The organism is Streptomyces sp. NPDC017202, assembly GCF_044331705.1.
In the GTDB taxonomy this organism is placed as follows: Bacteria; Actinomycetota; Actinomycetes; order Streptomycetales; family Streptomycetaceae; genus Streptomyces.
Genome location: NZ_JBIRNP010000006.1, coordinates 110,868 through 168,538, shown reverse-complemented (window position 1 = coordinate 168,538; position 57,671 = coordinate 110,868). Strand labels below are relative to the sequence as shown.

The 57,671-nt window shown below is 70.9% G+C and carries 45 protein-coding genes and 1 tRNA gene; 34 read left to right on the top strand and 12 right to left on the bottom strand.

The window, feature by feature from the left end:
* Positions 1-218: 218 nt before the first annotated feature.
* From ACH4N1_RS14905 to ACH4N1_RS14895, 3 genes are read left to right on the top strand one after another with little or no spacing between them, the layout of a single operon-like run.
* Positions 219-3,761 (top strand): CHAT domain-containing protein, encoded by a 3,543-nt coding sequence (locus ACH4N1_RS14905; RefSeq protein ID WP_398097299.1) that lies wholly within the window; start codon positions 219-221, stop codon positions 3,759-3,761.
* A complete protein-coding gene (locus ACH4N1_RS14900) occupies positions 3,748-4,542 on the top strand; it encodes a hypothetical protein (protein ID WP_398097298.1) in 795 nt (264 codons plus the stop codon). Before ACH4N1_RS14905 ends, ACH4N1_RS14900 begins: the two co-directional genes overlap by 14 nt.
* A complete protein-coding gene (locus ACH4N1_RS14895) occupies positions 4,539-5,201 on the top strand; it encodes an RES family NAD+ phosphorylase (protein ID WP_398097296.1) in 663 nt (220 codons plus the stop codon). The genes ACH4N1_RS14900 and ACH4N1_RS14895 overlap by 4 nt, the downstream gene beginning before the upstream one ends.
* A gap of 155 nt (positions 5,202-5,356) precedes the next feature.
* Here ACH4N1_RS14895 and ACH4N1_RS14890 read toward each other — a convergent pair whose 3' ends face one another.
* From ACH4N1_RS14890 to ACH4N1_RS14875, 4 genes are read right to left on the bottom strand one after another with little or no spacing between them, the layout of a single operon-like run.
* A complete protein-coding gene (locus tag ACH4N1_RS14890) occupies positions 5,357-5,917 on the bottom strand; it encodes an FHA domain-containing protein (RefSeq protein WP_398097295.1) in 561 nt (186 codons plus the stop codon).
* Positions 5,911-7,980, bottom strand: coding sequence for an AAA family ATPase (locus ACH4N1_RS14885; protein WP_398097293.1), 2,070 nt, complete (start codon positions 7,978-7,980; stop codon positions 5,911-5,913). The genes ACH4N1_RS14890 and ACH4N1_RS14885 overlap by 7 nt, the downstream gene beginning before the upstream one ends.
* A 35-nt stretch (positions 7,981-8,015) precedes the next feature.
* A complete protein-coding gene (locus ACH4N1_RS14880) occupies positions 8,016-9,638 on the bottom strand; it encodes a hypothetical protein (protein WP_398097292.1) in 1,623 nt (540 codons plus the stop codon).
* On the bottom strand, positions 9,635-12,397 hold the full coding sequence (locus tag ACH4N1_RS14875) for a serine/threonine protein kinase (RefSeq protein WP_398097290.1): 2,763 nt from the start codon (positions 12,395-12,397) through the stop codon (positions 9,635-9,637). Before ACH4N1_RS14875 ends, ACH4N1_RS14880 begins: the two co-directional genes overlap by 4 nt.
* Before the next feature lie 397 nt (positions 12,398-12,794).
* On the opposite strand from ACH4N1_RS14875, the gene ACH4N1_RS14870 reads away from it, so the two are divergent.
* Entirely contained in the window at positions 12,795-13,901 is a 1,107-nt protein-coding gene (locus tag ACH4N1_RS14870) for a macro domain-containing protein (protein ID WP_398097289.1), read from the top strand.
* A 281-nt stretch (positions 13,902-14,182) separates the two neighbouring features.
* Here the strand turns inward: ACH4N1_RS14870 and ACH4N1_RS14865 are convergent, their stop codons facing one another.
* Complete coding sequence (locus ACH4N1_RS14865) at positions 14,183-14,866, bottom strand: 4Fe-4S single cluster domain-containing protein (protein WP_398097287.1); 684 nt, start codon at positions 14,864-14,866, stop codon at positions 14,183-14,185.
* A gap of 377 nt (positions 14,867-15,243) precedes the next feature.
* Between ACH4N1_RS14865 and ACH4N1_RS14860 the strand changes: the two genes are divergently transcribed.
* The 3 genes from ACH4N1_RS14860 to ACH4N1_RS14850 are packed head-to-tail and all read left to right on the top strand — an operon-like array spanning position 15,244 to position 18,225.
* Positions 15,244-15,936 (top strand): hypothetical protein, encoded by a 693-nt coding sequence (locus ACH4N1_RS14860; protein ID WP_398097286.1) that lies wholly within the window; start codon positions 15,244-15,246, stop codon positions 15,934-15,936.
* Positions 15,933-16,751 carry a hypothetical protein gene (locus tag ACH4N1_RS14855; protein WP_398097284.1) on the top strand — a complete coding sequence of 273 codons (819 nt, stop codon included), beginning with the start codon at positions 15,933-15,935 and terminating at the stop codon, positions 16,749-16,751. Before ACH4N1_RS14860 ends, ACH4N1_RS14855 begins: the two co-directional genes overlap by 4 nt.
* Positions 16,726-18,225 carry a hypothetical protein gene (locus tag ACH4N1_RS14850; protein ID WP_398097282.1) on the top strand — a complete coding sequence of 500 codons (1,500 nt, stop codon included), beginning with the start codon at positions 16,726-16,728 and terminating at the stop codon, positions 18,223-18,225. Before ACH4N1_RS14855 ends, ACH4N1_RS14850 begins: the two co-directional genes overlap by 26 nt.
* Positions 18,226-18,410: 185 nt before the next feature.
* Here the strand turns inward: ACH4N1_RS14850 and ACH4N1_RS14845 are convergent, their stop codons facing one another.
* Both ACH4N1_RS14845 and ACH4N1_RS14840 read right to left on the bottom strand, forming a co-directional pair.
* Positions 18,411-19,442 (bottom strand): adenosine deaminase, encoded by a 1,032-nt coding sequence (locus ACH4N1_RS14845; protein WP_398097280.1) that lies wholly within the window; start codon positions 19,440-19,442, stop codon positions 18,411-18,413.
* A gap of 123 nt (positions 19,443-19,565) precedes the next feature.
* Positions 19,566-20,792 (bottom strand): pyridoxal phosphate-dependent aminotransferase, encoded by a 1,227-nt coding sequence (locus tag ACH4N1_RS14840; RefSeq protein ID WP_398097279.1) that lies wholly within the window; start codon positions 20,790-20,792, stop codon positions 19,566-19,568.
* A gap of 281 nt (positions 20,793-21,073) precedes the next feature.
* Between ACH4N1_RS14840 and ACH4N1_RS14835 the strand changes: the two genes are divergently transcribed.
* The 12 genes from ACH4N1_RS14835 to ACH4N1_RS14780 all read left to right on the top strand — a co-directional run bounded on the left by ACH4N1_RS14835 (position 21,074) and on the right by ACH4N1_RS14780 (position 36,148).
* Positions 21,074-21,146: transfer RNA gene (locus ACH4N1_RS14835), tRNA-Trp, on the top strand.
* Between the two features lie 108 nt (positions 21,147-21,254).
* Complete coding sequence (gene secE / locus ACH4N1_RS14830) at positions 21,255-21,542, top strand: preprotein translocase subunit SecE (protein WP_356560341.1); 288 nt, start codon at positions 21,255-21,257, stop codon at positions 21,540-21,542.
* 79 nt (positions 21,543-21,621) lie between these two features.
* Positions 21,622-22,518, top strand: a complete 897-nt coding sequence (gene nusG / locus ACH4N1_RS14825) for a transcription termination/antitermination protein NusG (RefSeq protein ID WP_398097277.1) — start codon at positions 21,622-21,624, stop codon at positions 22,516-22,518.
* Positions 22,519-22,687: 169 nt separating this feature from the next.
* Positions 22,688-23,122: a 50S ribosomal protein L11 gene (gene rplK / locus ACH4N1_RS14820; RefSeq protein WP_020132675.1), complete on the top strand. Its 435-nt coding sequence runs from the start codon at positions 22,688-22,690 to the stop codon at positions 23,120-23,122.
* A 103-nt stretch (positions 23,123-23,225) separates the two neighbouring features.
* Positions 23,226-23,951: a 50S ribosomal protein L1 gene (rplA, locus tag ACH4N1_RS14815; protein ID WP_319673713.1), complete on the top strand. Its 726-nt coding sequence runs from the start codon at positions 23,226-23,228 to the stop codon at positions 23,949-23,951.
* A 129-nt stretch (positions 23,952-24,080) separates the two neighbouring features.
* Positions 24,081-24,998 carry a hypothetical protein gene (locus ACH4N1_RS14810; protein ID WP_398097275.1) on the top strand — a complete coding sequence of 306 codons (918 nt, stop codon included), beginning with the start codon at positions 24,081-24,083 and terminating at the stop codon, positions 24,996-24,998.
* Between the two features lie 109 nt (positions 24,999-25,107).
* Entirely contained in the window at positions 25,108-25,935 is an 828-nt protein-coding gene (locus ACH4N1_RS14805; protein ID WP_398097273.1) for a hypothetical protein, read from the top strand.
* 308 nt (positions 25,936-26,243) lie between these two features.
* Entirely contained in the window at positions 26,244-26,774 is a 531-nt protein-coding gene (gene rplJ / locus ACH4N1_RS14800; protein ID WP_363089021.1) for a 50S ribosomal protein L10, read from the top strand.
* Positions 26,775-26,885: 111 nt separating this feature from the next.
* Positions 26,886-27,269, top strand: coding sequence for a 50S ribosomal protein L7/L12 (gene rplL / locus ACH4N1_RS14795; protein ID WP_392240428.1), 384 nt, complete (start codon positions 26,886-26,888; stop codon positions 27,267-27,269).
* Between the two features lie 577 nt (positions 27,270-27,846).
* Positions 27,847-31,332, top strand: a complete 3,486-nt coding sequence (gene rpoB / locus ACH4N1_RS14790; RefSeq protein ID WP_398097270.1) for a DNA-directed RNA polymerase subunit beta — start codon at positions 27,847-27,849, stop codon at positions 31,330-31,332.
* Between the two features lie 97 nt (positions 31,333-31,429).
* Entirely contained in the window at positions 31,430-35,329 is a 3,900-nt protein-coding gene (locus tag ACH4N1_RS14785) for a DNA-directed RNA polymerase subunit beta' (RefSeq protein WP_398097269.1), read from the top strand.
* 336 nt (positions 35,330-35,665) lie between these two features.
* On the top strand, positions 35,666-36,148 hold the full coding sequence (locus tag ACH4N1_RS14780) for a DUF1707 and DUF4190 domain-containing protein (RefSeq protein ID WP_398097532.1): 483 nt from the start codon (positions 35,666-35,668) through the stop codon (positions 36,146-36,148).
* Positions 36,149-36,188: 40 nt separating this feature from the next.
* Here the strand turns inward: ACH4N1_RS14780 and ACH4N1_RS14775 are convergent, their stop codons facing one another.
* Positions 36,189-37,484, bottom strand: coding sequence for a hypothetical protein (locus tag ACH4N1_RS14775; RefSeq protein WP_398097267.1), 1,296 nt, complete (start codon positions 37,482-37,484; stop codon positions 36,189-36,191).
* A gap of 127 nt (positions 37,485-37,611) precedes the next feature.
* Between ACH4N1_RS14775 and ACH4N1_RS14770 the strand changes: the two genes are divergently transcribed.
* The 6 genes from ACH4N1_RS14770 (at position 37,612) to ACH4N1_RS14745 (ending at position 44,705) form a co-directional block, all read left to right on the top strand.
* Positions 37,612-38,727, top strand: coding sequence for a glycosyltransferase family 2 protein (locus ACH4N1_RS14770; RefSeq protein ID WP_398097266.1), 1,116 nt, complete (start codon positions 37,612-37,614; stop codon positions 38,725-38,727).
* Between the two features lie 254 nt (positions 38,728-38,981).
* Entirely contained in the window at positions 38,982-39,353 is a 372-nt protein-coding gene (rpsL, locus tag ACH4N1_RS14765; RefSeq protein ID WP_003948652.1) for a 30S ribosomal protein S12, read from the top strand.
* Positions 39,354-39,356: 3 nt separating this feature from the next.
* Complete coding sequence (gene rpsG, locus ACH4N1_RS14760; RefSeq protein ID WP_030788318.1) at positions 39,357-39,827, top strand: 30S ribosomal protein S7; 471 nt, start codon at positions 39,357-39,359, stop codon at positions 39,825-39,827.
* Positions 39,828-39,866: 39 nt separating this feature from the next.
* Entirely contained in the window at positions 39,867-41,993 is a 2,127-nt protein-coding gene (gene fusA, locus ACH4N1_RS14755; RefSeq protein WP_366059603.1) for an elongation factor G, read from the top strand.
* A gap of 155 nt (positions 41,994-42,148) precedes the next feature.
* Entirely contained in the window at positions 42,149-43,342 is a 1,194-nt protein-coding gene (gene tuf / locus ACH4N1_RS14750) for an elongation factor Tu (protein ID WP_363089027.1), read from the top strand.
* A 217-nt stretch (positions 43,343-43,559) separates the two neighbouring features.
* Positions 43,560-44,705: an acyltransferase family protein gene (locus ACH4N1_RS14745; protein ID WP_398097263.1), complete on the top strand. Its 1,146-nt coding sequence runs from the start codon at positions 43,560-43,562 to the stop codon at positions 44,703-44,705.
* A 227-nt stretch (positions 44,706-44,932) separates the two neighbouring features.
* Here ACH4N1_RS14745 and ACH4N1_RS14740 read toward each other — a convergent pair whose 3' ends face one another.
* The 3 genes from ACH4N1_RS14740 to ACH4N1_RS14730 all read right to left on the bottom strand — a co-directional run bounded on the left by ACH4N1_RS14740 (position 44,933) and on the right by ACH4N1_RS14730 (position 47,662).
* Positions 44,933-46,024 carry an HTTM domain-containing protein gene (locus ACH4N1_RS14740; protein ID WP_398097262.1) on the bottom strand — a complete coding sequence of 364 codons (1,092 nt, stop codon included), beginning with the start codon at positions 46,022-46,024 and terminating at the stop codon, positions 44,933-44,935.
* Positions 46,025-46,121: 97 nt separating this feature from the next.
* Positions 46,122-46,922, bottom strand: coding sequence for a DUF5819 family protein (locus ACH4N1_RS14735; protein ID WP_398097261.1), 801 nt, complete (start codon positions 46,920-46,922; stop codon positions 46,122-46,124).
* A gap of 290 nt (positions 46,923-47,212) precedes the next feature.
* Positions 47,213-47,662, bottom strand: coding sequence for a hypothetical protein (locus tag ACH4N1_RS14730; protein WP_398097259.1), 450 nt, complete (start codon positions 47,660-47,662; stop codon positions 47,213-47,215).
* A gap of 439 nt (positions 47,663-48,101) precedes the next feature.
* On the opposite strand from ACH4N1_RS14730, the gene ACH4N1_RS14725 reads away from it, so the two are divergent.
* The 3 genes from ACH4N1_RS14725 to ACH4N1_RS14715 are packed head-to-tail and all read left to right on the top strand — an operon-like array spanning position 48,102 to position 50,939.
* Positions 48,102-48,539, top strand: a complete 438-nt coding sequence (locus ACH4N1_RS14725; RefSeq protein ID WP_398097258.1) for a hypothetical protein — start codon at positions 48,102-48,104, stop codon at positions 48,537-48,539.
* A gap of 17 nt (positions 48,540-48,556) precedes the next feature.
* On the top strand, positions 48,557-50,383 hold the full coding sequence (locus tag ACH4N1_RS14720) for an alpha/beta hydrolase (RefSeq protein ID WP_398097256.1): 1,827 nt from the start codon (positions 48,557-48,559) through the stop codon (positions 50,381-50,383).
* A gap of 34 nt (positions 50,384-50,417) precedes the next feature.
* Entirely contained in the window at positions 50,418-50,939 is a 522-nt protein-coding gene (locus ACH4N1_RS14715) for a hypothetical protein (protein WP_398097255.1), read from the top strand.
* Between the two features lie 137 nt (positions 50,940-51,076).
* On the opposite strand, the gene ACH4N1_RS14710 is transcribed toward ACH4N1_RS14715, so the two are convergent.
* Positions 51,077-51,937 carry a hypothetical protein gene (locus ACH4N1_RS14710; protein WP_398097253.1) on the bottom strand — a complete coding sequence of 287 codons (861 nt, stop codon included), beginning with the start codon at positions 51,935-51,937 and terminating at the stop codon, positions 51,077-51,079.
* Positions 51,938-52,758: 821 nt separating this feature from the next.
* Between ACH4N1_RS14710 and gdhA the strand changes: the two genes are divergently transcribed.
* The 6 genes from gdhA (at position 52,759) to rplW (ending at position 57,638) form a co-directional block, all read left to right on the top strand.
* Positions 52,759-54,114 (top strand): NADP-specific glutamate dehydrogenase, encoded by a 1,356-nt coding sequence (gdhA, locus tag ACH4N1_RS14705; RefSeq protein WP_398097251.1) that lies wholly within the window; start codon positions 52,759-52,761, stop codon positions 54,112-54,114.
* 366 nt (positions 54,115-54,480) lie between these two features.
* On the top strand, positions 54,481-54,816 hold the full coding sequence (locus tag ACH4N1_RS14700; RefSeq protein WP_398097250.1) for a cupin domain-containing protein: 336 nt from the start codon (positions 54,481-54,483) through the stop codon (positions 54,814-54,816).
* A gap of 768 nt (positions 54,817-55,584) precedes the next feature.
* Complete coding sequence (gene rpsJ, locus ACH4N1_RS14695; protein WP_003948644.1) at positions 55,585-55,893, top strand: 30S ribosomal protein S10; 309 nt, start codon at positions 55,585-55,587, stop codon at positions 55,891-55,893.
* A 16-nt stretch (positions 55,894-55,909) separates the two neighbouring features.
* The gene (rplC, locus tag ACH4N1_RS14690; protein WP_366059595.1) at positions 55,910-56,554 is read left to right on the top strand and encodes a 50S ribosomal protein L3; all 645 of its coding nucleotides are present in this window, start codon (positions 55,910-55,912) and stop codon (positions 56,552-56,554) included.
* An 8-nt stretch (positions 56,555-56,562) separates the two neighbouring features.
* On the top strand, positions 56,563-57,219 hold the full coding sequence (rplD, locus tag ACH4N1_RS14685; RefSeq protein ID WP_363089030.1) for a 50S ribosomal protein L4: 657 nt from the start codon (positions 56,563-56,565) through the stop codon (positions 57,217-57,219).
* Positions 57,219-57,638 carry a 50S ribosomal protein L23 gene (rplW, locus tag ACH4N1_RS14680; RefSeq protein WP_363089031.1) on the top strand — a complete coding sequence of 140 codons (420 nt, stop codon included), beginning with the start codon at positions 57,219-57,221 and terminating at the stop codon, positions 57,636-57,638. The genes rplD and rplW overlap by 1 nt, the downstream gene beginning before the upstream one ends.
* Positions 57,639-57,671 lie beyond the last annotated feature (33 nt).

Sequence of the window (57,671 nt, the reverse complement as noted above, 5' to 3'; positions counted from 1 at the left end):
CGGTGGGCAGGGGGCGGCCGCGGGCCAAGGGCCTCACCCGATCCGTAGCCCCGGCGGCCGCGGGCGCCCCCTGCCTCGATGGTGGCCCTCCGGACCTCTCCCGACTCCCCCGCAGCACGGTTGTTTCCCGGTCGGTGCGGCTGAAATACGGCCGAAACCCCCGCGCGGGCCCCGCGGCGCCGCCACTATGTGGGCGAAAGGGATCCGGGGAGGCGCGCGTGACGGTGAGCGGGACGCAGGGGACGGCCGGGGAGGAACAGGCCGGGGCGGAACAGGAGGCCCGGACGCGGGAACTGTTCCGCCGGGCGACCGCGGTCAGTCAGGAGTGGGCCCGCGCCGGTGAGGGCGGCGGACCGCCGGACGGTCCCGCGACCGAACGGATCCTGCGCGAACTCGCGGACGCCGAGCAGGAGCGGGACGGTGCCGCGCGGCGGGCGCTACGGATGGCGCGCGGCACCCTGCTCGCCGTCCGCCACCTGGCCGACGCCACGCACGGCGGGGCCGCCGACCCGGCGGGTGACCGGGCCGAGGCCCTGGTCCTGCTGCGGGAGGCCCGCGAGCCGGAACCCGTCACCGAGCGGGAGACGCAGTCCCGGACGGCCGTCACCAAACTCCTGATCAGACTGCTGGTGCCGCACCTGCCGGACCTCGCCTTCCGGGGCCGGCAGGACATGATCGACGTACTCACGGTCGGCGCCACCTTCATGGCACCCGACGGCGGCGTGCTGCGCGAGGACCTCGCCGAGGTCGGCACCCTGCTGGCGGAACTCGCGGAGACCGCCGACCCGGCCGACCACCCCGACCTCGAACACTGGACGACGCTGCTGCGGCTGCTGCAGAGCGCCCGGGACCGGGACTCGCTGCTCGAACTGGGGAACTACGCCACCTCGACCGGCGCGATGCCGCCGCAGCTCGGGATGTTCATGGGCGCCGCGCTGGAGATGCTCAAGGACCTGCCCGACGTCCCGCCCACACCCCTGGGCGGCTCGCGGGAGGAGATCCGCGAGCAGGTGGAACTCGCGGCGGACGACATGCTGCCGCTGCTGGAACTGTTCGCGCCCGGCATCCTGCGCCCGGAGGAACTGGAGCAGGCGGTCGACGGCCTGCCGCGCGACTCCTGGCAGGAACAGGTCACCGCCGGCCTGGCCCGCTTCGGCATGGCGATGCGCTCGGGCGACCCGGAGGACCTGGTGGAGGCGGCCGAGCCGCTGCTGCGGGCCGGACAGGACGAGGACGTCCCCGCCGGCGTGGCGGCCGTCCTCCAGGCGGCGCTGCTGTCCGGTGCCGCCCTCAACGGCGGCAACATCGAGGACGCCAGGACCGCGCAGCGCCTGCTCACCGAGAACATCGACCTGGCGGCGCTCGCCGACGGCATGGCCCCGGGCACGGCCGGCCGGGACTTCCTGGAGACCGGCCGCGCCCTCCTGGAGTACCAGCGGGTCTGCGACGCGCCCGAGGACGACCTCGACGCGTTCGACGACATCGACGAACGCCTGCTGGCGATGCGTCAGGAGCTGTCCGCGGACAGCGGATCGGCGAGCATCGTCCTCTTCGTCCTCGGTTTCCTGCAACTGCGCCGGACCATGGCCATCGGCCGGGCCGGCGGAGCGGTGGCCCCGCCGCTGCGGCGGGCGCTGATGTACCTGCGCGAATCGAAGGAGCACCCCGGCATGCCGATCGCGCTGCGGGGGATCCTGGCGCCCGTCGAGGCCCTGTGCAAGGCGCTGGAGCAGTACATCGAGCCCTCCGCCGCCAGCCTCCTGGACGACGTGGAGGAGCTGCGGGCCGCGCTCGGCGGCCCCCGCGTCGCCGCCGACCAGGACATCCGCGCGCGCCTCGGCATGGCCCTCGTCCTCGACGTCGAGTACGACCGGCGCGGTGATCCGGCCGCCCTCGCGGCGGCACTGCGCGAACTGGAGGCGGCCCGCGCCGAGATCGGCGACCACACGGGGAGCGGCACCGCGCAGGACGTGTACCGCAAGCTGGCCGACGCCTACCGGCGCCGCGGCGGCCCCGGCGACACCGAGCGCGCGCTGGAGGCGACCGAGCGGCTGCTGGAGAGGGTCGCCGAGGACGTGCTGCTCCAGATCGGCGCCGAGCACGGTCTCGAGGCCGCCCGGGCGGCCGCCGACCGCGGGGTCACGGCGGCCGTGTGGGCGGCGGAGAACGGCGACGCCGCCACCGCGCTGCGCGTCCTCGAGGCGGGCCGCGCGCTTGTCCTGCGCGCGGTCGCGGCCTCGGCGAGCGTGCCGGAGCAGCTGGAGGCGCACGGCGAGAGGGACCTCGCCGCCCAGTGGCGCGAGGCCGCCCGCGCGGGTGCGGGCGTCGACCACAAGGGCGTCGGCCACAAGGGCGTCGACCACAAGGACGCCGGCCACAAGGGCGTCGACCACAAGGGCGCCGACACCCTCATCCCCAGCACCCTGCGGCGCCGGGCCCTGCGGGCGCTGCGCACCGCCGGGATCGCGGCCGGGCCCGGCTGGCAGGAAGTGTCCGACGCGGCGGAGGCCGCCGGGGTCGACGCCGTGGTGCACCTGCTCGTCGGACAGGGCGACGGGCCCGGCCGGGCGCTGGTGGTACGGCCCGGACTGGCGCCGCTCGCGCTGGAGCTGACCGGACTCGGGGCGGCCGGACGCGCGCCCCTGGACCGGTATCTGGACGCGGCACACGACCGTTCCGCCCTCACCGCACCCGACGTACCGCCCTCGGCGCCCGGCCGGACGGCGGCGGTGGCGGTCTGGGAGGCGGCCCTGGAGGAGTTGTGCGACTGGGCGGGCCCCGCCGTGATGGGGCCGGTCCTGGACGTGGCCCGGCCCGGCCGCCCGGCCCACCCCGGCGATCCCGTGCGGCTGGTGCTGCTGCCCGCCGGGAACCTCGGCGTCGTGCCCTGGCACGCGGCCCGGCTCGGTGCGGGGGCGCGGGCGGGGGAGCGGCCGGTGTACGCCGTGGACCACGCCGTCCTCAGCTACGCCGCGTCCGGCGCGGAGTTCGTACGGTCCGCCGCCCGGCCCCGGCTGCCCCTGGCCGAGGCCCCGGTCCTCGTCGCCGACCCGAGCGCCACGCTGGCGTACGCGGAACACGAGGTCGAGGCGTTGCGCGCGGCCTTCTATCCGAGGGCCCGCTGTTTCGGCTTCCTCAGCCGCAACGGCTTCGACGTCGACGGCACCCCCGACGAGCTGCTGCCGCTGCTGCCCGGCGGCACCGCCGAACGGCCCGCCACCCTGGTCGAGTTCGGCGTCCACGGGATCGCCGGAGACCTGCCCACCGTGTCGAGGCTGCTGCTGCACCGGCCGCGCGGCGCCGACGACGCCGCGGGCCTGCTCACCGTACGGCGGCTGCTCGGGGCGCCCGCCGCGGACCGGGGCGGCGGCGCCGGGCCGCTGGTGGTGCTCAGCGCCTGCGAGACCGACCTCAGCACCCGGGACCACGACGAGACGCTCACGCTGACCACCGCGTTCGTCGCGCGCGGGGCCGCCGACGTCATCGGCTCCAAGTGGTCTGTCGCCGACGCCAGTTCGGCCGTCCTCATGTACGCCCTGCACCACTTCCTCGCCGAGGGCGCGGACCCCGCGCAGGCGTTGCGGCGGGCCCAGCTGTGGGCACTGGACGCCGACCGGCCCGCGCTGCCCGGCCTTCCCGGGCCGCTGGCCGTCCGGATCAAGGGCAAGCCGGCCCTGTCCGCGGACGCCTGGGCCCCCTTCATCCATCAGGGCAACCCCGGACCGGTCCGACCCGAAGGGAACACCGTTGGACACGAATGAACTGCTGGCCCTTCTGGTCAGACACCGGCGGGAGCTCCGGCAGTGGCTGGACGAGGACCAGTACCGGCACTTCCTGGCCATGACGGAACGGCTGCGCGAGGTCGGCGACGACCCCGAGCGGGCCGGCATGGCCGTGATGGCGATCGTCCGTTCCCTGTGGCCCGTCCCGGACGAGGCGGGCGTACTGGCCGAGTTGCTCCACGCCGACCGCCGCTCGATCGCCACGGCGACGACCGTGCCGGCGCCGGAGGCGGTGCTCGCGGCCCTGGAGGAGCTGTACGCGGCACCGGCGGCGGGAGAGGCGGAACGCCCCGGCGCGACGGGCGCGGACCGCGCCGGCCGGCTCGACCCCGTCGCGGCCGACCCCGCTCACTCCGGCCCGGTCGACTCCGGCTCGGTCGACTCCGGCTCGGTCGACCCGGTCGCCGCCGTTCTCGCCGCCGCGCGGCGGCGGTTGCTCGCCGTGCCGTGCCGGGCCGCCGCGCCCGCCGGGAGCACGGCTGCGGGGGAGGGCCCCGCCGACGTCATCGTGCTGGCCGACCCGCGGGACGGGCCGCGCAGCCCCGACTTCCAGTTCGACCCGGACACCGGGCGGCCCCGGGACATCGTCGTACGGATCAACCGCATCCTGCTCGCCGACCGCGACCCCTGGGGTGCCGCCGACTGGTGGCTGGGCCGGAACTCCTGGCTGGGCGGGCCACCGGCCTCGCTGCTCGGCCGGGTGCCGGACGACCGGCTGGCGGACGCCGCCCTGGCTCTCGTCGAGGAGGGCGGCCGATGACGCGGCAGATCCCCCCGGAGATCACCATGGTCCCCCGGGTCACGACGCTCCCCGCCGGCACCGCGCTCTGGCGCTGCCACCGCAGCCGCTACCCGGCGACCGGCTTCAAGTCGGTCGAGGCGCACACCCTGTTCGGCGGCAGCCGCTTCGACTGCACGGCCGAGGACCCCTACCCCTACCTGTACGCCACCCGTGAACCCGCCACCGCGCTGGCCGAGGTCCTGCTGAGGTCCATGGACTTCGACCCGGTGGTCGGCGCCCGGCTGGTGCCGTGGGCGCAGGCCAGCCGGTACACGCTCGCCCAGGTCGTCACCGACACCGATCTGACCTTCGTGTCGCTGCGCACCGAGGAGGACCTGGCGGCCGTCTGCCAGACGAGCTGGCTGCTCGACTCCGAGCCCGACGACTACCCGCGCACCCGGTACTGGGCGAGGGAGTTGCGGAGCCAGGCCAAGGAGGCCCACGGCCTGCTCTGGCAGTCCCGGCGGCACCGGCCGCGCGAGGCGCTGGTGCTGTTCGGGGACCGCTGCGGCGGTGTGCCCTTCCACGGTGAGCCGCTGGTCTCCCACGACCTCGCCACGCTCGCCGGGGTGGACGCGGCGAACCGGCTGCTGGCCCCGCTGCGCGCGGTGATCGTCCCGCCCGAGCCCGCGGACTGACGGCGTCCCCGCGCCGGTCACCTCCCGCGCCGGTCACCTCCCGCGCCGGTCACCTCCCGCGCCGGTCACCTCCCGCGGCGGCCGGCGCGGGAGGTGACCGGCGCGGGCGGCTCCTCCCTCGTGGCCGTGCCCACGGCCGCCGGCACGGGGCCGTCCTACGCGGGCGGTTCCTCCACCACCAGCACCGTGAACGCGCAGTACGTGCCGAGCCGTACCGTGTCCCCGTCCGCCACGGGGACCCGGTCGCCCGGCGGCACGCGCTCGCCGTTGACGAAGGTGCCGTTCATGGTGCCGGCCGGGTGTTCGGTCAGCCAGAGGCCGCCGTCCGGGGTCATCTCGATGCTCGCGTGGCGGCGCGAGACCCCCCGCTCGCCGTCGAGGGCGGCGGCCACGGCGGGCGCCGCCCAGGACGGATGCCGGCCCAGGTTCAGCGGACCGCAGCTGCCGTGCCGCAGGTGGACCGGCGGCCGGGTGCTGATCAGCCGCAGATGGCGTACCGACTCCTGGCACTCCGGACAGGCGGACGTACCGGAGGGGACGTCCGCCGCGCAGGACCAGCAGGGGTGGGTCCGGGGTGCGAGGGAGGTCTGCGGGCCGGGCGGCCAGGGCGGGGTCTCCGCCTCCTCCCCCTCCTCCCGCTCGTCGTCGAGGAACACGTCCTCCGCGAGGGCCTTGTCGACGTACCGCGGAGGGCGTGCCTCCTCGTCCGTCACCACGGCGGCCGCCGGTCCCGGGTCCGTTCACCCGGTACGGCGTCGATGTCCAGGCGGACACCGCCGTCCGGCTGGACGGCGACCCGCGAGACGGTGACGACCGTGCCGGGCGTCAGCTCCACGCCGAGGTCGAACATCGCGCGGGCCAGCGGGTTGATGAGGTGGGTCTCCAGTTTCATGCCGATGCCCCGGCCGCCGTTGTGCCGGTCGCGCGTGCACTCGTCGGCGAGGACCTTCTCGGCCTCGGGGAGGACCTTCAGGGACAGGCCGCCCTGGCGCCGCATGTGCTCGACGATGTTGCGCAACTGCCCCTTGAAGATGAGGTGGGCGGTGGGCTCGTCGATGTACTGGAAGACGACGATGTTCCCGCCGAGCCGGTTCAGCAGCTCGGGCCGCTTCAGGGTGTGCTCGAAGTGGTGGCGGACGTTGCCGAGGATCTCCTCCTCGAACGCGGCCCGCTCCGCCGGTGTCTCGGGCAGCCGGTCCCGCCCGGCCGGGGCGGACAGCGGCCGCCCGTCCGCGCCCGACGGACCGTGCACGCCCAGGTTGGACGTGAAGATGAGGACGCACTCGCTGAAGTACGTCGTCACGCCCTGGCCGTCGGTGAGCCGGCCGTCCTCCAGGACCTGGAGGAACTTGTCCAGGACCCCCTTGTCCGCCTTGTCGATCTCGTCGAACAGCACCACCCGGAACGGGTCCTCGCGGACCGCGCGGGTCAGCTCGCCGCCCGCCTCGTAGCCGACGTACCCGGGCGGGGCGCCCACCAGGCGGTCGGCGGAGTGCGGGGCCGAGAACTCGCTCATGTCGAAGCGCAGACAGGCGTCCTCCGAGCCGAACAGGGTCGTCGCCACCGCCCGCGCCAGCTCCGTCTTGCCGGTACCGGTCGGGCCGGCGAAGAACAGCACGCCGCGCGGCCGGTGCACGGACGTCGAGGCGGCCTGCGCGCCGGAGAGGCCGAGCGCCGCCCTCTTGAGCACGTCGAGGGTCTGCGTGACCGCCTTCTCCTGGCCGCGCACCCGCTCGCCGATGACGGTCTCACCGTCCCGGATGCTGTCGGCGACCGCGCCGCCGGTCCACGGGTTGCGGCTGACGCCCAGTTCGTAGAGGCGGACCGCCTGGTCCATCTCGGCGAACGGCAGCCGGCGGGCCCGGGCCAGCCGCATGCTCTCCCGCATGGCGCGCAGCGTGAGCCCGCCGGCGGCCCGCGCGAACCGCACGACGTCCTCGTCCGTCGGCTCCTCCCGCTCGGCATCCTTCAGCAGCGGGCCCACGTCGAGCCGGGTGGCGGTCTCGGGGACACCGGCCTGCCCGGCGAGCAGTTCCGCCATACGGCGGCGCTGGCCCAGGTCCGGCATCGGCACCCCGATGCTGCGCACCCGTACGCTGCTGGTCACCAGCCAGGCGGGCAGGTCCCGTTCGCCGTCGGCGAGCCAGACGACCGGGTTGAACAGGGCGCGGCCGGTCTTGGCGCGGGGGAACGGCCGGGCCTCCTCGGCGATCTTCAGACAGCGCAGGAAGAACGTCCGTTCCTCGTCGCTGAGCTGGTTGGCCTGGGTGGGGATGCGGGAGGCGAAGTCGACGAGCAGCGCCGCGTGCACCGGTTTCTGGTAGTCGTCGTAGCGCGGGTTGTCCTTCGGGGGGCCGGGCCGCTCACCGACCCAGCCGCGGGCGAAGGACTCGAAGACCCGCGCGGCCTGGCTGCCGTCCTCCTCGTCCGAACGGCCCGGCAGACGCCGGGTGTTGCGCTGGAGGAGGGTGTTCATGTCGAGGCCGTCCTCGCTGCGGGCGACGGTGAACCCGGCCACCTGGTCGTAGCGCAGCAGGCACTTGTAGCCGGCCCGTCGCAGGCCCTCCCACAGGAGGTCGTCGAGGCACAGCGCGCGGTTGCGGCGGGTGCCGTCGTCCCGCACGTCGGCGACCAGGTGGTCGTCGCGGACGTTGCCGTGCAGGACGTACTGGGAGTGGACGCTGAGCGTGGTGAACAGCTCGGCGGCGAAGGGCGGCTGGACGGTCCGGGTGACGGTCGCCTTGGTCAGGGGCGGCGACTGGAGGGGAAAGCTGGTCAAGGGTCCTCCGGGGAAGGCGGCGACGCGGGCGCCGGTCAGTGGTCGTGGTGGCGTTGCAGGGGCCGGCGCGGGGCCTGCCGCCGCGCGGGCTTACGGCGGGACCCGGTCAGACCGGACGCCGGTTCGCCCGTGCGGACCTGGCTCCGCGACCAGGTGAACTCCGCGCGGACGCCCTCCGCCTCGGTGAGCCGGCCCAGTTCCTCGACGTATCCGGAGCTCTCGGCACACCGCTCCTCGTCCCAGGCCGCCCAGCGGGCCACCGCGGCCGGGTCGGCCTCCTCCTGGGGAGTCAGCGGCCGGCGCATGGTGAAGACGCGGGCCTGGCCCGTCGAGGTGAGCCGGACCCGCAGCCAGTACCGGCCGCCCCAGGCCGCCGGCGCGAAGTCCCAGTGCTCGGAGTCCATCCGGGCGTGCACCGAGCCCTCGCCCCACCGCTCGGTCGCCCGGCGCAGCGCCGCCACCAGGTACGTCCGCTGGAGGGCTGCCGAGCGGGTCACCAGGGCCTGCCGGACGGTGCGTTCGTCCGCGCCCGAGGGCGCGACACCGTCCCGCAGGGCACGTTCGAGCACCTCGACGGCCTCCGACGCGTCCGGCAGCCGGTCCATCCCCTCGGGCGCCGGGGTCCGCAGCGCGTCGAGGCGCAGGGCCGCGTCCCGGCGGGCCCGCTCGGCGAGCAGCGCCCGCTCCGACTCCTTGTGGGCGATCAGCGCGGCCTCGTCGAGGTAGCGCCGTACCGCGGTGGGCCGCCGCCCCACCGCCCGGCGGGCCTCCCGCAGGCAGTCGTCGATCAGGTCCCGGCCGGCGGAGGTGAACGCCAGCGGCAGTCCGGCCAGCAGTTCGGCGCCCTCGCGCAGGACGTCGTCCTCGGTGGGCGCGGTGGGCGCGGTGGTCGCGGTGTCCTCGGCGGCCGTGGTGTCCCCGGTGCGCCGCACGGCCGTCACCTCGGGCTCGGGGCCGCCCTCCGCGTACCGGACCAGGGCCCGGCGGCGCCGCTCGCGCAGCCGGTCGTACCAGTCGGCGTGCTCCGGGTCCCGCGCGTGGTCGAAGGGCAGCCGGGCGGTCGCCCGGGACGCGCGCTGGGCCTCCGCGCGGCGCAGCGCGCACTCCGTCTCGGCCAGCCGCCTCCACAGCACGTCGAGGGGGACGCCGACGGGCTGCACCGGGGCGGGCAGCGGCGGGTCGCCGGGCCCCGAGGGGTCCAGACCCAGGACGGTGATCCGCGCGTTGAGCCCGGCCGCGGCCTCCGCCGCGCGCCGCCAGCACTCACCGGCCGTCTCCAGCGACGCCTGGCGCCTGGAGAGGGCCTCCTGTTCGGCGGCGACCTTGTTGTTGAACGCCGCCAGGGCCACCGTGCCGCGCAGCGCCAGCCGCGTGACGAGCAGGGCCCCGCTGAGGTCGGCCAGGCCGAGGACGGCGGGCACGATCATGTCGTGGAGCTGGTCCGCGACGTGCCCGACGGCGTCGCCGAGATGCGCGGCGGCGTCGCCGGCATGGTCGGAGACGGCACCGGTCAGCTGCCCGGTCGCCGTGTCCGCGACCTCGGTCACGTCCGGGACGCCGGTGTCCAGTGGCAGGGCCGCCGGGTCGGGCGGGTAGCCGTACGCCGAGACGTCCGGCATGACGGTCAGCAGATCGGTGCCGGCGAACGCACTGCTCACGCCACTCCTCCAGAGGGGGAACCAGAACCAGAACCAGAAGCAGAACCAGAAGCAGAAGCAGAAGGGGAACCGGCGGGGGAACCGGTACGGGCACCGGCGGGCGAGCCGGTACGAGGGTCGGTGCGAGGGCCGGACGGGGAGCCGGGTCCGGAAAGGGAGCCGGATCCGGGTGGCGGGCCCGGTTCGGAGGGCGTCCCGGCCCCGGAGGGCACCGCGGGCCCCGGCGAGCGCAGGGGCCGCCTGGCGCCCGGCACCGTCCCGCCGCCGGCACCGCCCGTACCGCCGGCACTACCGGTACCGCCCGTACCGCCGGCACTACCGGTACCGCCCGTACCGCCGGCACTACCGGTACCGCCCGTACCGCCGCCCGCCCCGGCCGCCCCCGTGAGCGGTCGTCCGGCCCCGCGTGCCGCCGCGAGCCGGGCGTTCCAGGCCCGTACCCGCAGCACCGACGAGACCAGCAGGGCCAGCACGGTCGCCGCGGGCCAGATCCACACCGCGAGCAGGAAGGTGCCGAGCACCGTCCCCGCCACGGCGGCCAGGGCGAGCCCCGCCCACAGCCGGCCCCGCCACCCCCGGCGCGTGATGCGGCGGGTCACCGGCAGGGACCGGCGGGTGAGCAGGCCCATCAGCGAGTGGTCGGGGTGGTAGCGCGGGCCGATGTACCAGGCCGTCCAGCACTCCACGGCCAGCAGCGCCGCCAGCGAGGGGACGCTCAGCAGCCAGGCCGTCAGCACGGTCGGCTGCGGCGCGCGGCCGGTGACGTCGGCCAGGCCGACCACGAAGGCGTGCGGGAAGAACAGCAGGAGCGCGCCGCCCGCGGCCCGGCCCAGCATCACCGGCAGCTCCAGCCGCCGCTGCACCAGCCGGAAGTGCCGCGAGGCGGCGTCCGTCGCCGCGAGCTGCCGGTCGCGCTCCCGTTCCCGCCGGATCGCCCGTGCCTGCTCCAGGGCCAGCGGATGCAGGCGCAGCGCGAGCAGCAGCGGCACCGGCTCGCGGGCGTCCTCGGCCAGCCGGACGAACCAGGACACGGGGGCGGGCAGGCCGCGCACCGCCCGCTCCAGGTCGGCGCGGAGTCTGCGGGTGGCCGGGGCCGGAGCGGCGGCCAGGTGGAGGAGTTCGGCGGTCAGGGCCGGTCCGGTGCCGGTCGCGGCGCGCAGGCCGTCGTGGTCGTCGCCGACCTCGGGTATCTCGGACAGCCGGGCGACGGCCGCGTCCCACTGGTGGTGATGGTCCTGCCAGCGCTGGTCGACGTGGGCCAGCTCCTCGCCGCCGCGCCGCGCGGCCAGCCGGCCGAGCAGCCGGTGCCGGTGCAGCTCGCCCATCACGTCCACGCACTGCCGGTCACCGGCCGCCGCGCGTCCCGCGAAGTCCGGCAGGTGGCCGACGTCGAGCGGGATGCCCCGGTAGCCGGGTTCCTGCTGCGGGGCCATCCAGCCGATCAGGTCGATCAGCGTGCCCGCGTCCGGCCGGCGCCGCAGCCCCTCCCGCAGCAGGTCGTCGAGGGCCTCGGCGCGGACGGGGTCCCGCTCGGGGCGGAACTCTCCGAGCCAGCGGCCGAGCCGTTCCCGCTCCCTGCCGCGGGCCAGCCGGCGCACCATGGCGGGCCAGTCGGCGTCGAACTCCTCGCCCAGCGCCGCCGGGTCGGTGAACGTGCGGCCCGCGTGCTCGAAGCGGGGCACGTCCGGGGCGGGACCGGCCCCGGCGGCCGGCCGGTCCGCCGTGCCGTCGAGGGTGCCGTCCGTGGTGCCGTCGGCCGTGCGCGGGGCGGGCCCCGGCCGGGACACGACCCGGGGACTGCGCCCGGCCAGCCACTCGGCGACCTGCGCCGAGCCCCAGCGGTCCTCCGGATGGTGCGCCAGCAGGCCCTTGCACAGCAGCCGGACCCGCTCGTCGGTGATGCCGCCGAGGTCGAGTGCGCCCGCCTGCACCGCGTCCATCACCGAGGCCGGCTCGTGGTGCCTCTCGACCGGGTGCCGGCCGCGGGCGGCCTCGGCGACCAGGACGCCCAGCGACCACCAGTCGTCGGCCGCGCGCACGATCGGCTTGCGCAGCAGCGCCTGCGGCGAGGCGTAGCGCGGGGTCGCGGCCCAGGCGCCGGACGCCTCGCGCGGGGAGCGGGCGACGAGCGAGATGCCGAAGTCGATCAGCACGAGGTCCTCGGTGGGCCGGGCGTAGTCGCCGAGGACCAGGTTGGACGGTTTCACGTCCCGGTGCACCACGCCGGCCGCGTGCAGCGCGGTCAGGGCGCCGTGCAGCCGGCCGACCAGCCCGCGGATCTCCTCGGACGACAGTTTTCCGCGGTCCCGCAGGAAGGTGGCGAAGTCGGTGCTGCCGTGCGAGGGCAGCACATGGAAGGGAGCCCCGTTGGCCGTGCCCCGTTCCAGGACGTACGACAGCCCGTCGTGCAGCGGCTCGGACAGCAGGGCGGTCACCTCGTCGTCGGGGGCCGCGTCGGGGTGGAACCACTTCAGCACCCGCTCGGTGTCCGGGCCGGCGGCCCTGTGGTCGAGCACCCGGAACACGGCCGCGCGCAGCTCGGCGGAACGGCCCTCCTCCCCGGCCCGGTGCACGGTCTGCTCACCGCGCCTCGGCAGGCGCTCGCGCGCCACGAAGCGGGCGGCCAGCGTGGGCGGCAGGGCGTCCGGATCGCCTCGCGGGTCGGGCGCGGGCAGGCCGCCGGGCGCAGGTTCCGGCTCGTAGAGCGTCGGCGGGGCGAGGTCCTCGCCGGGGCCACCGGGATCAGCAGGAAACGTCATGGAATTCACCTGCGGACTAAAAGGACCGAGCGGTCCGGGTGCGGACGGGCGGAACAGAGGGAACGGCGGACACGGCGGGAACGGAGAGAACGGCGGACACGGAGAGAACGGCGGACACGGAGAGAACGGCGGGCACGGTGGTAACGGCGGGCACGGTGGTAACGGGATGCGAAGGACGGCCGGTGCGGGCGTGACGAAAAAGAATTCGGATGGATATACGATTTCGTCGGCGGTTGCGGAGCACGGGTAATTCCGTGGTAAGGCGACGGCGTCCCGCGTGACACGGCGGGCCCCCGGCGGAACGGAGATCCGGAGGTCGTACCGACCCCGCTCCGGCACCGCCCGCCCTTGCCGAACACCCGGCGATCGCGGCACCGGCGCCGCTATGTTGACCGGCATGAACCCTGATGGTCTGCCGGACCGTGCCGACCTCGAACGGGAACTGCGGAACCTGCGCCGTGGCGGCCTGCCCGCGCTGCAGTCGCTGGTGCCCCGAGGGCTGCGCGCGGTCACCCTGCACGCCGGATACGCCGAGGGCGAGGACGACCTGGCCGACGGGGCGGAACGGCTCGTCCGCGCCGCCGCCGAGCGGCTCGGCACCGACGACCTCATCGGCCGTGCCGCCCAGTGCACCTTCGGTCTGCTGCCCGGTCACCGGGGCGACCCGGCCGCGGACCGGCGCCGGGCGGCGGCCCAGGTGTACGGGGTGAGCGACGAGCGCTACCGGCACAGCCAGGAGCGGCGGGTCGTCGAGCAGCTGGCGGGGGCCATCCTCGCCGAGGCCCGCGAACCGGTCGTGCGCGCACCCCGGCCCGCCGCGCCCGGCCCCCGTCCCGCCGCCCGCCCGGACGGGGCACGGCCCGCGCCGGTGCCGTACACCGGGCTGCCGGGACGGGCCGGGAGCCGGCCGGTCACCGTGCACGTCTCGCCCATCGAACTGCTGCGGGACATCGACGTCCTCGTCTCCTCGGAGAACATCCACCTGGAGATGTCCAAGTCGTTCCGGCCCACCGTCTCGGGGGCGCTGCGCCGGGCGGCGGTCGTCGGCCGCAGCCCCGAGGGCCCGGCGACCGACGTCCTGGCCGAGGAACTCGCCGCCTGGGTGCGCGCCCGGCCCGGTGTCCTGCCCCTGCGGCCCGGCACCGTGGTGCCCACCGGGCCCGGCGCCCTCGCCGAGCGCGGGGTGCGCCGCGTCTACCACGCGGCCCTCGCGATACCCGACGGCCTCGGCTACCGCGTCGATCCGCAGGACATCGCCACCGCGGTCGCGGCCTGCTTCGCCACGGCCCGCCAGGAACGCGCCGCCGGCCTGCGGTCGATCTGCTTCCCCCTGCTGGGCGCGGGCCGTGGCGGCCTGGACCGCCGCACCAGCGCGGAATGGCTGCGCTGGTCCATAGAGGACGCCCTCACCGCCGACCCCGACTGGTCCGTGCACATCGTGACCCGGTACCCGGAGGCGGCGAGCCACTTCGACGCGAAGGTTCCGCGAGCGCCGGGGGCCTAGGGCGTGTTTCGAAAGTCCCTCCCCCAGAGGGGGTGCCCCCAGCCCGGCGGCGTCTGGCACGCACTCCCCCGGAGGGGGCGCCCCCAGCCGCGTTGTCGGGATCGCCCCGATACCACCGGTATCGGGACGGCCCTCCGCCTTGCGATCGCACGCACCAGACGCCGCCGGGCCTGCCCTTCGGGCAGACGACGCCACTTTCGAAACACGCCCTAGGGGACCCGGCCGGCCCACGGGGCGGCGACCGGTGCCGTCGAAGGGCGCGCGGACCGCCGACCGCTCCCTCACCCCCGCCAACTCGGCCCCCTCAGCCGTACGCCCGACGCCGCCAGGCCCAGCTCCAGCCGACGCAGTTCGCCGCGGGCCGGGACGCCGTACAGGCGGGTGGCCGTGCCGTCGGCGCGCAGCGTCACCCGGGGGCCGGGGGCGTACGTGCGGGTGAGGTGAGGGCCGTAGCGGGCGGTGCCCAGCCGGGTGCGGGGGACCAGGCGCTGGTTGGCCGACCCGCGCCAGACCAGGTCGGTCGGCTCGGCGACCCGGAAGCGCCCCGTCACCACCGCGTCCGCGCCCGCCAGCGCCGACCACACCCGCGCCGGCACCTCGCCCGGTTCGTGGCCGGTGTAGACCAGCAGGTCCGCGCGCGGGCCGTCGCCTCGGCGGCGCAGCCGGTCGGCGCCCCTCAGCAGCGCGGCCAGCGCGGCCGGCTGGGCCAGCGGCTCCCCGCCGCTGACCGTCAGGCCCTGCGCGCCGCGGTCCAGCGCGGTCCGCCACAGCCGGAGGAGCTCGCCCACGGTGACCGTCCGCCCGCCCGCCGGGTCCCAGGTGTGCCGGGACATGCAGCCGGGGCAGGCGAGGGCGCAGCCCTGGAACCACAGGGCCAGCCGGCGGCCGGGGCCGAGCGTCTCGACGGGGAAGTACCCGTCGGCGATCCGCACCTCGCGCGCCGCGTCGGCGTCGTACTCGACCATGCGCCCCCCTTGCGCCCCTGTACTCCCTGAATGCATCCGGCGTGCACCGGCATGCATTCGAAGATCTATTCGCTTTCACGGGTCTCCGCGGCCCGAAGCGGAAGCGAAGACTATTCCGAGTCCCGCCCGTCCCACCGGTGTTTTCGGAAGTTTTCCAGGAACGCCGGCACCGCTCCGGTCGCCCTCCGGTCGATCTCCGGTCGATTCCCGGATGACCGGAAATCCGGTGTCGGAAATCCCTCCCTCCGGCGTTCGTTTTTCCCCTAGGCTGCGCGAAATCCCGGATTCCGGCGGGGCCTTCGCTCCGGCCAGGGCACCGTCGCCGTGCCCGCACGCGGCCCACAGGGGCGATCCGGGTCATCGACGAGGGGGATCCCATGAGCGAGGTGAAGTCCGTCCCGGCGGACTACGGCCGCAGCCGCCTCACCGCGCGCACCCGCTGGCGGGCCACCCGCCGCGGCAAGCGGGACGGACGGGCCGGCGTCGGCCCCGAGCACTACGCCCGCCAGCTCGAACGCGGGCTGCGGATGGCACTGGAGGACCTGCGGTCCCGGTTCGTCGCACGGCACGCGGCCCACATCGACCGCGTCCACGCGGAGTCCGCGCGGATCGTGACGGAGTACGACCACCGGCGCGAGGACGTGCCCGCGGCCCTGGCCCGCTTCGGCGGCTGGGTGTCGCAGTGGCGCACGGAGGTGACGGCCTGCCAGCAGCGCGGCCTGGCCCTCGCCGCCTGCGCCGACCAGGAACTCGCCCACTACGAAGCCGCCCACACGCGCGCCCGGGCACGCGCCCGCCGCCGGGCCGAGCGCCGGGCCCGGCGCCGCGCCGAACGCCTGGCCCGCGCGCGCGGCGACCACCGGACCGAGCCGCCCGGCGTGCCCGAACCGCCCGACCCACCCGAGTGGGCCACGGCCGGCACGGCCCTGGCGGCACCCGACGAGATATGGACGGGAGCACCGGACTGGATGCTCGACGACGCCCTGGTCCGCAGGGCCCTGCACATCCTGGAGCAGAGGATCGGGCCGGCGGCCGCGACGGCCGGCCGGGGAGAACGGGGGACCCGATGAGCACCGCACCACAGCACGCCGCACGCCGTGCGGCCCGGCGGGCCACAGGCCACGCCGCACACCGCACCGCCCACCACGCCGCCACGCACACCGCACGGATGACCGCCGCACTGGGCGCCACGGCCCTGCTGCTGACGGGGTGCGGGGCGCTCGACGGACCCGACCGGCTCTCCGCCGACTGCACGGTCGTCGTCGACGGATCCGGCTCCGGAGCCGACAGCGAGAACGGCTTCCGCGCCAAGGAGAAACTGAAGGCGACCGTGCCCGGCTTCCTGGCCGACCAGAAATGCCGGTACGTCTCCTACGCGCCCATCACCGCGGCCTCCACCGCCTCCTCCTGCCAGGTGCCGCGGATGGACCTCGACCCGGACGGCGACCAGCGCTCCGACCGCGAGAGCCTGTGGAAACAGACCCGCGTCCTCGCCGAGGCGGGCGCCGAGAAGATGCTGGACTGCGCCCGCCGGCGCCAGCCCGGCTCGGACGTCCTCGGCGGACTCGAACGCGCCGCCAAGGTGCCCCGCGACGGCGACGGCACCTACCACGTCCTGGTGATCAGCGACTTCGACCAGTCCGACCCCGACTTCCGGCTCTCCAAGTTCGAGCTGGAGACACCCGCCCAGCGCGACGCGGCCGTCGCCGCCCTGGTCGCCGTACGCGGACTGCCCGAACTGCCCGACACCACCGTCCACCGCGTCGGCTTCGCCATGCGCGGCGGCCGGACCACACCCGAACGCGTCGAGCAGATGGGCCAGTTCTGGCAGCAGGTCCTGGAGGAGGAGGTGAAGGTCGGTGTCGACGACGGATACGGGGCCTGAGGAGCCCCGCAGGCTCAGGTACGGCCTGCCCTTCCGGCGCGGCCGGGGCCGCGCCCCCGGCCTCGGCCGTACCGGCGGCGGCACCGCGCCGCGCGGGCCCGTCCCGCCGACCGAGACCAAGGAGGCCAGGCAGCTCCTCACGCAGGCCGAGTCCGCCGGCCGCCGCGCCGCCGGCGACGGCACCCTCAACCCGTACGTCCTCGGCTCCGTCCACCGCCTGCCCTACTTCGGCCGGCTGACCGGACTGCGCGGCCACGCCCGGGACCGGACCGTGGCCCGCCACCACGAGCGCGAGGAACGCGAACTGCGCGACTCGGCGCGCCTGTACGCCGACACCGCGGCCCGCGAGGAGGACGCCCGGCGGGCCCGCGACGCCCAGGCGGAGGAGACGCGCCGCCGGCTCGCGGCCACCGCCCGGCTGGACCGGGCGGCCGCCCGGATCGCCGCCCGCGAGGACAGCCGCGACCGTGTGCTGCCCTGGATGGCGGGACGCGTCGCCCCCGGCGGCCCGGACCGCGACCCCGGCCGGGACCCGGCCGCGGAGCCCGCCCCGCCGTACGCCTCGCCGTACGCCTCGCCGTACGCCTCCGACCCGGACGACGACTTCGAGCCGGAGCCCGTGCCCGTCGCCGTGCCGCCGACGGCGCACTGGGAGGGCCTGACCGAGACCGCGGCCATGGCCCGCCGGCCCCGGCTGGCCCTCGCCGCACTGCTGGTGCTCGTCGAACTCCCGGTGTACGTCACGCTGTTCCTGGCGATCCACGACGGGACGCCGGAGGGCAGGCTGAGCGCCTACCTGCTGTCGGCCGCCGTCGGGGTCGTCATGACGGCCGGACCCTTCCAGGCCGGACGGCAGTGGCGCCGACGCGGGGCCACCGCCTCGCTGTGGGTGGTGCTGCCGGTCGCGGCGGCGCTGGCGTCGGTGTGGGGCTGGGCCGCCTGGTACCTGGGGGACCTGCGGGCGCGGATCGTGTTCCGGGACGCCCCCGACGGGGGCATGGAGGACCTCGCCCGCCAGATGGGCGTCGACCTGCCCCCGGCCCCCACCGTGCTGGAGCAGCTCCACCTGGACCAGCACACGGTCGCCGTCACCTTCATCTCGCTGCTGCTGCTCTCCGGCGGGATCGCCTTCCTGCTGGCCCTGTCCGAGGAGCACCCCTTCGTCGCCGCCTACCGCCACCACCACCGCAACCTGGAGAAGGCCGAGACGGCCCTCTCGCGGGCCGTGGCCGCGGCGGCGGGGGCCCGGCGCGAGCAGGAGACGCAGGCGGAGCGGGCCAGGGAACGCGGCGAGGCGCTGGCCGCCGAACTGGCCGCGGTGGACGCCGTGTTCGAGGCGGCCGCGCACGCCTATCTCGACGGTGTGCAGGCGGCCTCGCACGATCCGGCGGTCACCGAGGGCGCGATGCGGCTGTCGGCCCGCTACCCGCTGCTGCCCGAACCCGTTCCCACCCGGGCGCGGGCCGGACTCTGAGCCGCCCCGCGGGCGTCGGGCGCGGGCGTCGGGTGCGGGCGTCGGGTGCGGGCGTGGGCGTGGGCGTGGGCGTGGTCAGGGGGCCACGCCCACGCCGCATCCCACCACGCGGCACCGTCCGCCCGGACCGGCGCGGAGCGCGCCACGCCGACCCGGCCGGTGAACCGCGGCGCGACGGCCGCCGGTCAGGAGGCCAGCCAGTCGTCCACCCCCGACAGCAGCTTCTGCTGCACGCCCTTCGGGGCCGCCGAACCCTGGATCGAATGGCGGGCCAGTTCGGCCAGCTCCTCGTCCGTGAAGGCGTGGTGGCGGCGGGCCAGCTCGTACTGGTCGGCCAGCCGGGAGCCGAACAGCAGGGGGTCGTCGGCCCCCAGGGCCAGCGGCACCCCGGCCTCGTACAGGGTGCGCAGCGGCACGTCCTCCGGCTTGTCGTAGACGCCCAGGGCCACGTTCGAGGCGGGGCAGACCTCGCAGGTGACACCGCGCTCGGCGAGCCGCTTCATCAGCCGCGGGTCGTCCGCCGCCCGGACGCCGTGGCCGATCCGCGTGGCGTGCAGGTCGTCGAGGCAGTCCCGCACCGAGGAGGGCCCGGCCAGCTCGCCGCCGTGCGGGGCCGACAGCAGCCCGCCCTCCCGGGCGATGGCGAAGGCACGGTCGAAGTCCCTCGCCATGCCCCGGCGTTCGTCGTTCGACAGTCCGAAGCCCACCACGCCCCGGTCGGCGTACCGCACGGCCAGCCGGGCCAGCGTGCGGGCGTCCAGCGGATGCTTCATCCGGTTCGCCGCCACCAGCACCCGCATCCCGAGCCCGGTCTCCCTCGACGCCGACTCCACGGCGTCCAGGATGACCTCCAGCGTCGGGATCAGCCCGCCCAGCCGCGGCGCGTACGACGTCGGGTCCACCTGGATCTCCAGCCAGCCCGAGCCGTCCTTCACGTCCTCCTCGGCGGCCTCGCGCACCAGCCGCCGGATGTCCTCGGGCTCTCTGATGCAGGAGCGGGCCGCGTCGTACAGCCGCTGGAAGCGGAACCAGCCCCGCTCGTCGGTCGCCCGCAACCGGGGCGGCTCCCCACTGGTCAGGGCCTCGCTCAGCGTCTCCGGCAGACGCACGCCGTACTTGTCGGCGAGTTCCAGCACGGTGCCGGGTCGCATCGACCCGGTGAAGTGCAGGTGCAGATGGGCTTTCGGCAGCTCAGAGACATCACGTACACGCTCCATTCCGGAATCCTGCCGTACGCCGAGGCCGTCCGGGTAGCCGTTTCCCCGAACGTGGTCCTGCTCGCACACGGCAGCGGGCCGCCTCCCGGAGGAGACGGCCCGCGGACCCGCGCACGGGGCGGGTCAGTCCCTGGCCTCCGCCAGCAGCTTCTGGATCCGGCTCACGCCCTCGACGAGGTCCTCGTCGCCCAGCGCGTACGACAGCCGCAGGTAGCCCGGCGTGCCGAAGGCCTCGCCCGGGACGACCGCGACCTCGGCCTCCTCCAGGATGAGCGCCGCCAGCTCGACGGAGTCCTGCGGGCGCTTCCCGCGGATCTCCTTGCCGAGCAGCCCCTTCACCGACGGGTAGGCGTAGAAGGCGCCCTCGGGCTCGGGGCAGAGCACGCCGTCGATCTCGTTGAGCATGCGCACGATCGTCCGGCGGCGGCGGTCGAACGCCTCCCGCATCTTCGCGACCGCCTCCAGATCACCGGAGACGGCGGCCAGCGCGGCCACCTGGGCCACGTTCGAGACGTTCGAGGTGGCGTGCGACTGGAGGTTCGTCGCCGCCTTCACCACGTCCTTCGGGCCGATGATCCAGCCCACCCGCCAGCCCGTCATCGCGTACGTCTTGGCGACGCCGTTGACCACGATGCACTTGTCGCGCAGCTCGGGAAGGAGCGCCGGCAGCGAGACGAACTTCGCGTCGCCGTAGACGAGGTGCTCGTAGATCTCGTCGGTCATCACCCACAGACCGTGCTCCACGGCCCAGCGGCCGATCGCCTCCGCCTCGGCCTCGCTGTAGACGGCGCCGGTCGGGTTGGAGGGGGAGACGAAGAGGACGACCTTCGTCCGCTCCGTGCGCGCCGCCTCCAGCTGCTCGACGCCGACCCGGTAACCGGTCGTCTCGTCCGCGACGACCTCCACCGGAACACCGCCCGCCAGCCGGATCGACTCGGGGTACGTCGTCCAGTACGGCGCCGGGACGATGACCTCGTCGCCCGGGTCGAGGATCGCGGCGAAGGCCTCGTAGATGGCCTGCTTGCCGCCGTTGGTGACGAGGATCTGCGACGCCTCGACCTCGTAGCCGGAGTCGCGCAGCGTCTTCGCGGCGATCGCGGCCTTCAGCTCGGGCAGGCCGCCGGCCGGCGTGTAGCGGTGGTACTTCGGGTTCTTGCAGGCCTCGACGGCGGCTTCGACGATGTAGTCCGGGGTCGGGAAGTCGGGCTCACCGGCGCCGAAGCCGATCACCGGCCGCCCGGCGGCCTTCAGGGCCTTGGCCTTGGCATCCACGGCGAGGGTGGCGGACTCGGAGATCGCACCGACCCGGGCGGAGACCCGGCGCTCGGTGGGAGGGGTTGCAGGGCTCATGGCCCCATGTTTTCAGACAGGAAACGCGCCCGGCACACGGGTTTCACGGACTGAACAAGGACGGGCTCACTTGCGAACGTCCGTGCTGATCCCGGCGGTGGCCTGGTGATCTTCCGGCCGTTTCCCGACGATCTTCCGCCGTCGGGGCCCTCACGGGCGCTTCATGTTCGACGAGGCGCCCCGGAACACGTACACTCCTACGTCGTTGGCCTTCAACAGCCGTGCCACAACCGGTGCACACCAAGCATCCGGATGGATGCGGTACGTTGGGGAACACACAAAGGGTCGTAGCTCAATTGGTAGAGCACTGGTCTCCAAAACCAGCGGTTGGGGGTTCAAGTCCCTCCGGCCCTGCTACACACTCCTTCGCCAGGCAGTGTGCGCATGTACGTACAGAAATGCACCGCCGTGCGGCTCAGACCGGGCGCGGCACGGCCACGACCCGGGAACAGGTGAGGACGAATGGCGGATGCCGTGGGCTCCATCGACACGCCTGATGCCCAGGACGAGGTGCCTGAGGCGCAGAAGAAGTCCCGCAAGGGCGGCAAGCGCGCCAAGAAGGGTCCGCTGAAGCGGCTCGCGCTCTTCTACCGCCAGATCGTCGCGGAGCTTCGCAAGGTCGTCTGGCCGACGCGGGGCCAGCTGACGACGTACACCATGGTCGTGATCGTGTTCGTGGTCATCATGATCGGTCTGGTGACCGTGATTGACTATGGACTCGACCACGCCGCGAAGTACGTATTCGGCTGAGCCGAGAGCGAAGGGCGCCGGGTGATCGGCGCCCCTTTCGCGTGTTCCACCCCTATGTATCCAGGAAGAAGCAGCCACCGTGTCTGACCAGAACCTGAACGACGCCATCGAGCCGGATGAGTCGGCTGACGACGAGCTCGACATCGTCGAGGGCGCTGACGAGGACCTGGACGAGTTCGAGGCTGCCGATGCCGAGGCGGGCGAGCCCGCGGAGGAAGCCGCGCTGCACGTCGAGGACGAAGAGACCTCCGAGGAGTCCGAGGAAGAGGCCTCCGGCGAAGAGGACTCCGACGAGGAGGGCTCCGAGGACGGCGAGGCCGTCGCGGAAGAGGCCGAGGAAGCCGAGCCGGCCGAGCCCGTCGACCCCGTCGCCGCCCTGCGCGAGGAACTCCGCACCCTGCCCGGCGAGTGGTACGTCATCCACACGTACGCCGGCTACGAGAACCGCGTGAAGACCAACCTCGAGCAGCGCGCCGTCTCGCTGAACGTCGAGGACTTCATCTTCCAGGCCGAGGTGCCGCAGGAAGAGGTCGCGCAGATCAAGAACGGCGAGCGCAAGACGATCCGTCAGAACAAGCTCCCCGGCTACGTGCTGGTGCGCATGGACCTGACGAACGAGTCCTGGGGCGTCGTCCGCAACACCCCCGGCGTCACCGGCTTCGTGGGCAACGCCTACGACCCGTACCCGCTGACCCTGGACGAGATCGTCAAGATGCTCGCCCCGGAGGCCGAGGAGAAGGCCGCCCGCGAGGCCGCCGAGGCCGAGGGCAAGCCGGCCCCGCAGCGCAAGGTCGAGGTCCAGGTCCTGGACTTCGAGGTCGGCGACTCGGTCACCGTCACGGACGGCCCGTTCGCCACGCTCCAGGCCACGATCAACGAGATCAACGCCGACTCGAAGAAGGTCAAGGGCCTCGTCGAGATCTTCGGCCGCGAGACCCCGGTCGAGCTGAGCTTCGACCAGATCCAGAAGAACTAGCCCCTTCTGGAACACAAGCCTCCGACCAGGTCAGGTGGCCGCTCGCGCGGTGCCTGACCTGCTCGGTTTTTGGCCGCGCAGGGATACCCGTTATCGTTGTGCGGTATGCCTCCATCCGGATCATCCGGACCGGACGGCTGAAAACTCTCACTAGGACCCGGAGAGAGCAATGCCTCCCAAGAAGAAGAAGGTCACGGGGCTCATCAAGCTCCAGATCAACGCCGGTGCGGCGAACCCCGCCCCGCCGGTCGGCCCCGCGCTCGGCCAGCACGGCGTCAACATCATGGAGTTCTGCAAGGCCTACAACGCCGCGACCGAGTCGCAGCGTGGCTGGGTGATCCCGGTGGAGATCACGGTCTACGAGGACCGCTCCTTCACCTTCATCACCAAGACGCCGCCGGCCGCGAAGATGATCCTCAAGGCCGCGGGTGTCGAGAAGGGCTCGGGCGAGCCGCACAAGACCAAGGTCGCCAAGATCACCGAGGCGCAGGTCCGCGAGATCGCCACGACCAAGCTTCCCGACCTCAACGCCAACGACCTGGACGCCGCGTCGAAGATCATCGCCGGCACCGCCCGTTCCATGGGCATCACGGTCGAGGGCTGAGTTCCCAGCCCCGTAGCACCTTCGTAGCAGTCGCGGCTCCGGCCGCACGTGGCAGGGCCTGCTCGGCCCGTACCACGACTCCTCAGAACCCCCAGGAGCAGTAGTGAGCAAGCGCAGCAAGTCTCTCCGCGCTGCGGACGCCAAGATCGACCGGGAGAAGCTGTACGCCCCGCTCGAGGCCGTCCGTCTCGCCAAGGAGACCTCCACGTCCAAGTTCGACGGCACCGTCGAGGTCGCCTTCCGTCTGGGTGTCGACCCGCGCAAGGCCGACCAGATGGTCCGTGGCACCGTGAACCTGCCGCACGGCACCGGCAAGACTGCCCGGGTCCTGGTCTTCGCGACCGGTGACCGTGCTGCGGCCGCGGAGGCCGCCGGCGCCGACATCGTCGGCTCCGACGAACTGATCGACGAGGTCGCGAAGGGCCGTCTGGACTTCGACGCCGTCGTCGCCACCCCGGACCTCATGGGCAAGGTCGGCCGCCTCGGCCGCGTGCTCGGTCCGCGTGGTCTGATGCCGAACCCGAAGACCGGCACCGTCACCCCCGACGTGGCCAAGGCCGTCACGGAGATCAAGGGCGGCAAGATCGAGTTCCGCGTCGACAAGCACTCGAACCTGCACTTCATCATCGGCAAGTCGTCGTTCGACGACACCCAGCTGGTGGAGAACTACGGCGCGGCGCTGGAGGAGATCCTCCGTCTGAAGCCGTCCGCCGCCAAGGGTCGCTACATCAAGAAGGCCGCGATCAGCACCACGATCGGCCCCGGCATCCAGGTCGACCCCAACCGCACCCGGAACCTCCTCGTCGAGGAGGACCCGGCCGCGGTCTGAACCTGACGGTTCGCCCAGCCGGCGACGAGCCCCGCAACCTTCCGAGGTGCGGGGCTCGTCCCTTTTCCCGCACGGCTGTCGGTGCCGTGCGTTACCGTGCGGACACGGGGACAAGATGGGGGTGAGGGCATGAAGGGCACCAGCGCACGCCGGGCGGGCCTCTCGATCGTCGCGGCGGCCCTGCTGACCGGGGTGACCGCCTGCGGCCCGGGCTCCGGGGGATCCGACGGGGACGAGGGCTCCGCCTCCTCCGGCAGCAACGGGGACGGCGGCGGCCGCGTCGGTCCGATGGCCGCGCTGCGCACCGCCGAGGAGTCCACCGACGGCGCCGACTCCGCCAAGGTCGAGTCGACGACCACCATGGGCTCGGTGATGGCGATGACGGCCGACGGCTCCCTCGGCTGGGGCGACGGCCTCACCGGCACCCTCACCATCACCTACACCGGCGGCACCATGGCCGACACCATGCGGCAGCTGGGCACCACCTCGATGCAGGCCCGCTATCTGCCCGACGCGTACTACGCACGCATGGGCGACGCCTTCGCCGACCAGGCCGGCGGCAAGCACTGGATCAAGTACCCGTACGACGCGCTGGAGACCCTCGGCGGCGGCTCGGGGGCCTATCTCAAGGACCAGATGGAGAACTCCACCCCGAACCAGTCGGTGAAGCTCCTGCTGGCCTCCGGGGACGTGCGCAGGGTCGGCGAGGAGACGGTCCGCGGCGAGCGGACCACGCACTACTCGGGCACCGTCGAGATAGCCGACCTCGCGGGCCGCAACTCCAGCCTCGGCGAGAGCCAGCTCGCCGACCTGAGGAAACAGCTGGAGCAGGCCGGCGTCACCACCGAGACCGTCGACATCTGGGTCGACGAGGACGACCTGCTGGTCAAGAAGGTCGAGAAGGGCCGGTCGGCGAACGGCACGTACAGCCAGACCGCCTACTACAGCGACTACGGCACCCCGGTCGACACCGAGGCGCCCCCGGCGGCCGACACCGCCGACTTCTCCGAGCTGCTCCGGCAGCAGGGGGCCGGCTCCACGCCCTGAGCGCGGACCGCCGGGAATTCACGGGACCCCGCCCGCACCCCTGGGATACCTTCACCCCTTCGCCGTGAACCGACCGGGTGTTCACCGTGTGCTGCGTGGGGGAATGTGCATGAGATCTTCCGTGGGTGTCCTCGGGCTGTCCGCCCTGCTCGTCACGGGCTGTGCGGCGGCCTCGGAGGGTGCGGCGGACGGCGGCGACCGGAAGACCGCGGCCACGGCCGTCGCACGGGCCGCGGAGAAGACGGAGCAACTCGGCTCCCTGCGCTACCGGATGACCGGCCGGACGCCGGAGGAGGGCCGGATCAGGGCCGAGGCCGCGATGGCCGTCGAGCCGCCCGCCATGAGCCTGCGGACGACCGTCCTCGGCGGCCCCGGCAAGGGCGTCGGCGAGGTCCGCCTCGTCGACGGGGTGCTGTACGTCGGCAGCGACGAGGCCACCGAGGACGGCAGGCACTGGGTGCGGTTCGGGGCGCCCGGCAGCTCCGGCACCCCGAGCGGCGTCAAGGCCGACACCACGTCGACGGCCGACAAGGTCCGCCGCAACCCGGCCCACGAGAGCGCCTTCCTCACCGCGGCCGACGACCTGAGGACGACCGGCACGGAGACCGTCGACGGCGTGACCACCACCCACTACGAGGGCACCGCCGGCGTCGACGAGATCCGGGCCTCCTACCGCGACGAGGCCGAGAGCGTCCGCCGGCGGCGCGAGCAGGCCCTCGCGCAGTACGAGAAGCTCGGCGTCGACGAACTGGACATGGACGTCTGGATCGACGGGGCCGGCCGCACCAAGCAGCTGCGGTTCCAGGGCTTCGGCCGGCACGGCCAGCTCGACCTCACCATCACCTTCCTCGACTTCGGCGAGCCCGTCACGGTGCAGGCCCCGCCCGCCTCGGACACCCTCGACCTGGCCGAGGAGACGAAGAAGGCCGGCCGCTGAGCCCCTCACGGGCGGAGCGCCGAGCCCCCTCACGGGCGGATTTGCTTGACGGCGACCCGTTCCCGTACGCTCCTACAGAAGCCAAAGACCGCTGGTCGTTGCCGTGCGCTCGCAAGAGGGTGCGGTGGCCGAAGGATCCGCTGATATGCGGACGACCCGCGCAGGTGACTGTGGAAGTGCTCCCGGATCGCGATCCGTACACGGATTTCGTTCGGTCGAGCTCTCGCCCCGTGCGCCTGCGCCGGGGCGTTTCGTTTGTCCCAGCCCCTTCCGAGCGGTCGTCAACACCCGGAAGGAGGCCGACGCTCATGGCAAGGCCCGACAAGGCTGCCGCGGTGGCCGAGCTCGCGGAGCAGTTCCGCAGCTCGAACGCCGCCGTGCTGACCGAGTACCGGGGTCTCACCGTGGCGCAGCTCAAGTCGCTGCGTCGTTCGCTCGGTGAGAACGCCCAGTACGCCGTGGTGAAGAACACGCTGACCAAGATTGCGGCCAACGAGGCCGGGATCTCGACGCTCGACGACCTGTTCAACGGTCCGACGGCAGTTGCCTTCGTCACCGGTGACCCGGTGGAGTCGGCGAAGGGTCTTCGTGACTTCGCCAAGGACAACCCCAACCTCGTCATCAAGGGCGGTGTCCTTGACGGCAAGGCGCTGTCCGCCGACGAGATCAAGAAGCTTGCGGACCTCGAGTCCCGCGAGGTTCTGCTCTCCAAGCTGGCGGGTGCCTTCAAGGGCAAGCAGTCCCAGGCTGCGCAGCTCTTCCAGGCGCTTCCCTCGAAGCTCGTCCGCACCGTGGACGCCCTTCGCGCCAAGCAGGAAGAGCAGGGCGGTGCCGAGTAACTCGGCTCGCGCATTGACCGCCGCCTGAGGCAGCGGTCTTAGCGGGCCGACCGTACGCCCGCCGAACAAGTACATCCGGCACCTGCCGAATTAGTGGAAGGATCGCCCACCATGGCGAAGCTCAGCCAGGAAGACCTGCTCGCGCAGTTCGAGGAGATGACCCTCATCGAGCTCTCCGAGTTCGTGAAGGCCTTCGAGGAGAAGTTCGACGTCACCGCCGCCGCCGCGGTCGCCGTCGCCGCCCCGGGTGCCCCGGGCGCCCCGGTCGAGCAGGAGGAGGAGAAGGACGAGTTCGACGTCATCCTCACCGGTGCGGGCGACAAGAAGATCCAGGTCATCAAGGTCGTGCGTGAGCTGACCTCCCTGGGCCTGAAGGAGGCCAAGGACCTCGTGGACGGCGCCCCGAAGCCCGTCCTCGAGAAGGTCGCCAAGGACGCCGCCGAGAAGGCCGCCGAGTCCCTCAAGGGCGCCGGCGCCTCGGTCGAGGTCAAGTAACACCCCGCGGTCGGCGACGACCGCAGCGAAGGCCGAAACAGGTCCCCCCGGGGCTGTAACGCCGACGCACCGAGGAGCGATCATCCATCCGGGTGGTCGCTCTTCGGCGTTCCCGAGGGCCCGGCCACGGTTGCCTTGCACCTGAGTTCGCGAGGGGTATGGTGATCTTCGTCTTGTCCCCGGACGCCCCGCGTCCGGGCATGGGGGCCTTGACGAACCGCACGCAGCGCGCAATTCTCAGGACGCGTCGTCACAAGGATCCGTATCCGAGGCATGGATCGACGGCGAAGAGGGCAGTATCACCGTGCGTTGAGGGCTACCGGACCGAGGGCGTTGAGAGCTACGAGGGTCTCGAAAAACCCGCACTGGACATCAGTGTGCCAAGTGGCTACACTGACCCTTTGCGCTGCCTGTTAGCTGTCCCCTGCCCGTCACCAGGGGCATGCCCTCGCCCGAGCATCGATGACCGGACCCTCTCTGACCTGGCCTTTCGGCCGATTCCGGAGAGTCTGTCTCATGGTGTGGGAGAGGGGCCGGTACGCGCGTAGTGAGTCCGAGCCCTCGGAAGGACCCCCTCTTGGCCGCCTCGCGCAACGCCTCGACCGCGAATACGAACAACGCTGCCAGCACCGCCCCGCTGCGCATCTCCTTTGCAAAAATCAAGGAGCCCCTCGAGGTTCCGAACCTCCTCGCACTGCAGACCGAGAGCTTCGACTGGCTGCTCGGCAACGAAGCGTGGAAGGCTCGCGTCGAGGAGGCTCTCGAGAACGGTCAGGACGTCCCCACCAAGTCCGGCCTCGAGGAGATCTTCGAGGAGATCTCCCCGATCGAGGACTTCTCCGGGTCGATGTCGCTGACCTTCCGCGACCACCGTTTCGAGCCGCCGAAGAACAGCATCGACGAGTGCAAGGACCGCGACTTCACGTACGCGGCCCCGCTCTTCGTGACGGCCGAGTTCACGAACAACGAGACCGGCGAGATCAAGTCCCAGACGGTCTTCATGGGCGACTTCCCGCTCATGACCAACAAGGGCACCTTCGTCATCAACGGCACCGAGCGTGTCGTCGTGTCGCAGCTGGTCCGCTCGCCCGGCGTCTACTTCGACTCCTCCATCGACAAGACGTCCGACAAGGACATCTTCTCCGCCAAGATCATCCCGTCCCGGGGTGCCTGGCTGGAGATGGAGATCGACAAGCGCGACATGGTCGGCGTCCGCATCGACCGCAAGCGCAAGCAGTCCGTCACCGTCCTCCTGAAGGCTCTCGGCTGGACCACCGAGCAGATCCTCGAGGAGTTCGGCGAGTACGAGTCGATGCGCGCCACCCTGGAGAAGGACCACACCCAGGGCCAGGACGACGCGCTCCTGGACATCTACCGCAAGCTGCGCCCGGGCGAGCCGCCGACCCGCGAGGCCGCTCAGACGCTGCTCGAGAACCTCTACTTCAACCCCAAGCGCTACGACCTCGCCAAGGTCGGCCGCTACAAGGTGAACAAGAAGCTCGGCGCCGACGAGCCGCTGGACGCCGGCGTGCTCACCACCGACGACATCATCGCCACGATCAAGTACCTGGTGAAGCTGCACGCCGGTGAGACCGAGACGCTCGGCGAGTCGGGCCGCTCGATCATGGTCGAGACCGACGACATCGACCACTTCGGCAACCGCCGCATCCGCAGCGTCGGCGAGCTGATCCAGAACCAGGTCCGTACGGGTCTCGCCCGTATGGAGCGCGTCGTGCGCGAGCGCATGACCACCCAGGACGTCGAGGCGATCACGCCGCAGACCCTGATCAACATCCGGCCGGTCGTCGCCTCCATCAAGGAGTTCTTCGGCACCAGCCAGCTGTCGCAGTTCATGGACCAGAACAACCCGCTGTCGGGTCTGACGCACAAGCGTCGTCTCAACGCGCTCGGCCCGGGTGGTCTCTCCCGTGAGCGGGCCGGCTTCGAGGTCCGTGACGTCCACCCCTCGCACTACGGCCGCATGTGCCCGATCGAGACGCCGGAAGGCCCGAACATCGGTCTGATCGGCTCGCTCGCCTCGTACGGCCGGATCAACCCGTTCGGTTTCATCGAGACGCCGTACCGCAAGGTCACCGGCGGTGTCGTCACCGACGAGGTCGACTACCTCACGGCCGACGAAGAGGACCGGTTCGTCATCGCGCAGGCCAACGCGCCGCTGAGCGACGAGTTCCAGTTCGAGGAGGCCCGCGTCCTGGTCCGCCGTCGTGGCGGTGAGGTCGACTACGTCCCCGGTGACGACGTCGACTACATGGACGTCTCCCCGCGCCAGATGGTGTCGGTCGCGACCGCCATGATCCCGTTCCTCGAGCACGACGACGCCAACCGCGCCCTCATGGGCGCGAACATGATGCGTCAGGCCGTCCCGCTCATCAAGAGCGAGGCGCCGCTCGTCGGCACCGGCATGGAGTACCGCTCCGCCGTCGACGCCGGCGACGTGGTCAAGGCCGAGAAGGACGGTGTGGTCCAGGAGGTCTCCGCGGACTACATCACCACCACCAACGACGACGGCACGTACATCACGTACCGCCTGGCCAAGTTCTCGCGCTCCAACCAGGGCACCTCGGTCAACCAGAAGGTCATCGTCAACGAGGGCGACCGGATCATCACCGGTCAGGTCCTCGCCGACGGTCCGGCCACCGAGAACGGCGAGATGGCGCTGGGCAAGAACCTGCTCGTGGCGTTCATGCCGTGGGAGGGTCACAACTACGAGGACGCGATCATCCTGTCGCAGCGCCTCGTGCAGGACGACGTCCTCTCCTCGATCCACATCGAGGAGCACGAGGTCGACGCCCGTGACACCAAGCTCGGCCCCGAGGAGATCACCCGGGACATCCCGAACGTCTCCGAGGAGGTCCTCGCCGACCTCGACGAGCGCGGCATCATCCGCATCGGTGCCGAGGTCGTCGCCGGCGACATCCTGGTCGGCAAGGTCACGCCCAAGGGCGAGACCGAGCTGACCCCGGAGGAGCGCCTGCTGCGCGCCATCTTCGGCGAGAAGGCCCGTGAGGTCCGTGACACCTCGCTGAAGGTGCCGCACGGCGAGATCGGCAAGGTCATCGGCGTCCGCGTCTTCGACCGTGAGGAGGGCGACGAGCTGCCGCCGGGCGTGAACCAGCTGGTTCGCGTCTACGTGGCGCAGAAGCGCAAGATCACGGACGGTGACAAGCTCGCCGGCCGCCACGGCAACAAGGGCGTCATCTCGAAGATCCTGCCGATCGAGGACATGCCGTTCCTGGAGGACGGCACCCCGGTCGACATCATCCTCAACCCGCTCGGTGTGCCGTCCCGAATGAACCCGGGACAGGTCCTGGAGATCCACCTCGGCTGGCTCGCCAGCCGCGGCTGGGACGTCTCCGGCCTCGCGGACGACTGGGCGCAGCGCCTCCAGGCGATCGGCGCCGACAGCGTCGCCCCCGGCACCAACGTCGCCACCCCGGTGTTCGACGGTGCCCGTGAGGACGAGCTGACCGGTCTGCTGCAGCACACCATCCCGAACCGCGACGGCGGGCGCATGGTGCTCCCGTCCGGCAAGGCCCCGCTGTTCGACGGCCGTTCGGGTGAGCCGTTCCCGGAGCCGATCTCGGTCGGCTACATGTACATCCTCAAGCTCCACCACCTGGTCGACGACAAGCTGCACGCCCGCTCGACCGGCCCGTACTCGATGATCACCCAGCAGCCGCTGGGTGGTAAGGCCCAGTTCGGTGGCCAGCGCTTCGGTGAGATGGAGGTGTGGGCGCTGGAGGCGTACGGCGCCGCGTACGCCCTCCAGGAGCTGCTGACCATCAAGTCCGACGACGTCACCGGCCGCGTGAAGGTCTACGAGGCCATCGTCAAGGGCGAGAACATCCCCGAGCCCGGCATCCCCGAGTCCTTCAAGGTGCTCATCAAGGAGATGCAGTCCCTGTGCCTCAACGTGGAGGTGCTGTCCTCGGACGGCATGTCCATCGAGATGCGCGACACCGACGAGGACGTCTTCCGCGCGGCGGAAGAGCTCGGCATCGACCTGTCCCGGCGCGAGCCGAGCAGCGTCGAAGAGGTCTGACGGGAGTCCGGCGGGGCCCCTCCAGCAGAGGCCCCGCCGATCCCGCGACCCCCGTTTCAGACCACAGACTTACAACCCTGAGAGGGATTGACGCATAGTGCTCGACGTCAACTTCTTCGATGAGCTCCGGATCGGTCTGGCCACCGCTGACGACATCCGTCAGTGGAGCCACGGCGAGGTCAAGAAGCCCGAGACCATCAACTACCGCACCCTCAAGCCCGAAAAGGACGGACTCTTCTGCGAGAAGATCTTCGGTCCGACCCGGGACTGGGAGTGCTACTGCGGCAAGTACAAGCGTGTCCGCTTCAAGGGCATCATCTGTGAGCGCTGCGGCGTCGAGGTGACCCGCGCCAAGGTGCGCCGCGAGCGGATGGGCCACATCGAGCTGGCCGCTCCCGTCACGCACATCTGGTACTTCAAGGGTGTCCCGAGCCGGCTGGGCTACCTGCTCGACCTGGCTCCGAAGGACCTCGAGAAGGTCATCTACTTCGCGGCGTACATGATCACGTACGTCGACGAGGAGCGCCGCACGCGTGACCTGCCCTCGCTGGAGGCGCACGTCTCCGTCGAGCGGCAGCAGATCGAGAACCGCCGGGACGCCGACCTGGAGGCCCGCGCCAAGAAGCTCGAGACCGACCTGGCCGAGCTCGAGGCCGAGGGTGCCAAGGCCGACGTGCGCCGCAAGGTGCGCGAAGGCGCCGAGCGGGAGATGAAGCAGCTGCGCGACCGCGCCCAGCGCGAGATCGACCGTCTCGACGAGGTGTGGACCCGCTTCAAGAACCTCAAGGTCCAGGACCTCGAGGGCGACGAGCTGCTCTACCGCGAGCTGCGCGACCGCTTCGGCACGTACTTCGACGGTTCGATGGGTGCCGCGGCGCTGCAGAAGCGCCTGGAGTCCTTCGACCTCGACGAGGAGGCCGAGAAGCTCCGCGAGATCATCCGTACCGGCAAGGGCCAGAAGAAGACCCGTGCGCTCAAGCGCCTCAAGGTCGTCTCCGCGTTCCTGCAGACCAGCAACAGTCCCAAGGGCATGGTGCTGGACTGCGTGCCGGTCATCCCGCCGGACCTGCGTCCGATGGTGCAGCTGGACGGTGGCCGCTTCGCGACCTCCGACCTGAACGACCTGTACCGCCGTGTCATCAACCGCAACAACCGCCTGAAGCGCCTTCTCGACCTCGGTGCGCCCGAGATCATCGTGAACAACGAGAAGCGCATGCTCCAGGAGGCCGTGGACGCGCTGTTCGACAACGGCCGTCGCGGCCGTCCGGTCACCGGTCCCGGCAACCGCCCGCTGAAGTCCCTCAGCGACATGCTGAAGGGCAAGCAGGGCCGCTTCCGTCAGAACCTGCTCGGCAAGCGCGTGGACTACTCCGCGCGTTCCGTGATCGTCGTCGGTCCGCAGCTGAAGCTGCACCAGTGCGGTCTGCCGAAGGCGATGGCGCTGGAGCTGTTCAAGCCGTTCGTGATGAAGCGCCTGGTCGACCTGAACCACGCGCAGAACATCAAGTCGGCCAAGCGCATGGTCGAGCGCGGCCGCACCGTGGTGTACGACGTCCTCGAAGAGGTCATCGCCGAGCACCCGGTGCTGCTGAACCGTGCGCCCACCCTGCACCGCCTCGGCATCCAGGCCTTCGAGCCGCAGCTGGTCGAGGGCAAGGCCATCCAGATCCACCCGCTCGTCTGCACCGCGTTCAACGCGGACTTCGACGGTGACCAGATGGCCGTGCACCTTCCGCTGTCCGCGGAGGCGCAGGCCGAGGCCCGCATCCTGATGCTGTCCTCGAACAACATCCTCAAGCCCGCCGACGGCCGTCCGGTGACGATGCCGACCCAGGACATGGTCCTCGGTCTGTTCTTCCTCACCACCGACGGCGAGCTGCGCGACGTCAAGGGCGAGGAGCGCTCCTTCTCGTCCGTGGCCGAGGCGATCATGGCGTTCGACGCCGGCGAGCTGTCGCTGCAGTCGCGCGTGGACGTCCGCTTCCCGGTGGGCACCATCCCGCCGCGCGGGTGGACCCCGCCGGTGCAGGAGGAGGACGAGCCGGAGTGGCAGCAGGGTGACTCGTTCCGCCTGCGGACGACCCTGGGCCGCGCTCTCTTCAACGAGCTGCTGCCCGAGGACTACCCGTTCGTCGACTACGAGGTCGGCAAGAAGCAGCTCTCGGAGATCGTCAACGACCTCGCCGAGCGCTACCCCAAGGTCATCGTGGCGGCGACGCTCGACAACCTGAAGGCGGCCGGCTTCTACTGGGCGACCCGTTCCGGCGTCACCGTGGCCATCTCCGACATCGTCGTCCCCGACGCGAAGCGGGCGATCGTCCAGGGCTACGAGGCGCAGGACGAGAAGGTCCAGAAGCAGTACGAGCGCGGTCTGATCACCAAGGAAGAGCGCACGCAGGAGCTCATCGCGATCTGGACCAAGGCGACCAACGAGGTCGCCGAGGCGATGAACGCGAACTTCCCGAAGACCAACCCGGTCTCGATGATGGTCAACTCGGGCGCCCGAGGAAACATGATGCAGATGCGTCAGATCGCCGGTATGCGCGGTCTGGTGTCGAACGCGAAGAACGAGACCATCCCGCGCCCGATCAAGGCCTCGTTCCGTGAGGGCCTGTCCGTGCTGGAGTACTTCATCTCCACCCACGGTGCCCGTAAGGGTCTGGCGGACACCGCCCTGCGTACCGCCGACTCGGGTTACCTCACCCGTCGTCTGGTGGACGTCTCGCAGGACGTCATCATCCGCGAGGAGGACTGCGGCACCGAGCGCGGCCTCAAGCTGGCCATCGCCGAACGCGGCGAGGACGGCGTGCTGCGCAAGGCGGACAACGCCGAGACCAGCGTGTACGCGCGCTGCCTCGCCGAGGACATCGTCGTCGACGGCAAGGTGCTCGCCCCGGCGGGCGTCGACCTCGGTGACGTCCTCATCGACCAGCTGGTCAAGGCCGGCGTCGAGGAGGTCAAGACCCGCTCGGTCCTGACCTGCGAGTCCGCCGTCGGCACCTGCGCCATGTGCTACGGCCGTTCGCTGGCCACCGGCAAGCTGGTCGACATCGGTGAGGCGGTCGGCATCATCGCCGCCCAGTCCATCGGTGAGCCCGGTACCCAGCTGACGATGCGTACCTTCCACACCGGTGGTGTGGCCGGTGACGACATCACCCAGGGTCTGCCGCGTGTCGTCGAGCTCTTCGAGGCCCGTACCCCGAAGGGTGTCGCCCCGATCTCCGAGGCCGCCGGCCGCGTGCGGATCGAGGAGACCGAGAAGACCAAGAAGATCGTCATCACGCCGGACGACGGCAGCGACGAGACGGCGTTCCCGATCTCGAAGCGTGCCCGTCTGAGGGTCGAGGAGGGCGAGCACGTCGAGGTGGGCCAGCAGCTCACCGTGGGTACCCAGAACCCGCACGACGTGCTGCGCATCCTGGGTCAGCGTGCCGTCCAGGTCCACCTGGTGGCCGAGGTCCAGCGGGTGTACAACTCGCAGGGTGTGTCGATCCACGACAAGCACATCGAGATCATCATCCGGCAGATGCTCCGCCGCGTGACGATCATCGAGTCCGGCGACGCCGAGCTGCTGCCCGGCGAGCTGGTCGAGCGCTCGAAGTTCGAGACCGAGAACCGTCGTGTGGTGCAGGAGGGCGGTCACCCGGCCTCCGGTCGTCCGCAGCTCATGGGTATCACCAAGGCCTCGCTGGCCACGGAGTCCTGGCTGTCGGCGGCGTCCTTCCAGGAGACGACCAGGGTGCTGACGGACGCGGCGATCAACGCCAAGTCCGACTCCCTGATCGGCCTCAAGGAGAACGTCATCATCGGTAAGCTCATCCCGGCCGGTACGGGTCTGTCCCGCTACCGCAACATCCGGGTCGAGCCGACCGAGGAGGCCAAGGCCGCGATGTACTCGGCCGTCGGCTACGACGACATCGACTACTCGCCGTTCGGCACCGGCTCCGGCCAGGCCGTCCCGCTGGAGGACTACGACTACGGTCCGTACAACCAGTAAGGCGTACGTCTGAAGCACTGAAGGGCGGTCACCCGTGCGGGTGGCCGCCCTTCGGCGTGTCCGCGGCCGTCCGAGGCCGTACTCGGCGGTGTGGCGGCCTCCGTGCGGTGCCGTGTCCGCCGGGCACCCTGCTCGTCCCCGCCCGCGTCCCCGGCCCGCCCGCGGTCTCCCAGGGCCTCTCCGTCCCTCCACGGGGCGGCGTCAGGGCGAGTGGGGGAACCATCGCGGGCCGCCGAGCGTAGGAGAATGATGGGAGGCAGTTCACGTCGAGCGGGGGAGGTGTCCGTGTCGTATCCGTCGCCATGGCAGCCGTGGCAGGGCCAGAGCGGTCCGCCGATGCTGGCCGCTCACGCGGACCGGGAGCGCACCGTCGACGTGCTCAGAGCGGGTTTCGCCGAGGGCCGTCTCCAGCAGGTGGAGTTCGAGCGCCGGGTGGCGCGCGCGTACGAGGCCCGCACGGTCGGTGAGCTGTCCCTGATCGTCGCCGACCTGCCGCAGGGCCCCGTCGCCGCGCAGCCGTCCGTCCCGCAGCCGCACGGCTACCCGGTGCAGGTTCCGCGGACCTTCCTGGCCGCCCCGCCGCCGACGAACGGCAAGGCGGTCGCCTCCATGGTCTGCGGCGTCCTCACCACGATGACGATGGGTGCCACCGGCATCCCCGCGGTGATCCTCGGGCACTCGGCCAGAGCCGAGATCCGCCGCACCGGCGAGGGCGGCGAGGGCTTCGCCATGGCCGGCCTCGTCCTGGGCTGGCTGTCGGTGGCGGGCTGGGCGGTCTTCCTCGCCGTCCTGCTCCTGGCGGCGGTCGCGTCGAACTGAGACCGGGCCCCGGTGCGAGGCGTCGGTCCGGCGGTTTCCGTCAGGGGATGCCCAGCTCGAACATGACGTAGTGGGCGTACCAGCCCGAGGCGACGGCGGCCGTGGTGAAGAAGACCGTCAGGCTCGGCCACTTCAGGCGGTCCAGCGCCGCCGCGGGGGCCAGGAGCAGCGGGAAGCAGGGCAGCAGGTAGCGCGGCGTGTTGCCGAACATCTGCTGGGTGCCGAGCACGGTCACCACGCTGGCCAGGGTGTACGCGACGAGCACCAGCGGCGGCTTCTTCCGCAGCATCAGCGCGATCAGGAACGGCAGCGCCAGCACCACCTGGACGGCTATCAGGTCGGGGACGGCGAAGGCGAACAGATAGTCGTGCCGGCCGACGGCCGTGTTGCCCAGCACGTCGAGGGTGTAGGCGCCGAAGTCGAAGTAGTGGGCCCAGCCCTCACGCTGGAGGGTGAAGTACGCCGTCAGGTCGCCCATGCTCAGCCCGACCCAGGCGACGTAGGTGAGCAGACCGAGCGGCGCGGCGACCATCGCGTACACCGGTCCCGCCACCCCGTGCGCGCGTCTGCTGTCGCGCCGGGCGAGGGTGACCAGCGCGGCGAGCCCGACCGCGCCGATGAGCGCGGCGGAGGTGGGCCGGTTCAGTCCGGCGACGAAGGCGAGGAGCCCGGCCGTGAGCCACCGGCCCTTCATCACGCCGTAGCAGCACCAGGCGGCGATGGCCACGAACAGGGACTCCGAGTACACCGCCCACTCGACGCCGGCGCCCGGTACGACCGCCCACAGCCCGGCGGCGACGGTGCCGGCCCGCGCCCCCGCGAGCGTGGCGACGACCGCGTAGATCCCGGCGGCGGCGACGAAGGACGCGAGCACCGAGACGAGGATCCCGGACCCGTACAGGCCGAGCCCGGTGATCTCGGACACCCCGCGGATCAGCCCCGGGTACAGCGGGAAGAAGGCGACGGAGTTCTGCTCGACCGTGAACAGGCCGCCCGGCGCGAGGGGTGTCAGGGGCCGCGGGGCGTACCCCTTTTCGGCGACCTGGAGGTACCACCAGCCGTCCCAGGTGGCGAGCACGTCCCACCAGTGGGCGCCGCCGCCGAAGCGGGGCTGCTTCTCCCGGTAGTCGCCGGCCGCCTCGAGCAGGACCGCGAAGACGGTCAGCCCGATCAGCTTCGTGACGCCGTACAGGAGCAGCGGGGCACGGTACGGTCGTAGACCATCCGGCAGCGTGAGCCGGCGCGGCACCCGTGGCCGCTCCTGCCGTCCGTCCGGCTCGTCGGGCTCTTCGGGCAGCGCGGAGTCCGCCGCCGGGTCGCTGCGGGCCGTGCTCATGACTGGGGTCCCCCCTCGGACGACCGGCCCGGGCCGGCCGCGCGACCGCTGTCCGGACGATCGTGAAGTGTGGTCATAAGATCGCAACAGCGTCGCACATCTGCGGCACGGCTTGGGGGGAGGACGGGTGCCTGAAGCGCCGGACACCACGGCGGCGGCGACCGTCCTGTCGGTCGTCGTACCCATGTACAACGAGGAAGAGGTCCTTCCCGCGCTGGTCAGCAGGCTGCGCCCGGCCCTGGCCGGGATGGGCGTCGGCTACGAGGTCGTCGCCGTCGACGACGGCAGCACCGACCGCACCGCCGAGCTGCTCGCCGCGTTCCGCCTCGGCTGGCCCGAGCTGCGCGTGATCGGCCTGCGCCGGAACTCCGGCCACCAGGCGGCTCTCACCGCGGGCCTGGACCGGGCCCACGGCGCGTACGTGGTGAGCCTCGACGCCGACCTCCAGGACCCGCCCGAGAAGATCCCCGACATGCTGGCGCTGGCCCGCGCCGAGGGCCTCGACATCGTCTACGGCATCCGGGCCGACCGGGCCAGCGACACCGGCTTCAAACGGTGGACCGCCGGCCTGTACTACCGGCTCGTCCGCCGCCTGGCCGGCCCCTCCGTGCCCGCCCAGGCCGGTGACTTCCGGCTGCTCAGCCGGGCCGCCGTCGACGCCCTCAAGGCGCTGCCGGACCAGCAGCGCGTCTACCGCCTCCTGGTGCCCTGGCTCGGCTTCCCGAGCGGCGAGGTCGCCTACGAGCGCGCGCCGCGGCCCGCGGGCCGCAGCAAGTACCCCCTGGGCCGGATGATCCGCCTCGCCATCGACAGCGTCACCGGCTTCTCGGCGGCCCCGCTGCGCATCGCCACCTGGCTCGGCGGCTTCGCCTTCCTGGTCTGCCTGGCCCTGATGGTCTACACGCTCGGCGCCCACGCCCTGGAGCACACCGTCCCCGGCTGGACCTCTCTCTTCACCGGAGTCCTGTTCATCGGCGCGGTCCAGCTGATCTGCGTCGGCCTGCTCGGCGAGTACGTGGGGCGCATCTACACGGCCGTGCAGAACCGTCCGACGTACTTCGTCGGCCACGACACGGCGCACGGGGCGGCGGGTCCCCGCGTCACGGTGCCCGGGCCGGCGCCCGAGCCCGAGCCCGCGTCCGGTGCCGGACCGGACGCGGCTCCCGGCGGGGCGGCGGTTCCGCCGCCCGCCGCGGAGGCCGGAAGTCCGCTACCACAGGGGCCGTCGGGGGCGCGGACGTGACCTCGGTGTGTCGGCGGCGAGGCTTCTGTTTTGACCGGAGTGATTGCGCTGGGTACGCTCAGACCTTGTGCCTGGGGTGTGCCCTGGCCCTCGTGCGTGCCTTCAACCGCACAGGGGCCTAAGGAGCGGCCACCGCGATCCGCGCCTCTTCCCGCCTCGCGGCGGGGGTTCGCCGGATCCGACACACCCGACCGCGTGGGTCGGCGAAGTTCCAGGTTAGCTGTACAAATCGGCACACAGAAACCGGAGAAGTAGTGCCTACGATCCAGCAGCTGGTCCGTAAGGGCCGGCAGGACAAGGTCGAGAAGAACAAGACGCCCGCACTCGAGGGTTCTCCTCAGCGTCGCGGCGTCTGCACGCGTGTGTTCACGACCACCCCGAAGAAGCCGAACTCGGCCCTGCGTAAGGTCGCGCGTGTGCGTCTGACCAGCGGGATCGAGGTCACCGCTTACATTCCGGGTGAGGGACACAACCTGCAGGAGCACTCCATCGTGCTCGTGCGTGGTGGCCGTGTGAAGGACCTGCCGGGTGTTCGCTACAAGATCATTCGCGGTTCCCTCGACACCCAGGGTGTCAAGAACCGCAAGCAGGCCCGCAGCCGCTACGGCGCCAAGAAGGAGAAGTAAGACATGCCTCGTAAGGGCCCTGCCCCGAAGCGCCCGGTCATCATCGACCCGGTCTACGGTTCTCCTCTTGTCACGTCGCTCATCAACAAGGTGCTGCTGAACGGCAAGCGCTCCACCGCCGAGCGCATCGTCTACGGTGCCATGGAGGGCCTGCGCGAGAAGACCGGCAACGACCCGGTCATCACGCTGAAGCGCGCTCTCGAGAACATCAAGCCGACCATCGAGGTCAAGTCCCGCCGTGTCGGTGGCGCGACCTACCAGGTCCCGGTCGAGGTCAAGCCCGGCCGCGCGAGCACCCTGGCGCTCCGCTGGCTCGTCGGCTACTCCCGCGCCCGTCGCGAGAAGACCATGACCGAGCGTCTGCTCAACGAGCTGCTCGACGCCTCCAACGGCCTCGGTGCGGCCGTGAAGAAGCGCGAGGACACCCACAAGATGGCCGAGTCCAACAAGGCCTTCGCGCACTACCGCTGGTAGTCGCTACCCACATCGAGACCGAGAGAAGACTGAAGCCTTATGGCTACCACTTCACTTGACCTGGCCAAGGTCCGCAACATCGGGATCATGGCCCACATCGACGCGGGCAAGACGACCACCACCGAGCGGATCCTGTTCTACACCGGTGTGTCCTACAAGATCGGTGAGGTCCACGACGGCGCTGCCACCATGGACTGGATGGAGCAGGAGCAGGAGCGTGGCATCACGATCACCTCTGCTGCCACCACCTGTCACTGGCCGCTCGCCGACGTCGACCACACCATCAACATCATCGACACCCCGGGTCACGTCGACTTCACCGTCGAGGTGGAGCGTTCCCTGCGCGTGCTCGACGGTGCCGTGACGGTGTTCGACGGCGTCGCCGGCGTGGAGCCCCAGTCCGAGACGGTGTGGCGTCAGGCGGACCGCTACGGCGTCCCCCGCATCTGCTTCGTCAACAAGCTCGACCGGACCGGTGCCGAGTTCCACCGCTGCGTCGACATGATCTCTGACCGCCTCGGCGCTCAGCCGATCGTCATGCAGCTCCCGATCGGTGCCGAGGCCGACTTCAAGGGCGTCGTCGACCTGGTCACGATGAAGGCGTTCGTGTGGTCCGCCGAGGCCACCAAGGGCGAGATGTACGACATCGTCGACATCCCGGCCACGCACACCGAGGCTGCCGAGGAGTACCGCGGCAAGCTCATCGAGGCCGTCGCCGAGAACGACGAAGAGATCATGGAGCTGTACCTCGAGGGCAACGAGCCCTCCGAGGAGCAGCTGTACGCCGCGATCCGTCGCATCACCATCGCGTCCGGCAAGTCCAAGGACACCACGGTCACCCCGGTGTTCTGCGGTACCGCGTTCAAGAACAAGGGCGTTCAGCCCCTGCTCGACGCGGTCGTGCGCTACCTCCCCTCCCCGCTCGACGTCGAGGCCATCGAGGGCCACGCCGTGAACGACCCGGAGGAGGTCGTCAAGCGCAAGCCGTCCGAGGACGAGCCGCTGTCGGCGCTCGCGTTCAAGATCATGAGCGACCCGCACCTCGGCAAGCTCACCTTCGTCCGGGTCTACTCGGGCCGCCTGGAGTCCGGCACCGCCGTGCTGAACTCCGTCAAGGGCAAGAAGGAGCGCATCGGCAAGATCTACCGCATGCACGCGAACAAGCGTGAGGAGATCGCGGCGGTCGGCGCCGGCGACATCGTCGCCGTCATGGGTCTGAAGCAGACCACGACCGGTGAGACGCTGTGCGACGACAAGGCGCCGGTCATCCTGGAGTCCATGGACTTCCCGGCCCCGGTCATCCAGGTCGCCATCGAGCCCAAATCCAAGGGTGACCAGGAGAAGCTGGGTGTCGCCATCCAGCGTCTCGCGGAGGAGGACCCCTCCTTCCAGGTCCACTCGGACGAGGAGACCGGCCAGACCATCATCGGTGGCATGGGCGAGCTGCACCTCGAGGTGCTGGTCGACCGTATGCGCCGTGAGTTCAAGGTCGAGGCCAACGTCGGCAAGCCGCAGGTCGCGTACCGCGAGACCATCCGCAAGGCGGTCGACCGGCTCGACTACACGCACAAGAAGCAGACCGGTGGTACCGGTCAGTTCGCCAAGGTGCAGATCGCGATCGAGCCGATCGAGGGCGGCGACGCCTCGTACGAGTTCGTGAACAAGGTCACCGGTGGCCGCATCCCGAAGGAGTACATCCCTTCGGTGGACGCCGGTGCGCAGGAGGCCATGCAGTTCGGCATCCTCGCGGGTTACGAGATGACCGGCGTGCGCGTCACCCTGCTCGACGGTGGCTACCACGAGGTGGACTCCTCCGAACTCGCCTTCAAGATCGCCGGTTCGCAGGCGTTCAAGGAGGCCGCGCGCAAGGCCAGCCCCGTGCTGCTCGAGCCGATGATGGCCGTCGAGGTCACCACGCCCGAGGACTACATGGGTGAGGTCATCGGCGACATCAACTCCCGCCGTGGCCAGATCCAGGCCATGGAGGAGCGTGCCGGCGCCCGCGTCGTGAAGGGCCTCGTGCCGCTCTCGGAGATGTTCGGCTACGTCGGAGACCTCCGCAGCAAGACCTCGGGTCGCGCAAGCTACTCGATGCAGTTCGACTCCTACGCCGAGGTTCCGCGGAACGTCGCCGAGGAGATCATCGCGAAGGCCAAGGGCGAGTAACGCACTCCGTTCACACGCCGTAGGCTTGACTCCGGAGCCTCTTGGGGCAAACGGCCGCATTCCCGGCCGTTCGCCCCTGGGCCCGGGCATTCCAGCAAAGATCACCTGGCGCCGATGAAGTAAGGCGTACCAGAACCACTCCCAGGAGGACCCCCGTGGCGAAGGCGAAGTTCGAGCGGACTAAGCCGCACGTCAACATCGGCACCATCGGTCACATCGACCACGGTAAGACGACCCTCACGGCCGCCATTACCAAGGTGCTGCACGACAAGTACCCGGACCTGAACGAGGCTTCGGCCTTCGACCAGATCGACAAGGCTCCCGAAGAGCGCCAGCGCGGTATCACCATCTCCATCGCGCACGTCGAGTACCAGACGGAGACGCGTCACTACGCGCACGTCGACTGCCCGGGTCACGCGGACTACATCAAGAACATGATCACCGGTGCTGCCCAGATGGACGGCGCCATCCTCGTGGTCGCCGCCACCGACGGCCCGATGCCGCAGACCAAGGAGCACGTGCTCCTGGCCCGCCAGGTCGGCGTTCCGTACATCGTCGTCGCCCTGAACAAGGCCGACATGGTGGACGACGAGGAGATCCTGGAGCTCGTCGAGCTCGAGGTCCGTGAGCTCCTCTCCGAGTACGAGTTCCCGGGCGACGACCTGCCGGTCGTCAAGGTGTCCGCTCTCAAGGCGCTCGAGGGCGACCCGGAGTGGGCCCAGACCGTCCTCGACCTGATGCAGGCCGTCGACGAGTCCATCCCGGAGCCCGAGCGTGACGTCGACAAGCCGTTCCTCATGCCGATCGAGGACGTCTTCACGATCACCGGTCGCGGTACGGTCGTCACCGGCCGTATCGAGCGCGGTGTCCTGAAGGTCAACGAGACCGTCGACATCATCGGCATCAAGACCGAGAAGACCACCACCACGGTCACCGGTATCGAGATGTTCCGCAAGCTGCTCGACGAGGGCCAGGCCGGTGAGAACGTCGGTCTGCTGCTCCGCGGCATCAAGCGCGAGGACGTCGAGCGCGGCCAGGTCATCATCAAGCCGGGTTCGGTCACCCCGCACACCGAGTTCGAGGCGCAGGCGTACATCCTGTCCAAGGACGAGGGCGGCCGTCACACGCCGTTCTTCAACAACTACCGCCCGCAGTTCTACTTCCGTACCACGGACGTGACCGGCGTCGTGACCCTCCCCGAGGGCACCGAGATGGTCATGCCGGGCGACAACACCGAAATGAAGGTGGAGCTGATCCAGCCCATCGCCATGGAGGAGGGCCTGAAGTTCGCCATCCGTGAGGGTGGCCGGACCGTGGGCGCCGGCCAGGTCACCAAGATCAACAAGTAAGTTTTGTTGCTCGACCTGGTGGTTCCAGCGTGAGCTGAGCACCTGAGAGGGCCCGTACGACTCCGGTCGTACGGGCCCTTTCGCATGCCCGCGCGTGCCCGCGAGGTGGTGGAGGCGCCGGATGTGCGACAGGTGAATCATGGACAAACGTTCGGCTGTGGGCCCTGTGAGGCGGCTGTCCCGGCCGTAGCCTGACTCGCCGGACCCCCCGACGAGGATGACTGGCTTGGCTCTCACCCGCGGCGCGCAGCCGCTTCCCCCGCTCGCCGCGCTGCCGCCGCTCGCCGCCGCTCCGCGCGGCCGCGAACGACGTCCCCGCCTCTACGCCGTGGACGGCATCCGGCTGCTGGCCGCCCTGATGGTGGCGCTCCACCACTACGCGGGCACCTACCGGGTGGACCGGCCCGGCAACCCGATCTGGGGCCGCCCGGTCTCCGAGATCATGCCGACGGTGTTCCACGTGGCGGCCTACGGCTGGATCGGCGTGGAGATCTTCTTCGTCATCAGCGGCTTCGTGATCTGCATGTCCTGCTGGGGCCGGACGCCCCGTCAGTTCTTCGTCTCCCGGGTGATCCGGCTGTACCCGGCGTACTGGTTCGCGGTGCTGTTCACGACGGGCGTGCTGGCGGCGGTACCGGGCGTCTGGGAGCGGCTGCGCGCCCGGGACGTCCTCCTGAACCTGACGATGCTCCAGTCCGGCTCCGGCGTCCGCAACGTGGACGGCGTGTACTGGACGCTCTGGTCGGAACTTCGCTTCTACCTGCTGTTCCTGCTGGTCGTCGTGACCGGCCTGACCTACCGCAAGGTCGTCCTGTTCTGCTGCGTGTGGGGTGCGGCCGCCATGCTCGCCCCGGTGTCCGGCCTGCCCCTGCTGGACCTGCTGGCCAACCCCGAGGGTGCCTGGTACTTCATCGCCGGCCTCGCCCTCTACCTCATGCACCGCTTCGGCCAGGACCTGCTCCTGTGGGGCATCCTCGGCATGGCCTGGCTGATGGGCCAGCGGGAGCTGGGAATGCGCGTCGACGAGGTCGAACACGTGTCGAGCTGGCGGGGCGCGGTGCTGATCTTCACCCTGTTCCTGCTGCTGATGGTGGCGGTGGCCCTGGGCCACACCGACCGCGTCCGGTGGCGCTGGCTGGTGACGGCGGGAAGCCTGACGTACCCCCTCTACCTCATGCACTACGCGGCCGGTACGGCGATCATCAGCCGCCTGCACGACGAGCTGGACGCCCGGCTCCTGGTGGCGGCGGTGATCGCCGGTTTCCTGGTGCTGAGCTGGGCGGTGCACCGGTGGGTGGAGCGACCGCTGGCGGGGGCGGTGAAGCGGGGGCTGGAGACGGCGTTCGCCCGGATGCGAGGCTGACCGGGCGGAGCCGCGGGCAAGGAGCAGCGGGCCGGGTGCGGTGGTTCGGGAGCCGCGAGCCGCGAGCGGTGGGCCGGGAGCGGTGGGCCGGGTGCGGAGGCCGCACGGGAAGTTCACGCGTCGTGCCGGCGCCGCACGGCCCACGCATGCTGTCGGGAGCCGTGCGGCGCCGTCGTCGGCTCCTCACAGGGCACGGTCGAGGCCGGGCGGCTCCCGCCCGACGACCCTCAGGCGCGTACGGCCCGGCCCGTCGTCGCGCCCTCGAGCAGAGCGGGCCGCGGCAGGCGCGCGCAGCGGGCGCCGAAGGCCGTCAGGAACGCGGTGGGCAGGAAGACCGCGTCACACGCGATCATGGCCAGCGAGAAGAACGGGATACCGAGGAGCACCGCGATGCCCGCGTGCTCGAGGATCATGACGACCAGCAGGACGTTCTTGATCCTGCGGTTGGCGAGGGTGACGGGGAAGGTCACCTGCACCATGACCGTTCCGTAGCTCAACAGCAGGACCGCCAGCGTGTGGGACGCGAGGAGCGCGGACAGCGTGGGCCAGGGCGCGAAGTACTCCAGGTTCAGCGCGTAGTACAGGGCGCTGCCGTCCTGCCACCGTGTGCCCTGGACCTTGTACCAGCCGGATGTGGCGTAGATCAGGCAGACCTGGACGGCGATCGTCAGCATCGCGGCGTTGTGCAGCATGGCCGCGGCCGCGTCCAGCACCGCGCGGCCCTCGGATCCGGGGAACCGGCGCCCGACGGCGTACCACAGCCCCTGAGCACCCCAGAGGGCCCACAGGACCAGCGGCCAGCCCGTCTCCATCCCGAACGCCACCAGCAGGAACAGCCCGGTGGCCGACCAGAGGGCGACTCCCGTGCGGTCGGCGGGGGAGGAGCCCCCGCGGTTCCGCCGGCGCGCGTCCAGGGACCAGACCTGCGCGCAACGGGTGAAGACCAGATAGATCACCATGATGCGCAGGACGTTGTCGCCGCCGTCACCCACCAGCGAGTTGCGGCTCTCCAACGACACCATCCCGACCATGAGCAGCACGGACATGGTCCTGGTGCGCCAGCCCACCAGGACCGCGAGCGCCGAGGCGATGGTCAGGGCGTAGACGATCTCGAACCAGGCGCGCCCGTCGGTCCAGTACAGGACGCTGAAGGAGCCGTCCAGGCGCCCCAGTTCGAGCGCCATGTCGTGCGACAGCGGGCTGCGGTCGCCGTACAGCACCCGTCGGTTGGGCCACTCGCGGAGCAGGAAGGCGGCGATGGCCACGGCCAGGCCGATGCGGAAGACGGCGGCCTGGTAGGGCGCGCGAGTGCCGCACACGTAGTGTCCGAACCGGGCGAAGGCCTCACGGACGCGCTCCACGAGCGGCCGGCGAACCGCCTCGGAGCGGGGCGGCGAAGGTGTTGCGGTGGTCAACTCACAGTCCCCTGTAGTCCTGGTCGGTCACCGGCCACCACGGAAAGACCCGGTAGGCGGTGGTGTCGGACGTCTTTTCCGAACTCCACGACGGGGGCGGCACCATCATGTACCGGCCCGCGAACTGCACACCCGTGATCCGCTCGCCCTGCCATCGGCGGCCGAGCCGCTGGAGCGCGATGCGTTTGAGGTACTCGTCCGCCAGGACTCCACGGGCGCCCTTGGGCCGGTTGTCCCGGTCGTGCCAGGATTCGGCGCCGTCCCAGGCGGTGCGGAGCATGTTCTGTGTCACGTGGCTGGGCGCCGGATCGCCCTTGATCGCCGCCACGTCCTGCGCGGTGAGGTTGATCCATCCCGAGACGTGGCCGGTTCCGCCGGCGTCGATGGTCCGCAGGCGTACGCCGACGGAGTCGTTGCGCTGCTTCGGATTGGGGGCGAAGAGCTTCCAGTCCTGTCCGAACTGGGGGCGGACCAAGGAGTCGACCGTCTTCTGGTGGTGGGCCGTGAGGGCATTGGTCGGGGCCAGGATCAGAAAGATCAGGACCACGTGGGCCAGCAGGGCTCCGGTCAGCAGGAGCGCGGTCGCGGCCAGGGCGCCGACCGATACGCGTGACCATCCGCGGTGGACCCCGTCGCCCGTCGCGGGCGCCGGTCCGCCGCCGTCGGAGAGGTGCGCCCCGATGGTCTCCGGCTCCGGCGCCGGGACGACACCGCCCAGATCCGGTCGCGGGGGAGGCAGGCACTGAGCCGCGGGAGCCGCACTCGTCGAACGTCCGGCGGTGGATTCACTGGGGGGCTTCATCATGTTCCTTCTGCTCTGCGGCTCGTGTGGTGAGGATGGCTCACCACACGAGCCGCACGCCTGACGCCTCACTCGTGAATCCGATGGAGACGTCAGGTGGCAACGGGCTGTCTCGGCGACGGGCACCGGCCGTTTCGGCGACCGCTCTTCCGCTCACTCGTCGACGTCGAAGTCACCGTTCTCGATGTGCTTCGCGGCGGAGCCCCGCTCTCAGGTCGCGGAGTGAACGGGGCCTCGGCGCGCGGCGAAAGCCGGGCCGTGGCCGGTGCGCCCGTCAGGAAGCGGTTGTCTCAGCCGCCGTTCCCGTTGGCGTTCCCGTTCGCGTTGCCATTCGCGTTGCCGTTGTTCCCATTATTTCCGTTGTTGCCGTTGTTGCCGTTGTTCCCGTTGTTCCCGTTGGTTCCGTCGGTCCCGTTGGTTCCGTCGGTCCCGCCCGTCAGTCCGATGAGCCCGGTCGTGAGGCCGATGGGACCGATGAGCGTCGGGTTGAACGTCACGTTCTGCGTGCAGTAGCCGAACGTGCCGCCCTTGCAGCCGTAGACCAGGTCGTACTTGCTCGCCTCGTCCCTGTCGTCGTAACGCCTCTTCTCGTCCCCGTGGTCGTGCGTCGGGGACGCGGTGCTCTTCTGGGCGTGCGACGCCCAGGGGCGCTCCCAGCCGAGGGCCTGGGACGCGGTGACCGTGCCCAGTGAGACGGCGAGGACCGAAGTCCCCACCATGAAGGCTCGAATGGCCCGCATGACGTTCCTCTCCATCTTCTCCGTGCGGGATTATGGGATCCCGCGTGTTCAAGCGGAAAGTAGAGCAATGTCGGGCCATGGAAATCAATCGATGCGGCCGTGGTGCGCCCATAATCGGATTCAAATGCATCCAAGGGGCGGCTTCTCGTCGCATTTACCGACCGCTTTTCTCGCCGGTTGCGCCAAATGATGAATCCCCTTGCTCCATTGTTCGTCAAACAGGAGATCGAACAGGTGGCGGTGTCGATCGAGGCCGCCGATCATGCGGGGTGCCACCGCACGGCACGGGCCGGTGGCGGAGCGGGATCGCCGTGGGTGGGGGCGGGCCGGGCGACGGCGCGCGCTACCGTACATGTCGATCGTGACCACGTGGACGCGTGCAACCGCGTGGTGCGCATGCGATGACGACGGGGACAACGGGGACAACGGGGAGACGCGCATGGCGTGGGAAGAGTGGGAACAGCTGAAGAGCGCGGCGGCCGAGCAGCACGGGACGCGGATGCAGCTGAACCACGTGCCGCTGGATCCGGGTGGGAGCAGTGGCGGCACGCTGGTGTCGAACAAGCCCGCCTGGTCCAAGGCGGGTCGGGACGTCGGTTCGCTCCGCGACGACATCGGCAAGGCCATGGGGAAGCTGACGGATGGTCAGCAGGGCCTGGGTGAGGACGCCGGCTGCCTGACGGCGGCGGCGCAGAAGGACGTCCACACGTCCTGGGAGACGTACGTCAAGAAGGTGAGCGGGCGCTGCGGGAAGCTCTCCGGCCTGCTGGAGAAGGCGGGCAACGACCAGCTGAAGACCGATGAGGCGATCGAGGCCGAGATCGGCAATCTGAAGGTGGAGTACGGGGACACCCCGACTGTCGGCGGCAAGGGCTGAGGGGGTAACAGGACGTCATGGACCTTGCGACGCTCAAGGCCCTCAAGCCCTCCGAGTACGCGGAGGCGGCCGACGGATACCGCAACACCTCGGACATGGCGAGCGCGGCCAAGGACCGCGTCGAGAACCAGGTCGCCGTGGCCATGAAGAACTCACTGAAGGGTGAGGCGGCGACGGCGGCGATCGGGCAACTGGGAGAGCTCGGGAAGAACTTCCACTACATCCAGGTCGAGTGCGGTCTGGTGAGCGCCGCACTGGAGGCGTTCTCGTGGGAGATGCAGGCCGCCAAGTCCAAGCTCGACGCGGCCCTCGAAGGCGCGCGGGCCGCGAAGCTCACGGTGAACGCCGACGGTTCCGTCACCTACCCGGCGGGCGGGGAGAAGGACACCGACGGCAAGATTCCCGACGGCGGCACGGTGAGCGGGCTGACGGACGGCACCGCCGCCGCGATCGGCCGGCAGTCGGCCAACTTCGACCCCAATCCGAACCACCGTCTCGCCCAGGACTACGCCGACCAGATCGCCGCGGCGCTCAAGGAGGCGACGGAGGCCGACGAGAAGTGGGCGCCGAAGCTGCGCGCGCTGAAGGCGGACGACGACCTGACCGTCTCCGACGGCGACTGGTCCGACGCGGCCTCGGACACGAGCGGCGTCAAGGAGGCGGGCACGAAGTACCTCGACTCCCTGCCCCAGCCGCCCAAGGACGGCCTCCCGGCGAGCAACGCGGAGTGGTGGAAGGGCCTCGACGCGGAGCAGCAGGCGGCATGGATCTCCCTGCGCCCCGACGCCGTGGGAGCCCTGGACGGCCTCCCGGCCACGGTCCGGGACGAGGCGAACCGCATCGTCTTCGACGAGACGCGCGGCAAGATGCAGACGGAGCTGAACTCGATCCCCAAACCACCGCTCAACGAGTGGACCTGGATCACCGCGGGAGGCTACCCGTCGAAGGTCCACACCGACGAGTGGATGGACTGGCACCGGCAGTACGGGGACCGGTACGAGAAGTTGAACACGACTCTCAGGGGCATGCAGTATATTCAGGATCGATTTGACCGAACAGGCGAAGGGGGACTTCCTGAAGCGTATTTGCTTGGGTTCGACCCCGTGGGGCTGGATGATGGGAAAGTCATCCTCGCCAATGGAAATCCGGATCTGGCTGACCATGTGGCCGTCTATGTCCCCGGCACCTACTCCGGTATTGAAAAAATCGGGGAAAAGGAATCCCACGGAGACCTCGGTCGCGGGGAGACGTTGTGGGCGGAAAGCTCCAAGCTTGCTCCGGGACAGAAAATTTCCACGATCACCTGGCTCGACTACAACGCCCCGGACAGTATCGCTCCGCAAGCGACTAGCGGCAAGTATGCGGAGGAAGGGGGGCCGCGTCTGTACGACTTCCTCCAGGGAAACAGGGCGGCTCATGAATATGCCTCTGGGGATACTGCCCACACCACGGTCCTCGGGCACAGTTATGGAAGCACGGTTGTCGGTGTTTCCGCACAGTCCGGGAGTTGGAAAGACCCTGAGGCTGTCGACGACTACATGTTCGCAGGGAGCCCGGGTGTTCAGGCGGACCGCGCGGCCGACCTGGGCGTCGGTGCGGACCATGTTTGGGCGATGGGCGGACCTTGGGACGATCAGATCGTGCGCCAGGGTGGTCGCCTGGTGGGGCTCGGTGACAACCTGACCATTCCCACCGATGAATCATTCGGCGGGAACGTGATGAAGAGCGACTCGGGCGGGCACAGCGGATTCTGGGATTCAGACGGGAACAAGGCGTCGATCAGCCTGGAGAATCAGGCCCGAGTGATCACGGGAAGGTACGGAGATGTCATTCTGGAGGACTGATGGTCCCCGGCCCCGCAAGGGGCGTTCCATCGGTGTGGGGGCACTGATCACCCTCTCCGCCCTTGTGCTGGTGATGGGCTGTTCGACTGCTGAAGAGAGTGGGAGTTCATTGGACTACGAGTCGAAATCCCGATCCGCCGAGACGGTTAAGAGTGAAATCTCAGAACTGTCCAGCCGGCTCTTCGATGTCATGGATATCAAGAGCAAGGTCACGGAACCGGGGCCGAATGTTCAGCCTTGTGAATCCGGTGACGGCGACTCGGGGGATTTGTACAGAGTCCGCCATCCCTGGTCGGCCTACGGGGTGGGGAACGATGTCATGGAGAAGGGGATGGCCAATCTGCGCCAGGAGCTCCCCGGCCAGGGCTGGAAAATCGAGAAGGTCGGTGACGACGGCAGCAGGAACAAGAACATGCAGATCCTGGCTGTCCACACAAAGACGCTCAGTCAGGCTGAAATCACCTGGCTCAAAGGGCTGGACGGCCACGAGCCGCTCATCGAGGTGAACCTGTACTCAAGGTGCTTCAGGTCTGCGAGTGACTCAGAGCAGGGGTGATCGGCCGGTCAGGAACCGTTGAGTGTTGTAGGAGGAGACCCGTCTGCGCCGGGTTTCCTCCTACGTAGTCAGCCCTGCGAGACCGGCCCGCTCCCGGTAAGCGTTGCCGAGCCGCAGCCGGGGCGGGGACCGGCCCGTCACTCGTCCTCGAAGATCTCCTCGGTCGTCGGGGCCGTGACGGCGCGGGTGAGCCAGTGGCGGAGGACCTCGGGGTCGGTGCAGTCCATGACGCGCCCGCGGACGTCCTCGGAGACGTCGAGGCCCCGTTGTTCCAGGATGACGAGGATGTCCTCTGCGCGACTCTGAGCGCGGATTTCCTCGGAGATGTACGACGTGTAGAAGGAAAGGTCCACGGCCACCAGGTTCCTCCAGAGATGCTTGGCCGGGCGGTTGCCCAGGCCCTGTGCGGTGAATTCGACGATGGGGTCCGCGATGTCCTCGGGTACGTCCCGCAATGCTGTGGACAGGGCCTTCAGTATCACATCCACGACCGGATCGGCCGCGTGTGTGATGGCCGCCAGGCTGGCCAGGACCAGGTCGGCGCGGGCTTCCTCCGGGTCGGTGATCACCGGCATGTTGTGCGGGCCGGCGACCAGGGGCCGCAGGGTGAGGGTGGGCAGCTGGGGAGGCCCGCTGTTCACCGCCTGCCCGGCCCACCTGGCGGTGGCGTGGTCCTGGCAGACGACCAGGAGAGCCGTGGGCAGCCGGTATTTCGTCCACAGGTACGCGGCGTAGTACGCCCAGCTCGCGGGCTTGTCCGGGTCCTTCCTGCCCTGCGCCTCGATGGCCAGGAGGAAGGGTCCCTGTTCCGCGGTCTCGAAGCGCAGGAGCGTGTCCACGCGGCGCTCGACGGGGCTTGCCTCCGTGAGATCGGTCGGCAGAGCCGTCGCCTTCACGGGGGTGGGGACGTCGACTCCCAGGAAGCGGGAGACGCGGCTGAACAGTCCGGGGTCGTGCTGGAAGATGCGGTGCATCGCTTCGTGGGGCGGACTGACCATGGGTTTCCTTCGTCGGTTCAGGAACGGGCGGCGGCTGCCCGGCGGTCCCGGCAGCGGTCGTCGGGGCCGGGGAGCGGCTGCCGCGGTCGCAGCCCTCGCAGCAGTACAGAGGACACCGGACGGGCGGAGGTTCGGCAGGGGCGCCGCGGACCGGAGGCGGCAGTTGTGCGGTGAGGCGGTGCATCGGCCGCGCAGAGGCTCGCCGGTTCCTCCGGGAGGGGGTGTTTGCGCTGAGCGTAGGGGAGTTGGTGACCCGGAGATCCGGTCGAACCGGTGTTGTTCACCCACCCGGGTGAATGCGGGTCTCGAGCGGGAGGAGCGGGTCGGGGCGGCCTGGGACCGGGGGCGGCCTGGGACCGGGGGCTGCGCCGGGACGTCCGAGGAGCCGGCCGTCGGTTCACGTGCCGCGACCCGTGTCGTCGCCTCGCCGTCGTCCGTGGTCGTCGGCAGCCCCTGGGCGGCCCCGCGTGCACGAGCGGTCGACACGTTCGCGGTGTCCAGGAGCCGGGGCGGCCCGGTGACGACGGACGAGTGGTCGACGTGCACCGGGTTCTTGCCGGGGCCCTGGAGGCGTGACGAGCGCCGGGTCCCGCGTACGCCTGACGGGACGTCGGGCACATGCTGATGTCATGGCCATTTCGGGTGAGCTGTTCTCACATAGTGGCGTATGGGCCGTGGGCCGCCGGTCCTCGTGTTACACACAGGTAACAGTCAAGTTTCCCGCGCGCGGCAAAGGCGCCGAGCGCCACCCCCCACCGAACGGATCGGGCCGGATCACCGGCTGTCCGGCCCCGGTGGCGGCCGTGCCAGAAAGGGCTCCCGTGACGACGCGACCCGAGACCACCTCGCTCGAACACCTGCATGTCGAGATCGTGCGCCGCAATCCGGCGGAACCCGAGTTCCACCAGGCCGCACGCGAGGTGCTGGACAGCCTCGGCCCGGCGCTCGCGGCGCGCTCCGAGTACCGGGACCCGGGACTCGTCGAGCGGCTGATCGAGCCGGAGCGGCAGGTCATCTTCCGCGTGCCGTGGACGGACGACACCGGCCGGGTGCACGTCAACCGGGGCTTCCGGATCGAATACAACAGCGCCCTCGGCCCGTACAAGGGCGGTCTGCGCTTCCACCCCTCGGTGAACCTCGGCATCATCAAGTTCCTCGGCTTCGAGCAGATCTTCAAGAACGCGCTGACCGGGCTCGGCATCGGCGGTGGCAAGGGCGGCAGCGACTTCGACCCGCAGGGCCGCAGCGACGCCGAGGTCATGCGGTTCTGCCAGTCCTTCATGACCGAGCTGTACCGGCACATCGGCGAGTACACCGACATCCCGGCCGGTGACATCGGCGTCGGCACCCGTGAGATCGGCTACCTGTTCGGCCAGTACCGGCGGATCACCAACCGCTGGGAGGGCGGCGTGCTGACCGGCAAGAGCGCCGGCTGGGGCGGCTCGCTGATCCGGCCCGAGGCGACCGGATACGGCAACGTGCTGTTCGCGGAGGCCATGCTGCGCGCCCGCGGCGAGGACCTGGAGGGGCAGACGGCGGTCGTCTCCGGCTCCGGGAACGTCGCGATCCACACCATCCAGAAGCTGGCCGCCCTCGGCGCCCACCCGGTCACCTGCTCCGACTCCGGCGGCTACGTCGTCGACGACAAGGGCATCGACCTGGAGCTGCTGCGCCAGGTCAAGGAGGTCGAGCGCGGCCGGGTGAGCACGTACGCCGAGCGGCGCGGCGCCTCCGCGCGGTTCGTGCCCGGCGGACGGGTCTGGGAGGTCCCGGCCGACGTCGCGCTGCCGTCCGCCACGCAGAACGAACTGAACGCCGACGACGCGGCCGCCCTCGTCCGCAACGGCGTGAAGGCGGTCTCCGAGGGCGCGAACATGCCGACCACGCCGGAGGCCGTGCAGCTGTTCCAGCGGGCCGGTGTCGCCTTCGGCCCCGGCAAGGCGGCCAACGCGGGCGGGGTCGCGGTCAGCGCGCTGGAGATGACGCAGAACGCGTCGCGCACGTCGTGGAAGGCCGACCAGGTCGAGGACGAGCTGGCCAGGATCATGACCGACATCCACACCACCTGCGCCGAGACCGCCGAGCGCTACGGCGCTCCCGGCGACTACGTGGCGGGCGCCAACATCGCCGGCTTCGAGCGGGTGGCGGACGCGATGCTGGCGCAGGGCGTCATCTGACGCACCCGCGTGACGCGGCACGGTTTCATGCCGTCATGCCGTCATGCCGTCACGGAGCGGAGAGGCCGGCCGGGGAGAGGCGCCGGCCGGGCGGGCGAGGCGGCGGAAGCGGGCGGGGGTGCCGGGCGGACGCGGGACGCCCACCTGCTCCCCGGCCGGCCCCGGCGGTCCCGCCGCCGTCACCATGTCGCCCTCTCGGTCGAGGAGTTCGGCCCGGTGCAGGGACCGGTGCGGGGGCCGGTGTGGAGGGGCGTCCGGCAGGCACGCCGCTCACAGGCCGGGGCGGGGAGCCGCGCCCGCCCCGGCCGCTCCGAGTACCCCACACGGCCCTGGCGACCGTCCGCCCGCCCGGGAAGACTTGCGGCCATGCAGACGAAACTCTCCCTCGACGCGCTCACCCGCGAACAGCTCGAACGCGCCGCCGCCTCCTCCACCGGCCGCAGCGCGAGCACCGTCTACGGCGGCCACGAGCACAGCCTGCGCCAGACCCTCCTCGCACTGACCGCCGGCACCTCCCTCGCCGACCACGAGAGCCCCGGCGAGGCGACGTTGCTGGTGCTGCGCGGACGGGTCCGGCTCACCAGCGGCGACACCGCGTGGGAGGGCCGCACCGGCGACCTCCTCGTGATCCCGCTGGCCCGCCACGGCCTGGAGGCGACGGAGGACTCCGCGGTCCTCCTCACGGTCGCCACCCAGGGCTGACGGACGCACAGGGGCGCCGCCACCGCCGTACGGCCGCCATGCGCTGTTCGGCCACGTGCCCTGCGGCCGCGGCCGTGAGCACTCCGGCCGGGCGCCGCGACGGCCACGAGCGCGGGCAGGGTGGTGAGCGGGTACAGCCGCAGGCCCCGTCCGGCTTCTACGACGACCGGTGACCGGCTCCGGATCGAACCAGCGGTGGGTGCTCCGCCAGCAGTGACATCCAGGCGAGCCGGGGATACAGCAGCAGGGCCGAAGGCCAGGGCCAGGACCGCCGTCACGATCACCGACCCGACCGCCCGGTCCGGCCGAGGCGCTCTTCTCCGGACGGTCACCGCGCCCGGGGATCGGCCCTTGTTTGACCTGCGTCACGTCCGGGGTATTCTCTCCGGCTCGATTGGCCAGGCCCCCGCCCCATATGGCAGACTGTCCGAGTTGCTCGGCCGAGTGTTGATGCTGCGCGCCTCCCGCCGGGAGGACCGGAAGCGAGTCCCACAGTACTCGTCGCCCTAACTGCCTCACGGCAGCGCTGGGGCGGACGTACGGGAATCTTCCGGGAAGCGTGGGCGCGACACCGACCAGGCACCCGGTGGGCCTTCCGTCCTCGGTCTGCGGTTCCGGTAGGGCCGTGTGCATTCCCCGCAGGGATGTTCGAACGTGAGGACATCCGTGTCAGCGGGAGCGCGACACGCCCGACCGCGTGGGTCGGAGGAAACGGTAAGGGGCCCATCAGGTCCAGAGCGTTAGAAGAGACAGGACTACTGAGTAGCCATGGCGGGACAGAAGATCCGCATCCGGCTCAAGGCCTACGACCACGAGGTCATCGACAGCTCGGCGAAGAAGATCGTCGAGACGGTGACGCGTACTGGTGCGTCGGTCGCGGGCCCGGTGCCGCTGCCCACTGAGAAGAACGTGTACTGCGTCATCAAGTCGCCGCACAAGTACAAGGACTCGCGCGAGCACTTCGAGATGCGCACGCACAAGCGCCTGATCGACATCCTCGACCCGACCCCCAAGACCGTTGACTCTCTGATGCGACTCGACCTCCCGGCCGGTGTCGACATCGAGATCAAGCTCTGAGGCCGGTGATCTGAAGATGACCAAGCAGATCAAGGGCATCCTGGGCGAGAAGCTCGGCATGACGCAGGTGTGGGACGAGAACAACCGTGTTGTTCCGGTCACCGTCGTCAAGGCCGGCCCCAACGTCGTCACCCAGGTGCGTACGAACGACGCCGACGGCTACGAGTCGGTGCAGATCGCCTTCGGCGAGATCGACCCGCGCAAGGTGAACAAGCCCCTCAAGGGCCACTTCGCCAAGGCCGACGTCACTCCCCGCCGCCACCTCGTCGAGATCCGTACCGCCGACGCCGGCGAGTACACCCTCGGCCAGGAGATCACCGCCGAGGTGTTCGAGGCCGGCATCAAGGTCGACGTGACCGGCAAGAGCAAGGGCAAGGGCTTCGCCGGTGTCATGAAGCGTCACAACTTCAAGGGCCTCGGCGCCGGACACGGCACCCAGCGCAAGCACCGCTCCCCCGGTTCCATCGGTGGCTGCGCCACCCCGGGCCGCGTGTTCAAGGGCCTCCGCATGGCGGGTCGCATGGGCAACGAGCGGGTCACCACCCAGAACCTGACCGTCCACGCCGTTGACGCGGAGAAGGGTCTGCTGCTCATCAAGGGCGCGGTTCCCGGTCCGAACGGCGGCCTCGTCCTGGTCCGCACCGCGGCCAAGGGGGCCTGAGGTAACCGATGAGCACTGTTGACATCCTTTCGCCTGCCGGCGAGAAGACCGGTAGCGTCGAGCTCCCCGCGGAGATCTTCGGCGTGGAGAAGGTCAGCATCCCGCTGATCCACCAGGTCGTCGTCGCGCAGAACGCCGCTGCCCGTCAGGGCACGCACAAGACCAAGCGCCGCGGTGAAGTCCGCGGTGGCGGCAAGAAGCCGTACCGCCAGAAGGGCACCGGCCGCGCCCGTCAGGGTTCGACCCGCGCGCCGCAGTTCGCCGGTGGTGGCGTCGTGCACGGTCCCGTGCCGCGTGACTACTCGCAGCGGACCCCGAAGAAGATGAAGGCCGCGGCCCTGCGCCACGCCCTCACCGACCGGGCCCGCCACAACCGCATCCACGTCGTCACCGGCGTGATCGAGGGCGACACCCCGTCCACGAAGTCCGCTCGGACGCTGTTCGGCAAGATCTCGGAGCGCAAGAACCTGCTCCTGGTCGTCGACCGCGCCGACGAGGCCGCGTGGCTGTCCGCCCGCAACCTGCCCCAGGTGCACATCCTGGAGCCGGGCCAGCTGAACACGTACGACGTGATCGTCTCGGACGACGTGGTCTTCACCCAGGCCGCTCTCGAGTCCTTCGTCGCCGGCCCGAAGGCCAACGACACCGAAGGGAGTGACGCCTGATGGCTACGCGTCACCCGAGCATCGCCCCCAAGGCGGCCAAGGCCGCCAAGGCCGCGCGCATCGCCAAGGCGAAGCGCCACGAGGCCGAGGGCAAGAACACCGTCGTCACCGCGCCCAGCAAGGCGTACACGGACCCCCGTGACGTGCTGCTGAAGCCGGTCGTGTCGGAGAAGAGCTACGCGCTCCTCGACGAGAACAAGTACACGTTCATCGTCGACCCGAACGCCAACAAGACCCAGATCAAGCAGGCCGTCCAGGCGGTCTTCTCGGTCAAGGTCACCGGGGTCAACACGATCAACCGCCAGGGCAAGCGCAAGCGCACCAAGACCGGTTTCGGTCAGCGCGCTTCCACCAAGCGCGCGATCGTGACCCTCGCTGAGGGCGACCGTATCGACATCTTCGGCGGTCCGACCGCGTAAGCGGGTCGGATCGTCCGATATCGGACGAGGACT

Coding starts and splice junctions, on each gene's coding strand:
- ACH4N1_RS14895 (WP_398097296.1), top strand. CDS start 4,539: ATGACGCGGCAGATCCCCCCGGAGATCACCATGGTCCCCCGGGTCACG.
- ACH4N1_RS14875 (WP_398097290.1), bottom strand. CDS start 12,397: ATGACGTTTCCTGCTGATCCCGGTGGCCCCGGCGAGGACCTCGCCCCG.
- ACH4N1_RS14870 (WP_398097289.1), top strand. CDS start 12,795: ATGAACCCTGATGGTCTGCCGGACCGTGCCGACCTCGAACGGGAACTG.
- ACH4N1_RS14865 (WP_398097287.1), bottom strand. CDS start 14,866: ATGGTCGAGTACGACGCCGACGCGGCGCGCGAGGTGCGGATCGCCGAC.
- ACH4N1_RS14860 (WP_398097286.1), top strand. CDS start 15,244: ATGAGCGAGGTGAAGTCCGTCCCGGCGGACTACGGCCGCAGCCGCCTC.
- ACH4N1_RS14855 (WP_398097284.1), top strand. CDS start 15,933: ATGAGCACCGCACCACAGCACGCCGCACGCCGTGCGGCCCGGCGGGCC.
- ACH4N1_RS14845 (WP_398097280.1), bottom strand. CDS start 19,442: ATGGAGCGTGTACGTGATGTCTCTGAGCTGCCGAAAGCCCATCTGCAC.
- ACH4N1_RS14840 (WP_398097279.1), bottom strand. CDS start 20,792: ATGAGCCCTGCAACCCCTCCCACCGAGCGCCGGGTCTCCGCCCGGGTC.
- secE (WP_356560341.1), top strand. CDS start 21,255: ATGGCGGATGCCGTGGGCTCCATCGACACGCCTGATGCCCAGGACGAG.
- rplK (WP_020132675.1), top strand. CDS start 22,688: ATGCCTCCCAAGAAGAAGAAGGTCACGGGGCTCATCAAGCTCCAGATC.
- ACH4N1_RS14810 (WP_398097275.1), top strand. CDS start 24,081: ATGAAGGGCACCAGCGCACGCCGGGCGGGCCTCTCGATCGTCGCGGCG.
- ACH4N1_RS14805 (WP_398097273.1), top strand. CDS start 25,108: ATGAGATCTTCCGTGGGTGTCCTCGGGCTGTCCGCCCTGCTCGTCACG.
- rplJ (WP_363089021.1), top strand. CDS start 26,244: ATGGCAAGGCCCGACAAGGCTGCCGCGGTGGCCGAGCTCGCGGAGCAG.
- rplL (WP_392240428.1), top strand. CDS start 26,886: ATGGCGAAGCTCAGCCAGGAAGACCTGCTCGCGCAGTTCGAGGAGATG.
- ACH4N1_RS14780 (WP_398097532.1), top strand. CDS start 35,666: ATGCTGGCCGCTCACGCGGACCGGGAGCGCACCGTCGACGTGCTCAGA.
- ACH4N1_RS14775 (WP_398097267.1), bottom strand. CDS start 37,484: ATGAGCACGGCCCGCAGCGACCCGGCGGCGGACTCCGCGCTGCCCGAA.
- rpsG (WP_030788318.1), top strand. CDS start 39,357: ATGCCTCGTAAGGGCCCTGCCCCGAAGCGCCCGGTCATCATCGACCCG.
- fusA (WP_366059603.1), top strand. CDS start 39,867: ATGGCTACCACTTCACTTGACCTGGCCAAGGTCCGCAACATCGGGATC.
- ACH4N1_RS14745 (WP_398097263.1), top strand. CDS start 43,560: ATGACTGGCTTGGCTCTCACCCGCGGCGCGCAGCCGCTTCCCCCGCTC.
- ACH4N1_RS14735 (WP_398097261.1), bottom strand. CDS start 46,922: ATGAAGCCCCCCAGTGAATCCACCGCCGGACGTTCGACGAGTGCGGCT.
- ACH4N1_RS14730 (WP_398097259.1), bottom strand. CDS start 47,662: ATGCGGGCCATTCGAGCCTTCATGGTGGGGACTTCGGTCCTCGCCGTC.
- ACH4N1_RS14725 (WP_398097258.1), top strand. CDS start 48,102: ATGGCGTGGGAAGAGTGGGAACAGCTGAAGAGCGCGGCGGCCGAGCAG.
- ACH4N1_RS14720 (WP_398097256.1), top strand. CDS start 48,557: ATGGACCTTGCGACGCTCAAGGCCCTCAAGCCCTCCGAGTACGCGGAG.
- ACH4N1_RS14710 (WP_398097253.1), bottom strand. CDS start 51,937: ATGGTCAGTCCGCCCCACGAAGCGATGCACCGCATCTTCCAGCACGAC.
- ACH4N1_RS14700 (WP_398097250.1), top strand. CDS start 54,481: ATGCAGACGAAACTCTCCCTCGACGCGCTCACCCGCGAACAGCTCGAA.
- rpsJ (WP_003948644.1), top strand. CDS start 55,585: ATGGCGGGACAGAAGATCCGCATCCGGCTCAAGGCCTACGACCACGAG.
- rplC (WP_366059595.1), top strand. CDS start 55,910: ATGACCAAGCAGATCAAGGGCATCCTGGGCGAGAAGCTCGGCATGACG.
- rplD (WP_363089030.1), top strand. CDS start 56,563: ATGAGCACTGTTGACATCCTTTCGCCTGCCGGCGAGAAGACCGGTAGC.
- rplW (WP_363089031.1), top strand. CDS start 57,219: ATGGCTACGCGTCACCCGAGCATCGCCCCCAAGGCGGCCAAGGCCGCC.